Annotated in this window: 52 protein-coding genes and 1 pseudogene (1 of these 53 only partly in view); 31 read left to right on the top strand and 22 right to left on the bottom strand. The window is 63.3% G+C overall.

What is annotated here, in order from left to right:
- The 7 genes from NKI73_RS13690 to NKI73_RS13660 all read left to right on the top strand — a co-directional run.
- On the top strand, positions 1-1,089 hold the 3' portion of the coding sequence (locus NKI73_RS13690) for a CaiB/BaiF CoA transferase family protein (RefSeq protein ID WP_352630378.1). Its footprint begins 72 nt before the window's first position; 1,089 of the gene's 1,161 nt are visible here — the last part of the coding sequence; its start codon lies off the left edge, out of view; the stop codon is at positions 1,087-1,089.
- Positions 1,086-2,255, top strand: coding sequence for an extracellular solute-binding protein (locus NKI73_RS13685; RefSeq protein ID WP_352630376.1), 1,170 nt, complete (start codon positions 1,086-1,088; stop codon positions 2,253-2,255). The genes NKI73_RS13690 and NKI73_RS13685 overlap by 4 nt, the downstream gene beginning before the upstream one ends.
- A gap of 25 nt (positions 2,256-2,280) precedes the next feature.
- Complete coding sequence (locus NKI73_RS13680) at positions 2,281-3,471, top strand: ABC transporter substrate-binding protein (protein WP_352630374.1); 1,191 nt, start codon at positions 2,281-2,283, stop codon at positions 3,469-3,471.
- 85 nt (positions 3,472-3,556) lie between these two features.
- Positions 3,557-4,294, top strand: a complete 738-nt coding sequence (locus NKI73_RS13675; RefSeq protein ID WP_352630372.1) for an ATP-binding cassette domain-containing protein — start codon at positions 3,557-3,559, stop codon at positions 4,292-4,294.
- Positions 4,287-5,030, top strand: a complete 744-nt coding sequence (locus NKI73_RS13670; RefSeq protein WP_352630370.1) for an ATP-binding cassette domain-containing protein — start codon at positions 4,287-4,289, stop codon at positions 5,028-5,030. Before NKI73_RS13675 ends, NKI73_RS13670 begins: the two co-directional genes overlap by 8 nt.
- A complete protein-coding gene (locus NKI73_RS13665) occupies positions 5,027-5,977 on the top strand; it encodes an ABC transporter permease (protein WP_352630368.1) in 951 nt (316 codons plus the stop codon). The genes NKI73_RS13670 and NKI73_RS13665 overlap by 4 nt, the downstream gene beginning before the upstream one ends.
- A gap of 1 nt (position 5,978) precedes the next feature.
- Positions 5,979-6,950, top strand: coding sequence for an ABC transporter permease (locus tag NKI73_RS13660; RefSeq protein ID WP_352630366.1), 972 nt, complete (start codon positions 5,979-5,981; stop codon positions 6,948-6,950).
- A 21-nt stretch (positions 6,951-6,971) separates the two neighbouring features.
- Here NKI73_RS13660 and NKI73_RS13655 read toward each other — a convergent pair whose 3' ends face one another.
- Together NKI73_RS13655 and NKI73_RS13650 are read right to left on the bottom strand one after the other, a co-directional pair.
- A complete protein-coding gene (locus NKI73_RS13655) occupies positions 6,972-7,811 on the bottom strand; it encodes an amidohydrolase family protein (protein WP_352630365.1) in 840 nt (279 codons plus the stop codon).
- Between the two features lie 64 nt (positions 7,812-7,875).
- Entirely contained in the window at positions 7,876-8,661 is a 786-nt protein-coding gene (locus tag NKI73_RS13650) for an IclR family transcriptional regulator (protein WP_352630363.1), read from the bottom strand.
- A gap of 169 nt (positions 8,662-8,830) precedes the next feature.
- On the opposite strand from NKI73_RS13650, the gene NKI73_RS13645 reads away from it, so the two are divergent.
- The 8 genes from NKI73_RS13645 (at position 8,831) to NKI73_RS13610 (ending at position 16,133) form a co-directional block, all read left to right on the top strand.
- Entirely contained in the window at positions 8,831-10,150 is a 1,320-nt protein-coding gene (locus NKI73_RS13645; protein WP_352630361.1) for an ABC transporter substrate-binding protein, read from the top strand.
- A 136-nt stretch (positions 10,151-10,286) separates the two neighbouring features.
- Positions 10,287-11,183, top strand: coding sequence for a carbohydrate ABC transporter permease (locus NKI73_RS13640; protein WP_023808865.1), 897 nt, complete (start codon positions 10,287-10,289; stop codon positions 11,181-11,183).
- 2 nt (positions 11,184-11,185) lie between these two features.
- On the top strand, positions 11,186-12,052 hold the full coding sequence (locus NKI73_RS13635) for a carbohydrate ABC transporter permease (RefSeq protein WP_352630359.1): 867 nt from the start codon (positions 11,186-11,188) through the stop codon (positions 12,050-12,052).
- Positions 12,053-12,056: 4 nt separating this feature from the next.
- A complete protein-coding gene (locus NKI73_RS13630; RefSeq protein ID WP_352630357.1) occupies positions 12,057-13,154 on the top strand; it encodes an ABC transporter ATP-binding protein in 1,098 nt (365 codons plus the stop codon).
- Between the two features lie 5 nt (positions 13,155-13,159).
- Positions 13,160-14,272: a mandelate racemase/muconate lactonizing enzyme family protein gene (locus tag NKI73_RS13625; protein ID WP_352630356.1), complete on the top strand. Its 1,113-nt coding sequence runs from the start codon at positions 13,160-13,162 to the stop codon at positions 14,270-14,272.
- Positions 14,273-14,282: 10 nt separating this feature from the next.
- A complete protein-coding gene (locus tag NKI73_RS13620; RefSeq protein WP_352630354.1) occupies positions 14,283-14,612 on the top strand; it encodes an L-rhamnose mutarotase in 330 nt (109 codons plus the stop codon).
- Positions 14,605-15,681 (top strand): Gfo/Idh/MocA family protein, encoded by a 1,077-nt coding sequence (locus NKI73_RS13615; RefSeq protein ID WP_352630352.1) that lies wholly within the window; start codon positions 14,605-14,607, stop codon positions 15,679-15,681. Before NKI73_RS13620 ends, NKI73_RS13615 begins: the two co-directional genes overlap by 8 nt.
- Entirely contained in the window at positions 15,678-16,133 is a 456-nt protein-coding gene (locus NKI73_RS13610; RefSeq protein ID WP_352630441.1) for a MaoC/PaaZ C-terminal domain-containing protein, read from the top strand. Before NKI73_RS13615 ends, NKI73_RS13610 begins: the two co-directional genes overlap by 4 nt.
- Before the next feature lie 62 nt (positions 16,134-16,195).
- Here NKI73_RS13610 and NKI73_RS13605 read toward each other — a convergent pair whose 3' ends face one another.
- From NKI73_RS13605 to NKI73_RS13565, 9 genes are all read right to left on the bottom strand, one after another.
- The gene (locus NKI73_RS13605) at positions 16,196-16,852 is read right to left on the bottom strand and encodes a GntR family transcriptional regulator (RefSeq protein ID WP_352630350.1); all 657 of its coding nucleotides are present in this window, start codon (positions 16,850-16,852) and stop codon (positions 16,196-16,198) included.
- Positions 16,853-17,082: 230 nt separating this feature from the next.
- Positions 17,083-17,664, bottom strand: coding sequence for a hypothetical protein (locus tag NKI73_RS13600; RefSeq protein ID WP_352630348.1), 582 nt, complete (start codon positions 17,662-17,664; stop codon positions 17,083-17,085).
- Position 17,665: 1 nt separating this feature from the next.
- Positions 17,666-19,348, bottom strand: a complete 1,683-nt coding sequence (locus NKI73_RS13595; RefSeq protein ID WP_352630346.1) for an SWIM zinc finger family protein — start codon at positions 19,346-19,348, stop codon at positions 17,666-17,668.
- The gene (locus NKI73_RS13590) at positions 19,345-19,719 is read right to left on the bottom strand and encodes a DUF3024 domain-containing protein (RefSeq protein ID WP_352630344.1); all 375 of its coding nucleotides are present in this window, start codon (positions 19,717-19,719) and stop codon (positions 19,345-19,347) included. Before NKI73_RS13590 ends, NKI73_RS13595 begins: the two co-directional genes overlap by 4 nt.
- A gap of 184 nt (positions 19,720-19,903) precedes the next feature.
- Entirely contained in the window at positions 19,904-20,800 is an 897-nt protein-coding gene (locus tag NKI73_RS13585; RefSeq protein ID WP_352630342.1) for a dihydrodipicolinate synthase family protein, read from the bottom strand.
- Positions 20,801-20,915: 115 nt separating this feature from the next.
- Positions 20,916-22,991 (bottom strand): ABC transporter ATP-binding protein, encoded by a 2,076-nt coding sequence (locus NKI73_RS13580; protein WP_352630340.1) that lies wholly within the window; start codon positions 22,989-22,991, stop codon positions 20,916-20,918.
- Positions 22,988-23,896 (bottom strand): oligopeptide ABC transporter permease, encoded by a 909-nt coding sequence (opp4C, locus tag NKI73_RS13575; protein WP_352630338.1) that lies wholly within the window; start codon positions 23,894-23,896, stop codon positions 22,988-22,990. Before opp4C ends, NKI73_RS13580 begins: the two co-directional genes overlap by 4 nt.
- Positions 23,889-24,845 (bottom strand): ABC transporter permease, encoded by a 957-nt coding sequence (locus tag NKI73_RS13570; RefSeq protein ID WP_352630336.1) that lies wholly within the window; start codon positions 24,843-24,845, stop codon positions 23,889-23,891. The genes opp4C and NKI73_RS13570 overlap by 8 nt, the downstream gene beginning before the upstream one ends.
- Positions 24,846-24,940: 95 nt before the next feature.
- Positions 24,941-26,542, bottom strand: a complete 1,602-nt coding sequence (locus NKI73_RS13565) for an ABC transporter substrate-binding protein (RefSeq protein WP_352630333.1) — start codon at positions 26,540-26,542, stop codon at positions 24,941-24,943.
- Between the two features lie 191 nt (positions 26,543-26,733).
- Between NKI73_RS13565 and nanR the strand changes: the two genes are divergently transcribed.
- The 12 genes and pseudogenes from nanR (at position 26,734) to apnL (ending at position 40,908) form a co-directional block, all read left to right on the top strand.
- Positions 26,734-27,444: a transcriptional regulator NanR gene (gene nanR, locus NKI73_RS13560; protein WP_352630331.1), complete on the top strand. Its 711-nt coding sequence runs from the start codon at positions 26,734-26,736 to the stop codon at positions 27,442-27,444.
- A gap of 78 nt (positions 27,445-27,522) precedes the next feature.
- Positions 27,523-27,711: pseudogene (locus tag NKI73_RS13555) on the top strand (FCD domain-containing protein); the annotation flags it as partial.
- Positions 27,712-27,894: 183 nt separating this feature from the next.
- Positions 27,895-28,917 (top strand): ABC transporter substrate-binding protein, encoded by a 1,023-nt coding sequence (locus NKI73_RS13550; RefSeq protein WP_352630329.1) that lies wholly within the window; start codon positions 27,895-27,897, stop codon positions 28,915-28,917.
- A 69-nt stretch (positions 28,918-28,986) separates the two neighbouring features.
- Positions 28,987-31,470, top strand: coding sequence for an ATP-binding cassette domain-containing protein (locus NKI73_RS13545; RefSeq protein ID WP_352630328.1), 2,484 nt, complete (start codon positions 28,987-28,989; stop codon positions 31,468-31,470).
- Positions 31,467-32,492 (top strand): ABC transporter permease, encoded by a 1,026-nt coding sequence (locus NKI73_RS13540; protein ID WP_352630326.1) that lies wholly within the window; start codon positions 31,467-31,469, stop codon positions 32,490-32,492. Before NKI73_RS13545 ends, NKI73_RS13540 begins: the two co-directional genes overlap by 4 nt.
- Before the next feature lie 111 nt (positions 32,493-32,603).
- A complete protein-coding gene (locus NKI73_RS13535) occupies positions 32,604-33,431 on the top strand; it encodes a phosphogluconate dehydrogenase C-terminal domain-containing protein (RefSeq protein WP_352630324.1) in 828 nt (275 codons plus the stop codon).
- A 315-nt stretch (positions 33,432-33,746) separates the two neighbouring features.
- Positions 33,747-34,688, top strand: a complete 942-nt coding sequence (locus NKI73_RS13530) for a D-ribose ABC transporter substrate-binding protein (RefSeq protein WP_024502459.1) — start codon at positions 33,747-33,749, stop codon at positions 34,686-34,688.
- Positions 34,689-34,781: 93 nt separating this feature from the next.
- Entirely contained in the window at positions 34,782-35,426 is a 645-nt protein-coding gene (locus tag NKI73_RS13525) for a DUF2291 family protein (RefSeq protein WP_352630322.1), read from the top strand.
- On the top strand, positions 35,423-36,979 hold the full coding sequence (locus tag NKI73_RS13520; protein ID WP_352630320.1) for a sugar ABC transporter ATP-binding protein: 1,557 nt from the start codon (positions 35,423-35,425) through the stop codon (positions 36,977-36,979). The genes NKI73_RS13525 and NKI73_RS13520 overlap by 4 nt, the downstream gene beginning before the upstream one ends.
- Positions 36,972-38,036, top strand: a complete 1,065-nt coding sequence (locus NKI73_RS13515; protein WP_127412150.1) for an ABC transporter permease — start codon at positions 36,972-36,974, stop codon at positions 38,034-38,036. The genes NKI73_RS13520 and NKI73_RS13515 overlap by 8 nt, the downstream gene beginning before the upstream one ends.
- Positions 38,037-38,038: 2 nt before the next feature.
- On the top strand, positions 38,039-39,073 hold the full coding sequence (locus tag NKI73_RS13510; RefSeq protein ID WP_352630318.1) for a Gfo/Idh/MocA family protein: 1,035 nt from the start codon (positions 38,039-38,041) through the stop codon (positions 39,071-39,073).
- Positions 39,070-40,908, top strand: coding sequence for a D-apionate lactonase (gene apnL / locus NKI73_RS13505; RefSeq protein ID WP_352630316.1), 1,839 nt, complete (start codon positions 39,070-39,072; stop codon positions 40,906-40,908). The genes NKI73_RS13510 and apnL overlap by 4 nt, the downstream gene beginning before the upstream one ends.
- Before the next feature lie 2 nt (positions 40,909-40,910).
- Here apnL and NKI73_RS13500 read toward each other — a convergent pair whose 3' ends face one another.
- Positions 40,911-41,624 (bottom strand): transcriptional regulator NanR, encoded by a 714-nt coding sequence (locus tag NKI73_RS13500; protein ID WP_352630314.1) that lies wholly within the window; start codon positions 41,622-41,624, stop codon positions 40,911-40,913.
- Between the two features lie 184 nt (positions 41,625-41,808).
- Between NKI73_RS13500 and oiaX the strand changes: the two genes are divergently transcribed.
- The 4 genes from oiaX to dhaL all read left to right on the top strand — a co-directional run bounded on the left by oiaX (position 41,809) and on the right by dhaL (position 46,204).
- Positions 41,809-43,059, top strand: coding sequence for a 3-oxo-isoapionate-4-phosphate decarboxylase OiaX (gene oiaX, locus NKI73_RS13495; RefSeq protein ID WP_352630438.1), 1,251 nt, complete (start codon positions 41,809-41,811; stop codon positions 43,057-43,059).
- Positions 43,060-43,063: 4 nt separating this feature from the next.
- Positions 43,064-44,398 (top strand): four-carbon acid sugar kinase family protein, encoded by a 1,335-nt coding sequence (locus NKI73_RS13490; protein ID WP_352630312.1) that lies wholly within the window; start codon positions 43,064-43,066, stop codon positions 44,396-44,398.
- 129 nt (positions 44,399-44,527) lie between these two features.
- Positions 44,528-45,535, top strand: a complete 1,008-nt coding sequence (locus NKI73_RS13485; RefSeq protein WP_352630310.1) for a dihydroxyacetone kinase subunit DhaK — start codon at positions 44,528-44,530, stop codon at positions 45,533-45,535.
- Positions 45,536-45,562: 27 nt separating this feature from the next.
- On the top strand, positions 45,563-46,204 hold the full coding sequence (gene dhaL, locus NKI73_RS13480) for a dihydroxyacetone kinase subunit DhaL (RefSeq protein ID WP_352630308.1): 642 nt from the start codon (positions 45,563-45,565) through the stop codon (positions 46,202-46,204).
- Between the two features lie 21 nt (positions 46,205-46,225).
- On the opposite strand, the gene derI is transcribed toward dhaL, so the two are convergent.
- From derI to NKI73_RS13430, 10 genes are all read right to left on the bottom strand, one after another.
- A complete protein-coding gene (derI, locus tag NKI73_RS13475; protein WP_023756733.1) occupies positions 46,226-46,663 on the bottom strand; it encodes a D-erythrulose-4-phosphate isomerase in 438 nt (145 codons plus the stop codon).
- A gap of 34 nt (positions 46,664-46,697) precedes the next feature.
- Entirely contained in the window at positions 46,698-47,465 is a 768-nt protein-coding gene (locus NKI73_RS13470) for a triose-phosphate isomerase (protein ID WP_352630306.1), read from the bottom strand.
- A gap of 62 nt (positions 47,466-47,527) precedes the next feature.
- A complete protein-coding gene (locus NKI73_RS13465) occupies positions 47,528-48,466 on the bottom strand; it encodes a sugar phosphate isomerase/epimerase family protein (protein WP_352630304.1) in 939 nt (312 codons plus the stop codon).
- Positions 48,466-50,019: a glycerol-3-phosphate dehydrogenase gene (locus tag NKI73_RS13460; protein ID WP_502905613.1), complete on the bottom strand. Its 1,554-nt coding sequence runs from the start codon at positions 50,017-50,019 to the stop codon at positions 48,466-48,468. Before NKI73_RS13460 ends, NKI73_RS13465 begins: the two co-directional genes overlap by 1 nt.
- Positions 49,980-51,539: an FGGY-family carbohydrate kinase gene (locus NKI73_RS13455; protein WP_352630300.1), complete on the bottom strand. Its 1,560-nt coding sequence runs from the start codon at positions 51,537-51,539 to the stop codon at positions 49,980-49,982. Before NKI73_RS13455 ends, NKI73_RS13460 begins: the two co-directional genes overlap by 40 nt.
- Positions 51,540-51,632: 93 nt before the next feature.
- Positions 51,633-52,574, bottom strand: a complete 942-nt coding sequence (locus NKI73_RS13450; RefSeq protein ID WP_013533072.1) for a D-ribose ABC transporter substrate-binding protein — start codon at positions 52,572-52,574, stop codon at positions 51,633-51,635.
- 38 nt (positions 52,575-52,612) lie between these two features.
- Positions 52,613-53,743: an ABC transporter permease gene (locus NKI73_RS13445; RefSeq protein WP_127382043.1), complete on the bottom strand. Its 1,131-nt coding sequence runs from the start codon at positions 53,741-53,743 to the stop codon at positions 52,613-52,615.
- A 26-nt stretch (positions 53,744-53,769) separates the two neighbouring features.
- Entirely contained in the window at positions 53,770-55,311 is a 1,542-nt protein-coding gene (locus NKI73_RS13440; protein WP_352630299.1) for a sugar ABC transporter ATP-binding protein, read from the bottom strand.
- Positions 55,308-55,964 carry a DUF2291 family protein gene (locus NKI73_RS13435; protein WP_352630297.1) on the bottom strand — a complete coding sequence of 219 codons (657 nt, stop codon included), beginning with the start codon at positions 55,962-55,964 and terminating at the stop codon, positions 55,308-55,310. Before NKI73_RS13435 ends, NKI73_RS13440 begins: the two co-directional genes overlap by 4 nt.
- Positions 55,965-55,997: 33 nt before the next feature.
- Positions 55,998-57,008 carry a sugar-binding transcriptional regulator gene (locus NKI73_RS13430; protein ID WP_352630295.1) on the bottom strand — a complete coding sequence of 337 codons (1,011 nt, stop codon included), beginning with the start codon at positions 57,006-57,008 and terminating at the stop codon, positions 55,998-56,000.
- Between the last annotated feature and the right edge of the window lie 297 nt (positions 57,009-57,305).

Below are 57,305 nucleotides of genomic sequence, written 5' to 3'. Positions count from 1 at the left end.
TACTGCTCTCTCAGGCTGCTCGATCTCGGCGCGCGCGTCATCAAGATCGAGCGTCCGGATGGCGGCGATCTGTCGCGCCGGCTCTATCTCAGCGACACCGAGATCGGCGGCGATTCCACGATCTTCCATGCCATCAACCGGGCCAAGGAAAGTCTTGCCATCAACCTCAAGAACGGGGCCGACCTCGAAGCGCTGCGCGGGCTACTGGCCAAGGCCGACGTGCTGATCCAGAATTTCCGGCCGGGCGTCATCGAACGGCTCGGCTTGGACTACGAGGCGGTCCGCAAGATCAATCCACGGCTGGTCTACGCCTCGATCAGCGGCTATGGTGAGGACGGCCCTTGGGTCAAGCGGCCCGGCCAGGACCTGCTGGCGCAGGCGCGTTCCGGCGTGATGTGGCTTAACGGCGATGAGGACCAGGGGCCGGTGCCGTTCGGGCTGGCCATTGGCGACATGCTGGCCGGTGCTGCCTGTGCGCAAGGCATCCTGGCGGCACTGGTGCGGCGCGGCATCACCGGTCAGGGAAGCCATATCGAGACCAGCCTGCTGGAAGCGCTGGTCGATTTCCAGTTCGAGGTATTGACTACGCATCTCAATGATGGCCGCCGCTTGCCCAGGCGCTCCAGCTTCCGCAGCGCGCACGCCTATCTGTCGGCGCCTTATGGCGTCTACCCGGCCAAGGACGGTTATCTCGCCATCGCCATGACGCCGATCCCCAAGCTTGCCGATCTGCTGTCGCTCAACGAACTGGCGCCCTATCGCGACAAGCCGGCATCATGGTTCACCGCGCGCGACGACATCAAGGCGATCATCGCGCAGAGGATCGCCACCAAGACCATCGACGAATGGCTTGATATCCTCGAGCCCGCCGACATCTGGTGCGCCAAGGTGCTAACCTGGCCGGAGATGCTGGCAAACGAGGGCTTCCAGTCGCTCGACATGCTGCAGACGGTGACGCGCGAGGACGATGTCTCCATCCTCACCACCAGTTCGCCCCTCCGGGTCAATGGCACTAGGGCCAAGGTCGATCGGGCGGCACCGCGCATCGGCGAACACAGCGCGGCAATCCGCGAGGAGTTCGGCCTGTGAGCGTGCCTACACTCAAGGGCATGACCTGGAGCCATCCGCGCGGCTACGATCCGATGGTCGCTTGCTCATCACTGTGGCAGCAGAAGACCGGCGTTGCCGTCGAATGGGATAAGCGCTCGCTGCAGGATTTCGAATCCTTCCCCGTCGAGGAATTGGCACGGGCCTATGATCTCATCGTCATCGATCATCCGCATGTCGGCCAGATCACGGCTGAGCGCTGCCTCGAGCCATTGGATGTCCCTGGACGCGAGGCGGAACTTGCAGCCCTCGCCTCGGGCAGCGTCGGCCAGTCCTATCCGAGCTACAACTGGCAGGGGCGGCAATGGGCGTTTCCGATCGATGCGGCGGCCCAAGTCCAGGCATGGCGGCCGGATGCGCTCGATGCGCCGCCGGCCGGCTGGAGCGAGGTGCTCGATCTAGCCCGGCAAGGCCGTGTGCTGTTGCCGATGCGCCCGCCCCATGTGCTGATGGCGTTCTACACGCTTGCCGGCAATCTCGGTCATGCCTGCACAACCGATCCGTCCCACGATCTGATCGACATCGAGACCGGCAGCCAAGTTTTCGAGGCGATGCGCGAGATTGCGGCGCTGGTCGAGCCGGCCTGTTTCGAGATGGATCCGATTGCGGTCTCGGAGCGCATGACAGAGGCCGATTCCAGGATCGTCTGCGCGCCGCTGATCTATGGCTACGTCTCCTATGCGGCGGCTGGTTTTCGTCAGAACCGGCTGGCTTTTGCAGACATTCCGGTGATCGGTTCGAATGGCCCGATCGGCTCGGCACTCGGCGGCACCGGCATAGCCGTATCGGCCTTTTCCAAGGCCAGAGACGCTGCGATCGACTTCGCTTACTGGGTCGCCGGCGGCGACGTCCAGCGCGGTCCCTATGCCGCCGCCGGTGGCCAGCCTGGCCATGCCACAGCCTGGGAGGACCAGGCCGTCAATGAAGCGACCGGCAATTTCTATCGGGATACGCGCGTGACGCTGGAAGGCGCGTGGGTACGGCCGCGCCATGACGGCTACATGGCGTTCCAGCAGGCGGCATCCGAACGCATCCTTTCCGGCATGACCCATGGGCACAAGGCCGCCCAGGTCGTTGCCGATCTCAACCGCCTGTTTCGGGAAAGTCCCCTGGTGCAGGTGTCCGGCGCTGCCGGTGGAGGAGCCTGAACGAAACCGAACGGAGGAGAACAAGATGACAGCAATGATCCGCGGCCTGCTGGCCGCAACCGCGCTTACCTCGCTTGCGACGACCGCCGCCTTTGCCCAGGATGTGCAAGGCGTCGTCGGCGCACTGCCGACCGAACTCAAGGCGCAATATGACGGCGCGCCGCAGAAGGTGCTGCCTTCGGCCTGGGACAATTTCACCGCGCCACCGAAGCCGTGGAAGTGGTGCCATTCGGAATCCTACCAGGGCAACCCGTGGCGTGTAACGGTGACCAAGGAACTGAAACGCCTCGTCGACGGGCTGATCGCCGACGGCACCGTATCCAGCTTCGAAGTGTCGGATTCCAACAACGACGCCAGCCAGCAGATCAACCAGATCCGCGCCTTCATCGACAAGAAGTGCTCGATCATCACCTCGATCCCGGGCTCGGCGACGGCGCTCGATGATGCCATCGACGCCGGAGCCAAAGCCGGCATTCCATTCATCACCGCAGCCGGTTCGGTGACCAGCCCGAATGCGATCAATGTCGATTCCAACTATGCGCGCTGGGGGTATGACATGATGACGGCGATCGGCAAGGCGCAGCCGGACGGCGCCAGCATCCTGCTGGTCGAAGGCATTGCCGGCCACCCGATCGTGGTGCAGGAGCGCCAGGGCGCAGACAAGGCGCTGGCCGAAAATCCGAAGCTGAAGATCTCGCGCAACGTCAACGGCAACTGGACGGCCAACGTCACCAAGACCGTGGTGTTGCAGGCGATCGCCACCAACCCGGCGCCGATCGATGCGGTGTGGACGACCGGCAGCGAAAGTCGCGTCGTTGCCGAGGCCTTCGCAGAGGCCGGCCGGCCGGCGCCATTGATCACCGGCTCGATCACCGGCGATGCATTGGGCTACTGGAAAGCCAACCCCGACAAATACCGCTTCGAAGGCCATGCGGTTCTGCCGCACTGGACCGCCGAGACGCTGTTCCGCGTCGGCGAGCGCATGCTCGACGGCCAGAAGCCGAAGCTGAACACGCTGCTGATCCCGATCCCGCCGGTCCACAGCGCCGATCTCGGCCAATGGTACAAGGACTGCATGACGACGGATGCCGTCTCGATCTTCCCGATCCCGCCGACGGATCCGATGCCGGAAGAATGGCTCGACGCCTATTTCTCGAACCCGGCGCCGACCAAGGGCTGGGATTATTCGAAGGTGCCCGATGCCTGTGCAAAGTGACGCCTGCGCGAAGTGAACGCGCCTGCTAGTATCCCAACAGGCCGACTCCTTTCGGGGAGCCGGCCTGCCAGCATTGAAACGCGACATGCTTGAAGTCAAAAACATATCCAAACGCTATGGCGAGACGGTCGCGCTTGCGGACGCGTCGATCACGTTCCGCGCTGGGACCATCCACACCATTCTGGGCGAGAACGGTTCGGGCAAAAGCACGATGGTCAAGCTGTTGTCGGGCATCGTCCAGCCAGACAGCGGCACGATCCTTCTGCACGGCAAACCGTTTTCAGGCGCCAGCCCATCCGCTTTCCAGGCGCAGGGTTTCGCCACGGTGTTCCAGGAGGTTCTGATCGCACCGGATCGCAGCGTAGCCGACAACATCCTGCTCGGCCTCGACGGGTTCGTCCGGCGCGTCGTGCCGCGCAATGAGCGCCGCGACAAGGCAGCAGCCGCGCTGAAGCGCTTTGCCATCACCGACGTTTCCCTCGATAAACCAGCCGGCGTGTTGCCGTTAGCCGCGCAGCAACTTGTCGTCCTTGCTCGCGCAATCGTGCGCAATCCAAAGATCCTGATCCTCGACGAGGTCACAGCCGCGCTCGACTTCGCCGACCGCGAGTCCGTTTTTTCGCTGATGCGCGCGCTTGCCGGCGAGGGGTGCCTGATCTTGTTCATCACCCATCGCATGGACGAGGTGATGTCGCTTTCGGATCGCATCTCGATCCTGCGCGGCGGCAGCGTCGTGCGCACCGAAGAGCGCGGCGCCTCGACGCCGGCGGAACTTCTCAGGGCGATGGCGCCCCGCACGGCGGCGGAGCTGGCACATGGCTGACCGCGCTGCCCTCACAGTTCGCGATCTCGTCATCGCGCCCGGCGCCAGTCCGATCACGCAGGCGATTGCCCCAGGTGAGATCGTCGGCCTTGCCGGTCTTGATGGCCACGGCCAGGAGTTGTTCCTCAAGATGCTCGCAGGCCTGGAGCCGCCGCATGGCGGATCGATCGTGCTGGCCCAGCCCGGTGAACCTCGCAAGATCACCGGATACCGCAAGGCCGTCTCCAGCGGCATTGCCTATCTGCCGCGCGACCGGCGTGCGAACGGCATTTTCCCGACGCAATCGGTGCTCGACAACTTCGCCGTTTCGACACTGTCGCGCGATACGCGTCTCGGCCTTATCAGCCCGGCGGTGCGCAAGGCGCGCTACGACATCTATCGTGAGAAACTGTCGATCATGGCGCCCCGACCCGATGCGCCGATCACCACTCTGTCGGGCGGCAACCAGCAGAAAGTGCTGCTGGCTCGAGCGCTTGCGCTGGAGCCCGCGATCCTGCTTCTCAACGACCCGACGCGCGGTGTCGACGTGGCGACGCGGCATGTTCTCTACGACGTCTTTCGCGGGCTGGCCGCCGACGGCATGGGGCTCGTTATCCTGTCCAGCGAAATCGAGGAAATTCTTCTCCTGTGCCAGCGCGTGCTGGTGTTCCGCGAGAACGAGGTCGCGACCGAAATCGCCGGCGAGGCGCTGACCACCGGCAGCGTGATATCAGCCATGTTCGGACGTGCGGCATGAGCCTTGTTGCGCGCCTCCTGTCTCTTGGGCGAAACGTCGGCTTCGCGGTCGTGCTGCTGATCGTGCTGCTTGCCATCAATCTCATCCTCAGTCCGGGGCGGTTCCAGCCGGGATCCTGGGGTGCGCTGATCGGCTTGGCGGCGCCCTTGATCGGTGCCGCGATCGCGTCCACGCCTGTCATCCTCGCTGGTCGTGGCGGCATCGACATCTCGGTCGGGCCGCTGATGGGCTTCGTCAATGCTTTTGCGATCCAGGTGCTGTTCCTCGGCGCTGGCATCTCATCGCCCCTGGTGCTTGTACCGGCGGTGCTGCTCGTCGGCGCCTTGGTTGGTGCTGCGAACGGCTTCCTGGCGACGATCGTACGCATCCAGCCGATCGTCGCCACGCTCGGCACCTATCTGATCCTCACCGGGGTGACGCTGACCATCCTGCCCGCACCGATCGGCCCCGCGCCAGCCTGGCTCAAGGCACTGTCCGGTCCGCTGTCGATGCTGCCGCTGGCGTTGATGTTCATTGCCTGGTGGCTGGTGCGGCGCACCCCCTACTACGATCAGCTGATGGCGGTCGGCAGCGACGACCGTGCCGCCTACACAGCCGGCGTCGATGTCACGCGCGTGCGCTTCATCGCTTATGTCATGACCGGCATCTTCAGCGGATGCGCCGGGCTGATGCTGACCGCACTGATCGGCTCGGCGGACCCGAATATCGGGCCGACCTACACGCTGATCGCCATCGCCGCCATCGCGCTCGGTGGCGTCAGCCTAGCCGGCGGGCGCGGCGGCGTTGCCGGGGCCGCCATCGGCGCCATCGATATCTTCCTGCTGCAAAGCGTGCTGACGACATTCAACGTCTCGACCTTCGTGCTGCAGATTGCCTACGGCGCCATACTGGTACTGGCAGTGATGCTGACAGCAGCGCAGGAACGTCTTGCCATGAAGGGGCGCTGACATGGTTTTCCGACGAAACCTGTTCGCGACAACCAACGCCCGCGTCGTCGGCGCCTTCTGTGTCGCCGCCCTTCTGCACCTTGCCGGTACGGTTCTCATTCCCGGCTACTCGGCGCCGTTTGCGATACGCGCCATGCTGGTGCTCGCGTCGCTGCTTGCCGTCGCCTCGATCGGGCAGACACTGGTGGTCATCATGGGCGGCATCGACCTGTCGATCCCCTTCGTCATTGGCTTTGCCAATGTCGTGGCGGCGCAGCTCTACGGCGATGGCTGGAATTTTGTCGTGGTTTGCGGCCTCGTCGGAGTGCTGGCGATCGTCATCGGCGGGCTGAACGGACTGATCTCGCGCAGTCTCGACATCCAGCCACTCATCGTCACCCTCGGCATCGGCATGATCGTGCAGGGATTGGTGCTGCTGTGGACGGCCGGCTTCCCGTCCGGCTCCGCGCCGCAAGCGGTTTCCAGCTTCGTGTCGATTGGCGGATCGGCCGGACCGCTGCCGGTGCCGTGGCTGGTGCCGAGCCTGGTCGTTCTGGCGGCGCTCGTCGTGCTGGTGCTGGAGCGGACGCCCTATGGGCGGCGGCTCTATGCGCTCGGCAGCAATCCAGGTGCGGCACCGCTGGCGCTGATCGATCCGGTGCGCATGTGGGTGATCACCTATGCGGCAAGCGCCTTCTTCGCCGCCGTGGCGGGCGTGCTGCTGCTCGGCTTCACCGGCTCGGCCTATGGCGATGTCGGCCAGCCCTATCTGTTCCAGACCATCGCAGCGGTGGTCGTCGGGGGCGCCGCACTGGTCGGCGGCCGCGGCAGCTATCTCGGCACGATCGCCGGCGTGTTGGTGCTGACCGAAATCAATACGCTGCTGATCGGCCTCGGCTTCCAGCCCTCGGCGGTGCAGGCAGCGCTTGGCCTCATCATCGTGCTGTTGGTATCCCTCTATGGCCGCGAGCGGCACGTCTCGACGACGATCTGAGGAGACTTGTGGCAGATCCGGTTATTCGAGCCGCCATAGCTTGCGGGCATTCGCGGACAGCAGCCTGTCGCGTTCATCGACGCTGCAACCGGCAAGCAGCGCATGGGTCGCCGCCACCCAGGTCGACAGGCCGCCGCCAAGCGTGCAGACCGGCCAGTCGCTGCCCCAGACGACGCGGTCCCAGCCGAACGCACCGATTGTGTGTTCGACGTAAGGCCTAAGCGTCTCGACCGTCCAGCTGCCGGCATCGGCATAGGCGACGACACCGGAAATCTTGGCCATGACGTTCGGGCGCCGCGCGATCTCGCTCATATGTTCTCGCCACGGATGCTCGGCTCCGCCCTTGATATCGGGCACGCCGCAATGGTCGAGGACAAACGTCACATCGGGCGCCAGGTCGGCCAGCGCGATTGCTTTCGGGATCTGGTGCGGCAGCACGACGAGATCGAAGGTCAGGCCGGTGCCGCCGAGCCGCTTGATGTTGCTCCGAAACAGCGCGCCCTCCGAAAGCTCGTCGGGCATCACATGCAGTACGCGGCGGAAGCCCTTGACGAAAGGGGTTGCCCGCTGGCGCTCGAGATAGGCCGGAAAATCCGCCTCTTCGGGTCGGCAGGATGCGATCACTCCGGCCAGCATGCTGCCGGGTTGTCGCGACAGCCTTTCGACACGAGCGGTCTCGGCCTCGATCTCTGCGGGATCGACATCGACCTCCATATGCAGCACGCGTTCGACGCCGACACGCTGCGCCTCAACGGCGTATTCCTCATAGGAGAAATCGCGGTTGAGCGCCGGCACGCTTGAGAGCCAGGGATAGCGCAAGGCCGAGCGATCGATGAGATGCAGATGGGTATCGATGATCATGGCGGCTCCTCCTCATGGCTGTTTCAAATCATCTCACGGAGGAATTCTTCATTCAAATAAGAATTCATGCCGATGAGCCGACCGCTGATCCAGCGAGATGCGATAGCTTTTCACACGTTGCCAGCAACAGTTCGATCGTCCTAGTGATGTCGGGCGCGGAAGGCGCGTTGACTACGGTGATGTAGGGAATCGACAGCGCGGCGATCGCCTTGCCATCGGAACTGCGCACCGGAGCGGACAGGTTGAAGACGCCGGCGGTCTGCATCGAAGCCATCATCTCGTATCCGCGGTCGCGGATCTGGTCGAGACGGGTGAAGAACTCGGCCGATTGCGCCGTCTTGTCGGTGCTGCGGACGTGTTCCGATATCATCATCTGCCGCTCTTCCGGTGAACGGAAGGCGAGCAACACATGCCCCGAACCGGTGTCGAAAAGGCTGATGTGGGAACCGACCCGGATCGAAATCCCCCAGTAGTTCGGCGCCTCCTGCTGACCGATGACAACGGCGGAACCACGATCGAAAACAACGAGTTGGTTGGCCTGCTGCGATGTCTCGGCAAGTTCGCGCATCAGCGGCGTGGCGTAGGAAACCAACCGCCGCACCGGAGCGTGCAACTGCGCTAGGCCGAACAGCTTGAGCGTCAGCGAATAGCGGTCGCCGTCGAGGCGCGTGACGTAGCCGCGCCGCACCAGCCGGTCGAGCATGCGATAGAATTCATTGGGACTACGGTCGAGTTTCTTGGCGATTTCGGCCTGCGTCAGGCCACCGTCGACGCCCGCCAGCAGTTCGAGGATGTCGAGCCCCTTGTCGAGCGCCGGCGCGCGATAGCGCTCGTCTTCGCTGTCGTCCATGGCTCATCCCTCCAGTGAATTTCACCCTTCATATACGCAGGAACGTGCTCGACGGAAACAAATTTCGCCTTGACGTATCCGTGAATGTTTTGTTTGTATATGAATGTAGCACTTCTTGTCATCAGACGAGTTGCGGTCGCCGCGGAGGCGGCACCAAGGGAGGATACCAATGAACAGACTGCTTTCCGGCGTGTGCGCCGGTGCATTGTTGCTTGCGTCAGGTGCAGGCGCGGCGCTTGCCGGCGACCTGCCCGGCAAGTTCGAAGGCGTGACCGTCGACGTGAAGCTGATCGGTGGCCAGCAATATGAAAAGCTCTACGAGCGCATTCCCGAATGGGAGAAGGCGACCGGCGCCAAGGTCAACATCCTGACCAAGAAGAACGGCTTCGACATCGACAAGGAGCTCAAGTCCGACATCGCCTCGGGCAGCACCAACTGGTGCGTCGGCTGGAACCATTCGTCGTTCGCGCCGCAATATACGAGCCTGTACACAGACCTTAGCAAATTGCTGCCCAAGGCAGAGATCGACGCCTTCGTGCCGTCGACGATCACATCCGCAACCATCGACGGCAAGCTGGAGATGCTGCCGCGCGCGCAGTTCGACGTTTCGGCGCTCTACTACCAGAAGAGCCTGTACGGGAACGCCGACAACAAGACCAAGTTCAAGGCGAAATACGGCTATGACCTGGTGCCGCCGGACACCTGGAAGGAAGTCACCGACCAGGCCGAATTCTTCGCCAACCCGCCCAATTTCTACGGCACGCAATTCGCCGGCAAGGAAGAGGCGATCAACGGCCGCTTCTACGAGATGGTCGTCGCCGAGGGCGGCGAGTACCTCGACAAGGACGGCAAGCCGGTCTTCAATTCCGAGGCCGGCATCCGGGCGCTCGACTGGTTCGTCAACCTCTACAAGGCCAAGGCCGTGCCTGCCGGAACCACCAACTACCTGTGGGACGATCTCGGCCAGGGCTTTGCTTCGGGCACCGTCGCCATCAATCTCGACTGGCCGGGCTGGGCCGGCTTCTTCAACGATCCGAAATCGTCGAAAGTCGCCGGCAATGTCGGCGTCAAGGTTGCGCCGAAGGGTTCTTCAGGCAAGCGCACCGGCTGGTCTGGTTTTCATGGCTTCTCCGTGACCGAGAACTGCCCGAACAAGGAGGCCGCGGCTTCCCTAGTGTGGTGGCTGACCAACGAGGACAGCCAGAAGCTCGAAGCCGCCGCAGGTCCGCTGCCGACCCGCACGGCCGTGTGGGACTGGGACCTGAAGCAGGCCGAAAACGATCCTTACAAGAAGGAGGTTCTCACCGCCTTCCAGGAAGAGGCCAAGCACGCTTTTGCCGTGCCGCAGACGCCTGAATGGATCGAGATTTCGAACGCCGTCTATCCCGAACTGCAGGCGGCGATCCTCGGCGACAAGACGTCCAAGCAGGCACTGGATGACGCCGCCGCCAAGGCGACGCAAATCCTCCAGGACGCCGGCAAGCTCTAGTAGCGGTTCCCAGGGCTGCCTCCCCCATTAGAAAATGGGGGAGGCGATCGCGTTTCGCTGGACGCCAGCGGTTTACGCTGATCCTTCGCCCCGGGCCCGCGCACTGCCGTCCAATGCAAACACCTCAAGGATTCTGATGAAGGGCTTCAAGCCATCCGCGCCATTCCTGCTGCTGCTTCCGGCCATGATCGTGCTGGCGGCAGTGGTCGTGGTGCCGCTGCTTCTGTCGCTTTATTCGAGCTTCACGCCGTTCCGCCTGACGCGGCCCGAGACATTCTACGTCTTCATCGGCATCCGGAATTATCTTTCGATCCTGTCCAACACCGATTTCTGGTGGGCCTTCGGCCGCACTGTGCTGCTGCTGACCATCGCGCTCAATCTCGAAATGCTGCTTGGCCTTGGCCTCGCCATGCTGGTCGAGAAGGCAACGCGCGGCCAGCGCATCCTGCGCACGCTGATGATGTTCCCGATGATGTTCTCGCCGATCCTCGTCGGCTTCCAGTTCAAGTTCATGTTCAACGACAATATCGGTCTGGTGAACAATGCCCTGCAGTCGCTCGGCATCACGCAGGACGCCATACCGTGGCTGATCGAAGGCCATCTCGCCTTCATCGCCATTTCGATCGCCGAGATCTGGTCGTCGACGGCGATCTTCGCCATCCTGATCCTCGCCGGACTGCTCGCCATGCCCAAGGAGCCGATCGAGGCGGCGCGGGTCGACGGTTGCACGCCATGGCAGACGTTCCGCTATGTGACGTGGCCGTTCGTCATGCCGTTCGCCTACATCGCCATGACCATCCGCTCGCTCGACGTCGCGCGCGCCTATGACATCGTCAAAATCATGACCGATGGCGGACCGGCGGGCCGCACCGAGCTGTTGTGGACACTGGTGGCACGCACCGCATACAGCGACGGGCGCATGGGCATGGCCAACGCCATGGCCTATTTCTCGATCCTGCTGTCGATCGCCTTCACCGTCTATTTCTTCAACAAGCTCGCCGCGGCGCGCACGCAAATCGGTGCTGAGTGGTGAAGATGGACGAGAACTCTTCCGCCCGCCTCAAGCGCCGGCTGCTGGGCGTCGTCTATCGCATCGGCCTGTTCCTGGCGATGCTGACCATCTGCTTGCCGGGCCTATGGATCGTCCTCTCGTCGCTGCGGCCGGCGGTCGAGATCATGGCCAAGCCGCCGGTGTGGATTCCGCAGGAAATTTCGTTCGACGCCTATATCGCGATGTTCAGCGGCATCGGCAAGGGCGGCATCCCTGTCATCGAATATTTCCGCAACTCGCTGATCATCTCGGTGACCTCGACGGTCATTGCAGTGGCCATCGGCATGGCCGGCGGCTATGCCTTCGCGCGCTACCGCTTCCGCGGCAAGTCGAGCGTCTTTCTCGGCCTGATGCTGACGCGCACGGTGCCTGGCATCGCGCTGTCGCTGCCGCTGTTCTTCCTTTATGTGCGGCTCGGCATCATCGACACGCATTTTGGGCTGATCCTTGCCTATGTCGCGCTCAATGTGCCGTTCACGATCTGGCTGATCGACGGATTCTTCCGCCAGGTGCCCAAGGACCTCGCGGAGGCGGCACAGATCGACGGCTGCACGCGCTGGCAGGCATTCTGGCAGGTCGAGTTTCCGCTCGCCGGGCCGGGTATTGCGTCGGCCGCGATCTTCGCCTTCCTGACCTGCTGGAACGAGTTCGCGCTGGCCTCGCAACTGACCCGCTCGGTGAGCGCCAAGACGCTGCCGGTCGGCCTGCTCGACTACACGGCCGAGTTCACCATCGACTGGCGCGGCATGTGCGCGCTGGCCGTGGTTATGATCATTCCGGCGCTCACCCTCACCTACATCGTCCAGAAACACCTAGTCGGCGGCCTGACCTCCGGTGCGGTGAAAGGCTGATCCAATGGCAACCGTTACCCTCACCAAGCTGACCAAGCGCTACGGCAATATCGGCATCGTGCACGGCATCGATCTCGAGATCGCCGACCGCGAATTCATCGCGCTGGTCGGCCCCTCCGGCTGCGGCAAGTCGACGACACTGCGCATGATCGCCGGGCTGGAAGAGATCAGCGCCGGCTCGATCGAGATCGGCGGGCGCGTCGTCAACGATCTGCCGCCGCGGTCGCGCAACATCTCGATGGTATTCCAGTCCTATGCGCTCTACCCGCACATGACGGTGCGCGAGAATCTCGGCTTCTCCCTGAAGATCGCAGGTGCTGCCAAGGAAGATATGGATCGTCGCGTCGCCGAGGCCTCGGCCATTCTTGGCCTCGACACGCTGCTCGACCGACGCCCCTCGCAACTCTCCGGCGGCCAGCGCCAGCGCGTCGCCATGGGCCGGGCCATCGTGCGCGACCCCGATGTGTTCCTGTTCGACGAGCCCCTCTCCAATCTCGATGCCAAATTGCGCACGCAGATGCGCACCGAGATCAAGAAGCTGCATGCCAAGGTGCAGTCGACGGTGATCTACGTCACACATGACCAGGTCGAGGCGATGACGCTTGCCGATCGCATCGTCATCATGCGCGACGGTCATATCGAACAGGTCGGCACCCCCGATGAGGTCTTCCGGCGGCCGGCGACGCGTTTCGTTGCCGGCTTCATCGGCTCGCCGCCGATGAATTTGCATGAGGCGACGATCGATGACGGCAAGCTGGTTTTCGCCAGCGGCGAAAAGCTGCCGCTGCCCGGCCAGTTCAAGGCCAATGTCGCGACCGGGGACAAGGTCGTGTTCGGGCTGCGGCCAGACGACATCTATCCGACCGGCCACGGGATCAGCTCCGGTGGCGCTGCCGACGTCCACCAGATCGAACTGCCGATCACGGTCACCGAACCGCTCGGCAACGAGACACTGGTGTTCGTCGAATTCAATCGCGAAGACTGGGTTTCGCGGATGCTGAACCCGAGACCACTGCGGCCGGGCGAGCGGGTCGCCATGAGCCTCGACATGTCACAGGCGCATCTGTTTGCCACTGAGACCGGAAAGACATTGCGGAGCTGATCGGCATGGCCAGAATCGAGAAAGTCGAATTGCGAATGGTGGACCTTGTGCCCAAGGTCAAGCGCACGGACGCGATCCAGAGCTTCGTCAGCCAGGAAACGCCGATCGTCACGATCACCGATTCCGACGGCGCGGTCGGTACCGGTTACAGCTACACGATCGGCACCGGCGGCTCGTCGGTGATGCGGCTTCTCTCCGATCATCTGGCGCCGCGGCTGATCGGCCGCGACCCCGACATGATCGAGGCGATCTGGCACGACCTCGAATTCGCCACGCATGCCACGACGATCGGCGCGATCACCGCAATCGCGATCGCCGCGATCGATACCGCGCTGTGGGATCTGCGGGCCAAGAAGCAGAACCTGCCGCTATGGAAACTTGCCGGCGGCGCCAAGGATCGTTGTCCGCTCTACACCACCGAAGGCGGCTGGCTGCACATCGAGACGCAGGCTCTGGTCGATGACGCGCTGGCCGCCAAGGCCAAGGGTTTTCGCGGTTCGAAGGTGAAGATCGGCAGGCCGCATGGATCAGAGGATCTTGCCCGCCTGTCGGCGGTGCGCAAGGCGGTCGGCGATGGCTACGAGATCATGACCGATGCCAATCAAGGGTTTTCGGTCGACGAGGCGATCCGGCGCGCCGCGAGACTGCGCGAACTCGACCTCGCCTGGATCGAGGAGCCGCTGCCAGCCGACGACATTGACGGGCATGTGCGATTGTCGAACTCGACGCCGACGCCGATCGCCATTGGCGAGTCACTGTATTCCATCCGCCATTTCCGCGAATACATGCAGAAAGGCGCCTGTTCGATCGTGCAGGTCGATGTCGGCCGCATCGGCGGCATCACGCCCTGGCTCAAGATCGCCCATGCGGCGGAGGCCTTCGACATCCCGGTCTGCCCGCATTTCCTGATGGAACTGCATGTCAGCCTGACATGCGCTGTTCAGAACGGCAGGTATGTCGAGTACATTCCGCAGCTCGACCAGTTGACCGGCAAGCATATGCGCATCGAAGATGGCCAGGCGCTGGCACCCGACGAGCCAGGCATCGGGATCGATTGGGACTGGGACGCGGTCAAGGCCATGAGCATCGCCGAATTCACCACGGCGATCACGAAGTAGAGGAACGAACATGCAGCGGATGGGGATGGTTCTGGGGCTAAAGCCTGAAAAGGTCGAGGAGTATGTCCGCCTGCACGCCGCCGTCTGGCCCGACGTGCTGACCATGATCTCGGCCTGCAACATCAAGAACTATTCGATCTACCTGAAGCGGCCGGAGAACCTGCTGTTCAGCACGTTCGATTACCATGGCACCGACTACGAAGCCGACATGGCCAAGATGGCGGCCGACCCGAAGACACAGGAATGGTGGGCGGTCTGCATGCCTTGCCAGGAACCGCTGGCGACACGCAAGGAGGGCGAATGGTGGGCAGCGATGGACGAGGTCTTCCATCATGACTGAAGGCGGTTTCGACCCTGCCTTGCTCGTCCAGTCCTGGCCCAAACCTTCGACGCCCCGGCCGGTCGTCACCTTCGGCGCCGGATCGATCGTCGGCGATGCGCATTTCCCGGCCTATCGGAAGGCCGGCTTTCCTGTCGCCGGCCTCTACGACCCCGACCACGCCAGAGCTGAAAAACTGGCCAGCCAATGGGGTGTGACAGCCTTTCGCTCGGCGGAGGAAGCGGCCGCTGTCGAGGGTGCGATCTTCGACCTCGCCACGCCGCCCTCACGTCACGCCGATGTGCTGAAATTCTTGCCCGATGGCGCGGTGGCGCTGATCCAGAAGCCGATGGGCAGCAACCTCACTGAAGCAACCGCAATCCTTGAGATCTGCCGCGCCAAAAAGCTCCATGCGGCAGTGAACTTCCAGCTACGCTTCGCGCCCATGATGCTGGCGCTCAAGGACGCCATCGCTAAGGGCTGGCTCGGCGAGGTCGTCGACTTCGACGCCTGGCTGGCGCTGGCGACACCGTGGGAACTTTGGGAGTTCCTGCTCAAGGCGCCGCGGGTCGAAATCGCCATGCATTCGATCCACTATCTCGATCTGATCAGGCAGTTGCTTGGCGACCCCAAAGGCATCCATGCCAAGACGCTTGGCCATCCCAACCATAAGGTGGCGCAGACGCGCACCAGCGCTATTCTCGACTATGGCGACACCGTGCGCTGCGCCCTGTCGATCAACCACGACCACAAATTCGGACGCCGGCACCAGGCCTGCGAGTTCCGCATCTGCGGCACCGAGGGCGCTGCCTATCTCAAGCTCGGTCTCAACCTCGATTATCCCACAGGTGAGCCCGATGTGCTGGAGATCTACCCCAAGGGCGGAACGGACTGGATCGCCGTGCCCTTGGCCGGCGAGTGGTTTCCCGATGCCTTCGTCGGCCGCATGACCAATGTCCAACGTTTCGCGGCCGGAGAAGATGCTACGCTGATCAGTCCGGTCGAGGATGCGTGGAGCACGATGGCGCTGGTCGAGGCCGCCTATCGGTCGAGTGCGGCACCGGCGACGCCGATCGCGGAAAGGCCCTGATGGAACAGATCCAGTATTTCGAGGACTATGAGATCGGCTCGTCGCGTCTCACCAGCGGCCGTACCGTCACCGAGACCGACTTCATAGTCCACGCCGGCCATACCGGCGATTTCTTTCCGCATCACATGGATGCCGAGTTCATGAAGACGACGCCGTTCGGCCAGCGCATTGCGCATGGCACGCTGGTGTTTTCCGTCGGCATCGGCCTGACGGCAACCATCGTCAACCCGGTCGCTTTTTCCTATGGCTATGACCGTCTGCGCTTCATCAAGCCGGTGTTCATCGGCGACACGATCCGCACGCGCACCACCATCGCGGCCAAGGAAGACGATCCCAAGCGGCCGGGTTCTGGACGAGTGATCGAACGCTGCGAAGTGATCAACCAGCGCGGCGAAGTCGTGCTGGCCGCCGACCACATCTACATTGTCGAACGCAGGCCCGCGCAGGGCTGAGACTCACCACCGTCTATGAGACGGTGGCCCAACCGGCATGAGGACCCGAGCCACGCCTCAAACTAGGATTTTCGCGACAGGCCATCTTCCCTGATCGCGCTGACCAGCGTCTCGCTTCCTTCGCGAAGATGCTGCCTCAGGATGACTATGGCCTTGTCGCCCTTGCGCCGCCGGCAGGCAGCCAGCAGATCGCGGTGCTCCGTCTGCGAGCGGTTGCGATAGTCCAGGTTCGACAAAAGGATGCGGACGTAACGATCGGCCGCATTGTGGTGCGCCTCGATCAGGCCGAGCAATCGATTGTTGCCGCAGGCATCGTAGAGAGCCAGATGAAAGGCCCTGTTCAGCGCGCCCCATCGGCCGACATTGCGCTCCGCGTCGATCTGGTCGAGCACCTGTTCCGCCTCATCGAGCTTCACGCCGGATAGGCTGGGTACTGAGAGCCGAAGCGCCTCGCTTTCGAGCAGCTCGCGCAGCGCGTAGATTTCACTGATCTCGGCGCTGTCCATCCGCGCGACCTGCGCGCCCTTTGTCGGATGGATGGAAACAATGCCCTCGGCCTCCAGCTGGCGAAGGGCATCACGAATGGGCATGCGACTGAAGCCGAACTGCTCGGCCAGTTCGTCCTGGCGCAGCGGAGTGCCCGCCTTTATGGTTCCATTGGCAATGGCCTCGCGCAAGACATTCGCGATTTGCTCGGCCACGGTCCGCGGCCCCTGCATCAAGCTTTCCGCAAATCCTCGCAATCGATGCTCCCGTTTCACGCAGCAGCGAGCCTAACGGAAAACCCGCTTTGTGGATATAAGTATGCCCGTATACTCATCGCTTTCGCCCGAATGGCCGGGAAAGCGCTCGGTGTCGCAAGAGCTGCCGGTCTCCACAACAGGCACAGTCCGATGCCTGTGATGTGAAGCGGTTGTCCGAAGTACGGCCAAGCCGGGTCGCCCAGCCTTCAGCCAGTCTGCGGCAGGTCAAGCGCGGAGCGCACCCGGCCGACACCACGCTTGTAGAGCATCGCACCTTGGGCAGGAGCGAGCAGATCGTCATGCGGCGTGAAGTCCACGATGCGCTTGTTGAAGGCGACCTCCCCGCACCCGGGAGCCAGGCAGTCGAGTTTTCCTTTCGGACATGAACTGAACTTGCAGAGTCGGCCCAGGTAATTGTCGCTGCCGGGTTCGATCAGAAAAACATCCAACTGGTGATCGGCAACGCTGATCCCTGTTCCCTTCTCAAAGGCCTCGCGCAGGGCAAGCGCGGCGGCGCGGCGCAGTTCGCCGAGGCGTTCCTGCGAGTCGAGCCAGAGTGCCAGATCGAGATCGCTGCATTCATGCCAGACCTCGATCCGTTCGCGCCGGAATTCGCTGAAGCGCGGCACCTCTTTCCAAAGCGGCTTCGCGACGGAGCCGATAACGGCCACCGCCCCCACCTCGCGGAAGCGCGTCCAGGCATCGGTGACGACATCAGCCGCCGCGCGGAACTGCCGCTGGCGTTCCAGCATGTAGCGATTTTGCTCGTCAATCGCCGCGCGCCGCATGTCAGGCCAACAATTTCATGAAATTGCGCTTGCGGCCGAAGCGGTCCTTCACATCCGCCAGATACGCGGCATGTTCGGATGCCATGCGCAGGCCGGCCATACGGCCGATCAAGACTGCCGCTTCCGCATAGGCATCGTTGCCACCAAACTGGGCCAGCTGGTTGACGCGTTCCGCGTAAATCTTCAGGGCCTCACGCGGATGCGTGACTTCGCTGGCCTGCGCAAGCTTCTCCTTTAGCCCCCCGGAAGCGCCGTGTTCGCGCGTATGTGCCCACGCCAACTCAAACTGCTTCTCCTCAATCAGGATGCTGATAAGCAGATCGGCCGGATAATACCAGGTTGACGGCTTCTCGCGCGCCAGTCTGGATTGGAGACGCTCGATCGCGCGATCGCGCGCCTCCTTGCCACCCGACTTGCACAGCCGTTGATACAGTCCGAGGCTCGGCGCCTTCTCGAATGCGCGCCACAGATGCGCTTCAGCGTCCGCATCGCGACCGGCTGCGGTCAGCAGGTCGACTGCAAAGAAAACGAGCTGCTCGTCAGGTCGGTCATCCTCGAACATCCACAGGCCATCCTCGGCCCAGCGCAAAGCCTCTTCCGCACGACCTTGCGAGAGGCAGAATTTGGCGATTTGCAGATAGGCTTGCTGTGAGGACAGATGCTTGGCGCGAAGCGCAATGCGCGCCTCCACGTCGCCATCGCGTTCGGCAAAGAAGTCGAGGATTTCCTGGAGCCTGAAATGGTCCCCAGACAGTATGTGACCCGCCCGGTTCCTGCTGGCGGTCGCGGGCAACTCATCCCAAGCCTCGGTGGCAAGGCGACGGTATTCAGCCAATCCTTCCTCGCCGAGGATGTCGCCATAGACCCCGGCCGCGCCAGCAAAGGTGTCGTATTCACCGTTCATCTCGCGTGCGAAAAGGTCACGCGCCAGGGACAAGGGTTCGCGAGGCGCCTCCAAGGCAGCGTTGCAGTGAATTTCGCATGCCCGTTCGAGAAGTGGGGCGCAATGGCCATCGGAATCGTCCACGCCCTCGATGGCAGCCTCGATCCGATCGACGGCTCGCATAGCGAGCCGCATGACGATGCCCGCATGCTTGCTCGAGACCGAGGCGATCACGTCGAGCGCCTCGTCCACGCCTTGGGCCCAGTCAGGCACCTCGCGGTAGTCTATGAAGCCATTCGTGGCGGTTGCGCCGTCAATCATCTTGCCGAGACGCGCCTCGAGAGTCCTCTCGTCACCATGTGTAGCGAGCGCGGCCATTTCGAGCTTACGCAACAGGATCGGGTCGCGCTCGGCAAAATCCATGATCATCTCGACGAGTGTCGCGATGTCCTTGCTCTCCAGATGTTGGCGAATGCCCGCGAAGACGTCGAGGCTTTCCGCTTCAGCGTCGCTGACTACCGCATTTGCCGCCAGCGCTGTTGCCACCAAATGCTTGCAATAGCCCCAATCCTCGAAGGCGCGGCAGGAACACGTGCCGTCGACCGACTCTGCACGCCCCATCAGCTCAACGCGATAGTCCTCCGTGCCGGCAACCTGCGCCAGCACGCGCTTCGACCCGACGGTCAGCAGTCGCACCAGCCCGTCACGCCAGTAGGCCTCGCCGCGCGAGTACACCTTGCTGCCGACAAGGTCGCGCAGGGCATCGACATCGAAACGGGGTCGACTGTTCTTGCGGTTCATAGTGGCGGCTGGAGCCTCGAGTCAGCCGAGATGAGACGCAGGGCCTCGTCCAACGTAACGGTCGCGTGCAGCCGCCACCATGTTCCGGTGTGCCTGTGCCACATGAGGTCGAACCGGGTCTCGGCGAGATGCTCCTCCGCATGGTCGAGCCGGGCGAAGGGAGCGTTGAATTCTTCACCTTCATCCGAACGGTAGCGCGCGGAGAAACCGTATTTGCTTCCTCGCCACTTGCCGAAAATGTCTAGCGGATAGTCGAGCCGATTCGGCCGGCCGTGGATGAACCGTGGCTTCAGAACATCGGCGATGAAACGCTCGCAGTCGGCGGCGATGGCCAGCTTCTCGCCGGCCGAAAGTTTCTTGACCCACACCATCGCGTTCCCGCTATCGCCGCCAAGAGCGCTGTGGTGCTACCCTCAGCCATGCGGCTATCGCCGTTTATGATAATCGACCGATCCGGTGAGGCAATCCTTTTGAGGCAAGATGCCTCCGAATTTGCGGGAACTGCCTGATGGTCTCTTCGCATTCGGCGGCTGCGGATCTTTCAGCCAACTCCTCTCACACCAGCCATTCTCTCACCCCCGGGCGAGAAAGAACCGCGCGCATCCGCTCTTCGGCGTCGGCAACAGCCAGCGCCATCGGCGCGCGGGTCGGGCCGCAATCGACGCCGATGACGCGGAAGGCCGCTTTCATGCCCGGCAGGACGCCGGTTTCCAGCAGCACCTCGACGAAATCCTGCGACACCATCTGCAGCACTTTCGCCCGTGCCAGATCGCCGGCGCGGATCGCCTGGTCGATCGCCACGTACAGTCTGCCGAGCAGATTGTAGGTGGTGCCGATGCCGCCATCGGTGCCGAGCATGCCGGCGGCGGCATAGATCTCGTCGAAGCCGTAGTAGAACAGTTTTTGCGGCTGCCGCTTGCGCAGCAATGAATATTTGAACAGGTCGGTGGAGGTGAATTTGATGCCGACGACATTGCCGAGATCGAGCAGCCGGACCAGGAGGTTGAGCGGCAATGGCCGGCCGGTGCGCAGGGGGATTTCGTAGACGATCAGCGGCAGATCCGTCGCCGCCGCCAGCCCCTGGTAGTAGCCAAAGACCTCTTCATCGGAGAATGGATAGGAATGCGGTGGCAGCGCCGACAGCGCGTGATAGCCGAGCTTTTGCGCCTGCCGTGCCAGGCGGATGGAATCGCGCAGGTTCGGCATGCCGACATGGGCAATCAGCCTGGTACCGCTGCTTGCAGCACTGGCGAACACCACCTCTTGCTGAGCCAGCAATTCGTCCACCGTAAGCAGGCCGGATTCGCCGCTGCTGCCGCCGACATAGAGCCCGGCCAGACCCTGGCGCAGGACATAGTCGTTGATGTTGCGCTGGCGCTGCGGATCGAACTCGCCGGCATCGCTCAGTCCGGTCATCAAGGCGGCATACATGCCCGCCAGTTTCTTGGTCATTTGGGGATCCTCAGTAGATTCAGAGATTTCATTGGGTTCCATCCCGGACAGATCGGGATGGAGGTTTTTTGTTTGACCATGGTCTTTTCCGAAAACCGGATTCCACTTTTCGGGATCATGGTCCATCGCCGGCACGGTGGCAGGCGACAAGATGCTGGCCAGAGATGGGCAAGCCGAAATCGCGCACCTCCGGCGTCACCCGCGTGCAGATGTCGCTCGCCAGGGGACAGCGCGGATAAAAATGGCAACCGGGCGGCGGCTTCGATGGATCGGGCACCGCACCGCCCAGCACGATGCGCTTGCGTGTTCCGCCGGCCTTGGGGTCGGGCACCGGGATCGCCGACAGCAGCGCGCGTGTATAGGGATGCAGCGGGCTGCCGAACACCATCGCCGTGGTGCCGATCTCGACGATCCGGCCCAGATACATCACCGCAACGCGGTCGCTGAGATAGCGGATCATCGACAAATCATGGCCGATGAACAGATAAGTCAGCCCGAGGCGCGCCTTGAGGTCGTCCAACAGATTGACGATCTGCGCCTGGATGGAGACGTCGAGCGCCGAGATCGGCTCGTCGGCAATAATGAATTTTGGATTGGCCGCCAGAGCGCGGGCAATGCCGACACGCTGGCGCTGGCCACCGGAGAGCTCGAACGGGTAGCGGTCGCGCAGCGCTTCCCGCAGGCCGACCAGCGCCAGCAATTCACTGACGCGGGTGTCGCGCGTCGCGCGGGTGCCGATCTTCTGGGCGCGCAGCCCCTCGCCGATGATGCGCCCGACGGTCATGCGCGGATTGAGCGAGCCGAACGGGTTCTGGAAAACTATCTGCATGTCGCGGCGGCGCTGCTTGAGCTGCTCGCCTGTCGCGCCTGCATAGTCCCTGCCTTCGAAGACGACACTGCCGGCGCTCGGACGCTCCAGGCCAAGCACGGCACGGCCGGTCGTCGACTTGCCGCAGCCGCTTTCACCGACCAGCGCCAGTGTCTCGCCGCGCAGCACCTCGAAGCTGACGCCATCGACCGCATGCACCGCGCCGACCTGCCGCCTGAGCACGCCGCGGCGGATGGGGAAATGCAGCTTGAGGTCGGAGACGACAAGCAGTGGTTCCTGCTTGGACGCCGCCGCTGCCGGAGCCGCGCCAGATGCGGCCGTCAGCGCACGTGGTAATCGCTCTACCTGTCGCCAGCGCCAGCATGCGGTGGTGTGGCCGGCGCCGACCATTTCCAGTGGCGGTTTCTGCTCGCGGCAGCGCGCCTCGGCATAATCGCAGCGCGGTGCGAAGGCGCAGAAGGTCGGCGGCAGGGTGACGTTGGGCGGCGCGCCCTTGATCGGCACCAACCTTGTGTTTGCCGCCGTCAGCGATGGAATCGAGTTCAATAGGCCGATCGTGTAGGGATGCGTCGTCGCCGAAAACAGTTCATCGACCGGCGCGCATTCGACGATCGAGCCCGCATACATCACCGCGACGCGGTCGACGAAACCCGCGACCAGGCTGAGATCATGGCTGATCCAGATGATCGCCATGCCGAGCTGTTTTTGCAGGCGGGCGACCAGCTCGACGATCTGCGCCTGGATGGTGACGTCGAGGGCCGTCGTCGGCTCGTCGGCGATCAGGATCGACGGCTTGCAGACCAGCGCCATGGCGATGCCGATGCGCTGCAATTGCCCGCCGGAGAACTGGTGTGGAAAGGCACGCATGCGCTGCGGCGCGTTGGCGATGCCGACCAGCGCTAGCATGTCGAGCGCCTGGCGCTCGGCCTGCGGCTGACTCAGGCCCTGGTGCTCTCGCAGCGCCTCGGTCAGCTGCAGGCCGATGGTCAGCACCGGGTTCAGCGACGACATCGGATCCTGGAAGATCATGGCGATGTCGCGGCCGCGGATCTGGCGCAATTCACTGTCTGATATGGCCAGGAGATCGCGGCCTCGAAACAACGCACGGCCGGAGGTGACCCGGCCGGGAGGCTTGCGGATCAGGCCCATCAACGTCTGCACGGTGACCGACTTGCCGGAGCCGCTTTCGCCGACGATGGCCAGCGACTCGCCTTCGGCAAGATCGAAGGAGACGTCGTTGACGGCATAGACGGAGCTGCCTTTGGGGCCGAATTCGACGCTTAGCCCTTGCACGGAAAGCACAGCTTGCTGCCCGATCCCCTTTGCTGCCCTGCCAACGGCAAGTGTGTCGGTGCCTGTCATTTGGCGCCCCCGCCCATGATGTGCTGCGGGTCGAGCGCGTCACGCAGGCCGTCGCCGACGAAGTTGATGCTGAGCACGGCCATCGCGATCATCGCGCCGGGCGGGATCCACATCCAGGGCTGGCTTTCCAGGATCGACAGCGTACGGGCATCACGCAGCATGTTGCCCCAACTGGCCGCCGGCGCCTGCGCGCCGAGGCCGAGGAAGGACAGCGAGGCCTCGAGCAGGATGACGGTGGCGACGTCGAGCGTGATCGCCACCAGGATCGGACTCAGCACGTTGGGCAATATGTGTTCGAGGATGATGACCGACGGCGGGGTGCCGAGCGAGCGCGCGGCGAGGATGAATTCCTGGTTGCGCAGCGCCAGGATCTCGCCGCGCGTCAGCCGGGCGATGGACGGCCAGCTGAGCAGGCCGATAACCACCATGGTGTTGAAGATGCTGGGGCCAACCACGGCGACGAAAGCGATGATGATGACCAGGCGGGGAAAGGTCAGCACCATGTCGATCAGGCTCATCAGCAAGAGATCGACCTTGCCGCCGAAATAGCCGGCAACGCAGCCGATGAAGATGCCTATTGCCGCCGAGATCGCGACGGCGACGAAGCCGACCGTCAGCGAGATGCGGCCGCCATAGAGTATGCGGGCAAAGATGTCGCGGCCGGTGCCGTCGGTACCGAGCCAATGCATGCCGCCGGGCGGCTGGTTGCGGCCGCGCAGGTCGATGTCGTTGGGGCCGTAATGCGCGATCAGCGGCGCCAGCACGCAAGCGAGCACGATGGTGGCGAGCATGATCAGTCCAAGCGTCGCCAGACGGTGGTTGAGGAAGCGGCGCGCCGCCTCTCCCCACAGGCCGCGCGAGGCGCCGGCGGCAATCGTCATGTCGGCGGCGGTGACGTCAGTCATAGCTCACCCTGGGGTCGAGCACGCTGTAGGCAAGGTCGGTCGCAAGGTTAGCCAGCATGACGATGATGGCGGTGATCAGCACATAGCCCATGATCACAGGGCTATCCCTGTTGACCACCGCGTCGATGAACATCAGGCCGATGCCCGGCCACTGGAAGATCGTCTCGATCACCACCGAGCCGCCGAACAGCGTCGGCAAAGTGAGGCCGAAGACGGTGACCAGCGGGATCAAAGCGTTGCGCAGGCCGTGGCGCAGCGTGATCGTGCTTGGCCGCAGGCCCTTGGCCTTGGCGGTGCGCATATAGTCCTGGTTTAGCACTTCGAGCATGCCGGCGCGGGCGTAGCGCATGAAGATCGCGGCGCGAAACAAAGCGAGCGCTACGGCAGGCAGGATCAGGTGCCTGAGATTGTCGACGAACGAGAAGCTGTCACCGGCAGTGGAAATGCCGGACGACGGCAACCAGCGCAATTCCAGTGCAAAGACGTAGACGAGCAGCAGCCCCATGAAGAAATCTGGGATCGACACGCCGACAAAGCCGCCCAGCGTCAGCGAATAATCGGTCAACTTGTATTGCCTGAGCGCCGAGATCACACCCAGCGTCGTGCCGATGATGAAGGCGACGAGCAGTGCCACCCCCATCAGTTCCAGCGTCATCGGCAGGCGCTCGGCGATGATCTCGCCGACGCTGCGGCCATTGACGAAGGAGCGGCCGAGATTGCCGTGCAGGATCTGGCCGATCCAGTTGAGGTATTGGATGTAGAGCGGCTGGTCGAGGCCGAGCTCGCCGCGCCGCATCGCGATCAGCGCCTCGCTCGACGGCGCCTCCGCCGTGATCATCGCCAGCACGGCATCGCCCGGCATGGCATGCGCGATCACGAAGACGATGACGGTGACGCCGAACAGCACCGGGATGCTGAGCAGCAGCTTGTGCAAGAGATAGCTGAGCACCGGCTTCTCCTATCGCTGAAGGCGGCTGTTGAGGCGGTGGGTCACGAGGTTTCCAGAGCCTCATGACAAACCGATGAGGATGTCTACGCAGCGGCCTATTTGGCCACTTCCCACTTCTCGACTTCGTTGTAGACCGGGTGGTTGAAGATCACGAGCGGCTGCTCCTTGAAGTGCTGCGCCAGGCCAACGATGCGGTTGTTGAAAGCCAGCGGCCGCACCTCGTTCCACAGCCAGGCCTTAGGCAGCTCCTGGTTGAGGATGCGTGACGCCTCCTGATAGCTCTCGGCACGCACCGTGCGGTCGGCCGATTCCAGCCCCTTGTTGAACAGTTCATCGACCTTGGGATTGCAATAGCCCATGCTGAGTGGCTTTGCGCCGCAGACGACGACCGGCGAGCCGAGCGAGGGATCGAGCCCCATGCCATTGGCGAAAAAGCCCATCTGGAAGCTGCCGTCGGCATAGGTCTGGTTGATTGCCGCCGGATCGAGCAGGCGCGGCTGGATGTTGACGCCGACGGCGGCCAGATAGCTCTGGATGGCGGTGACGGTGTCGACATTCATCTGGTCGGAATAGTAGTAGATGAAATCGACCGGCTGGCTGCCGTCCCAGCCCGCTTCGGTGAGCAATTGCTTGGACTTGTCGGGATTGTAGTCGTAGGGCTCGAGATTCTTAGCGCGCGCCCAGTCTTGCGGAAAGAGTGTGTTCGACAGTTCGCCAGCGCCCTGCTTGACCGTATCGATGATGGCCTTGCGGTCGATGGCGTAGAGCATCGCCTGGCGCACCCGCACGTCGGCGAAGCGCTTGTTCTCCAGGTTGAACTGCAGATAGGTCGGCAGGCCGGCGGAGAATTTCGGCAGCACCGTCAGATAGTCGAGCTTCTGCAGCCGGGCGAGTTCGGAGATCGGCACGCCGCCGCCCTCATAAGACATGGCGTCGACCTCCTGCGTCTCGAGTGCGGCGATGATCGGCGGCACGTCCTTGTAGATCTGGTAGATGATGCGCTCGAGTTTCGGCGCGCCCAGGAAATAGTCGGGGTTGCGGTCGACCTCGACATACTGGTCGCTCTCGTATTTCTTCCAGATGAACGGTCCAGTGCCGACGCGGTTGATCCAGAAGGCGTTGCCCTTGACGTCCTGCGGCGCGACCTTGCCCAGTATGTGTTCCGGGAAGATGCTGATGGCGATAAGCTGCAACTCCACCCAAAGCGGCTTGGCGCTGTCGAGTTCGACCTGGACGGTCGTGTCGTCAAGCGCCTTGACCCCGGCAAGCGAGGAGGCCGAGCCATCTTGGAACGCCTTGTACCCGGCCACGGCCGAGAGCTTCTGCGCCCATGGCGAGTTGACTTTCGGGTTGGCGTAGAGGTTGAGGCTGAACACCACGTCCTTGGCTGTGAAGGGCGTTCCGTCATGCCATTTGACGGCGTGGCGCAGGCTGAAGACATAGGTCTTGCCGCCATCCGGCGTCTTCCAGCTTTCGGCCAGCATCGGCTGCACGCCATCGCCCGTCCATTTGATGTGGACCAGTCCCTGCAGCACGGTCTCATCGAGGCGGTGGCCGCAGGTGGTGTGCAGCGTTCCCATCTCGATGCAGCCGGTGCGCATGGCGGAACGGAACGTGCCGGCGCCCTCGGCTTTGGCAATCACTGCGGCAAACATCAGTGCCAGCGCCGGTACAAGACTCATCAGAAATCGTCTCATGGAATTCTCCTCCCATTGCTTTCCGCCGGTCGAAATCGGGGCGATGCCCCCTGCTCCAGGCCTGCTCCCGCGTCAGACCCTCACCTGTCGCGCCGACCGCCGCGCCATTGGCCGGCGGCGGTCTCCTCCAACCCTTCGGTTCCGCAAGTCCTCGCTTGCGGCGACTGGTCTAATAGCTTAAAAGGTAGACCATGCACAATATGCCGGTTCGAAAAAAATTGTCCGATGAAGTCCGCCTCCGCCTGGAGGAGATGATCCGCGACGAGGTCTATCCGGTCGGCGCCTCGCTGCCGTCCGAGCGCGACCTGATGTCGATGTTCGATGTCGGGCGCCCCTCGGTACGCGAGGCGCTGTTTGCGCTGGAGAAAATGGGGTTGGTGCGCATCAGCAGCGGCGAGCGGCCGAAGGTGACGCGGCCGACGTCAAAGAACATGCTGGAGCAACTGACGGGCACGGCGCATCTGTTGATGGACCAGCCCGACGGCATCGGTCATTTCGAGCAGTTGCGGCTGTTTCTCGAAGTCTCGATCGCGCGCCATGCCGCCGAGGTGGCAACGCGCGAACAGGTCGAGACCCTTGCGGCGGCACTTGCCGAGAACGAACGCGCCATCCCGCGGGCCCGCGCCTTCGCTGTCACCGATGTCGCGTTTCACCGGGTGCTGACCGCGATTCCCGGCAACCCGATCTTCCTCGCCGCGCACGAAGCGCTGGTGGAATGGCTAATCAACCAGCGCATCCACATGGCCAACACCGAAGTGGAAAACCGCAGGAGCTTTGCCGGCCATAAAGCCGTGTTCGAGGCCATCGAGCGGCACGACCCGGAAGCGGCCGGGCGGGCAATGCGCGAGCACCTGGAAAACGCCCGCCGCAAGTTCAATTCGGGCCTGGCGAAACCGGACTAGGCTCGCCCGTCTTCACGCTCGACCATCAGCCCGTTGCGCTGATCAACCAGCTTCTAGAGTTCGCTCCAATCTTTCGCGTCAGCCGCCGAAGCGCGGCTCCGCGACGCCCTTGATGCCAAGACCGGTGATGGCGAACAGGCTGCCGCCAACGAGCACCACCAGCAGATGTTCGCGGCATTGCGCAACCGGGATGCCGAGGCGGTCAGGGCCGCAGTCCGCGCCGATATCGACGCGGCATTCGACGTGCTGGTCGATCTTCTGAAGTAGCTTTCGGCCCCGGTCTCCGACGACCGATCACATCTCTTCAGGACAAATGCGCGGCGGCGTCATTGCTGACGCTTGCCTATTTGGTATGCTGGTATAATATGTACCTGACATAGCGTGTCTCTGGGAGGTTGCGCTGTGCTTGTGTGGCAAGCCAAGCCGATCGTGTTTTTGGGAGGAAATACCATGAGATTTGTAACTGTGGCGGCGCTCGCCAGCGCCGCAATGGTGGGTGTTGCCGTGGTGCCGGCAATGGCATCTGCGGATGCGCCGGTCATCGCGCTCGCCAACGCCTATTACGGGAACACCTGGCGGCACCAGATGGTGGAAGCGTTCGAAGCCTCTGCCAAGGAAGCCAAGGCCGCCGGTCAGATCGCCGACTATATCGTCATGAACGGCGATGGTTCGGTGGCGCAGCAAAACAGCCAGATCGCCGAACTGATCCTGAAGAAGGTCGACGTGCTCGCCGTCGACGCCGCCTCGGAAACAGCGGTCAATGGCATCATCGAGAAAGCCTGCAAAGCCGGCATCATCGTCATCTCTTTCGATTCGGTGGCCTCGGCGCCCTGCAACTACCAGCTCAATTTCGACTTCAAGGGCTACAAGGCAACCCAGGCCGAGGCTGTCTTCAAGATGCTCGGCCGCAAGGGCAACGTCCTGCAGGTGCGCGGCGTGAAGGGTTCGGCGCCCGACAACGACATGTTCAACGCGCAGCAGTCGGTGCTGGCGAAGTATCCCGACATCAAGGTGGTCGCGACCGTCTATGGCCAGGCGACCGCCTCGGTGGCGCAGGCGGCGATCGCCAATGTGCTGCCCAGCCTGCCGCATGTCGACGCCGTGCTCGGCCAGGGCGGCAGCGACGATGTCGGCATCGCGCAGGCCTTCGTCCAGTATGGTGGCGACTACGCCGGCAAGATGCCGATCATCGAGGGTGGCGGCGGCACCGACTTCGTCAAATGGTGGGCCGAGGAGAACGCCAAGAACGGCTACCAGACGGTGTCCATGAACACCACGCCGGGCATCGGCGGTGCTGCCTTCTGGCTCGGCCTGTCGCTGCTGAAGGGCGCCCAAGCGCCCAAGCTGATGATCATGCCGGTGGCGACGGTCGATGCCGGCAACCTCAAGGAATACGCCAAGCTGCCGGGCGGCCAGATCATCAGCCCCAGCTATTCGCTGGACTGGGTCAAGCAGAACCTGCTGAGCAAGTAACGCGGCCTATCGACCGGGCGCTGCCGAACGGCCGCGCCCGATCCTCACGGCCGAAGAAATGGAGGACGAATGTCCCAGTCTGCTGTTGCCGATCAGGACAGCGCCGCCGCCAAGGCGCTTGCCGCTCCGATACAGCAAAGTGTCGTTTCGCTCACCGGGATCACCAAGAGCTTTGGACCGACGCTCGCCAACGCAGGCATCGACCTCTGCGTCGCTGCCGGCGACGTGATCGGGCTGGTCGGCGGCAACGGCGCCGGCAAATCGACACTGATGCGTATCCTGTGCGGCGCGATGTGGCCGACACTGGGCTCGATTTCCTTCGCCGACGAACAGGTGAATTTCGCCGGCTACGGCACCGCCGAAGCGCAGCGGCGCGGCATCCGCATGGTGCATCAGGAGCTTTCGCTCTGCGCCAACCTGTCAGTCGCCGAAAACTTCTTTCTGGAGACACCTCAGGATGCGGCGACTCGACCGGGGTGGAGAACGGTTTACAGGGCTCGGGCTCGAGCGGCGCTCGACGCCGTCTTTCCAGGCAACGGCATCGATGCCGACGCCGAGGTCGGCCACCTCTCCATCGCCGAACGGCAGATGGTGGAGATCGCGCGTGCCGCGGCCACGCCCGGCGTCAGGCTGATCGTGCTTGACGAACCGACCTCGTCGCTCGATCTCGACCGCTCGAAACAGCTGCGCGCCTTCATTCGCGAGCGGGCAAAGGCCGGCCTTGCCTTCATCTTCATCAGCCACAAGCTGCAGGAGATCATCGACATCGCCACCGAGATCGTGGTGCTGCGCAACGGCCGCACGGCATGGCAGGGCCAGGTCGCGGACGCCTCGATCGGCAGGCTGGTGCAGTTGATGGGCGGCGATGCCAATCCGATCCATCAGCACGTCGTCTCCATCGCCTCCGCCCAGGACGTGCTGGTGCGGCTCTCCGGCCCGCTGACATCAGAACTCGGCCGCGACATCGATATCGTGCGTGGCGAGATCGTCGGGCTGGCCGGCCTCGAAGGCAGCGGCCAGAAGGACCTGTTGCATAGGATCTTCAGCCCCGGCCGCAAGCAAAGCTCGGCGGTCACAAGACATGCGCAGGCCAGCTTCATCGCCGGAGACCGGCAGAAGGAAGGCGTGTTCCCGCTGTGGAGCGTGCTCTCGAACATCAGTATCGGCGCACTGGCCCGCCGCCCGGCGCTGGGTCTGGTTTCCGATCGCGCCAATCGCGACATAGCCGCTGGTGCCGCCGGCAAGCTGCGGTTGGACGACAGCCGCTTCCAGTCCAACATCACCGAGCTCAGCGGCGGCAATCAGCAAAAGGCGCTTGTCGCCCGGGCGCTGGTCGCCGATACCCCGATCATCCTGCTTGACGACCCGACGCGCGGCGTCGACATCGCCACCAAGCAGGATTTCTACCGGCTGTGCAACGAGATCGCGCGCAGCGGGCGCGTACTGGTCTGGCATACGACCGAGGATGCCGAACTGCTGGCCTGCGATCGCGTGCTGGTCTTTGCCGGCGGACGCGTCGTCAGGGAACTTACCGGCGACGCGATCACGGAATCGGCTGTTGTCGGCGCGTCCTTCACCCAGCCGGCGGACGGGCTCGCCGCTCTCCGACACAAAGATGCGCCGGCGACGAAGCTTGGCCGCAGGCTGGTGGATGCGGCGCCCTTCATCGGCCTTGCCGCCGTACTGGCCGTGATGATCTCGGCCAATCCCGCCGTCGCCTCGATCTTCGGCCTCGATCTGCTGCTGATGCCGGCGCTGTCGCTGGCGCTGGTTACGGCGGCACAGATGTTTATCGTGGGCGGCAGCGAGATCGACCTCGGCGTCGGCGCCTTTGCCGGCCTCGTCAGCGTGCTCAGCGCCACGCTGCTCTACGACCAGCCATGGCTCGGCGCGCTGGCGCTGGCGGCGGCGCTCGCCGCCTATGCCGGGCTTGGCGGGGTGATCCAGGCACGCAAGATCCCGGCCATCGTCGTTACGCTCGGCGCCTCCTTCATCTGGGTTGGACTGGGCTATGCGCTGCAGCCGACGCCCGGCGGCGCCAGTCCGGAATGGCTGTCGGCGCTCTTCGGCTGGTCGCTCGGCTTCGTGCCCACCTCCATCATTCTCATCGCGGCCGTCGCGCTGACCGTCTTCGTCATCGACCGGCTGCCGCTTGGCGTGGTGCTGCGCGGCTTTGGCAACAACCCGACGGCGATGATCCGTTCGGGATGGTCGCCGACGCGCTATGCGCTGGTGCGCTATCTTATCGCCGGGTTGTTTGCGGGTGCGGCCGGCCTGTCGCTGACGGCGATCAACACGGCGAGCGACATCAACTCCGGCAATTCGTTCACGCTGCTCAGCGTCGCCGCCGTGGTGATGGGCGGCTGCTCGCTGCTGGGTGGCATCATCTCGCCGGTCGGCGCCGTTGCCGGGGCGGTGACGCTGTCTTTGATCGGCGCACTGCTCGGCACGCTGAACGTCAGCAGCGATTTCAACGCCGCGACGCAAGGCCTGATCCTGATCGCCCTTTTGACGCTTCGCAGCCTGACCGCCGACCGCAGGAGCGAACAATGAGCGCTCTGACCGCCTTCAGCCTCTGGTCGCAGAGAAACCGCTGGATCTGGGCGGCGATCGGCGTGCTGCTTCTGTGGCTTGTGCTGTCGATCGTCACCAACCGCTTCAGCCTGTCCAGCCTGTCGGGCATTATCTTGTCGGCGTCCTTCCTGACGATCGTCGGCATCGGCCAGATGTTCGTGGTGACGACTGGGCGCGGCAACATCGACCTCTCGGTCGCCTCGGTGATCACGCTCAGCGCCTTCGTCGCGCTGCTCACCATCAAGGGCCAGGATGCCAATCTCGCCATCGGCGTTGCCGCCGCGATCCTGCTCGGCCTTGCCGTCGGCGCACTCAATTCGCTGCTTGTCGTGGGGCTCGGCATCCCGGCCATCATCGCCACGCTGGCTACCGGCTATGTGCTGGCCACCGCGACGCTGCTGTCGAACCGGGCGATCTCGGGTTTCAGTGTCAGCCCGGCACTGAAATACTTGGCATCGGGCCGCATTTCCGGCGTGCCGATCATGGCGATCATCGCAATATTAGGCGTAGCGGCAACCTCCTTCGTGCTTCGCTATACGGTGTTCGGCCAGCTGTTGTCGGCGGTCGGCCAGAACCGCACCGCCGCGCGGCTCGCCGCCATCAGGACCGGCCCGGTGATCGCATCGGCCTTCATCATCTCGTCGGTGCTGGCGTCCCTCAACGGGCTGCTGCTCGGCGCCTATATTGGCGGCGCCTTCCTCGAAATGGGCCAGCCCTACCTCTTGCAGTCGATCGCCGCGGTGGTGCTCGGCGGAACGCTGATCTTCGGCGGCTCGGCAACCGCCGTCGGCACCCTGTTCGCCAGCATTCTTCTTATTCTGATCGTGACCACCATGCAGATCATCGGCCTGCCTCCGGGCGCCCAGGACATCGTGCAGGGCATCGTCGTCATCTTCGTGCTTGCGCTTGCCGGACGACAGGCGATGACGCGGCGAGCGCCGGCCGAGCCGACAGGCAGCGACGGCGACGCGGCAGTGCCGGCGGGAAAGCGGCAGTCATGACCTGCACCGCATTCGCCATTATCGGATTGCCAAAATCTGGTAGTGTGATTATACCAGTTGATAAGTTAACGACGGGCGACACCGTCGGCTGAGATCAGGAGTAATGACCAGATGACAACGATTGCGCTGTTCGGTGCCGGCGGAAAAATGGGCTACCGCCTGTCGACCAATTTCCGCGGATCGCCCTACACGATACGCCATGTCGAGGTCAGCGAGGCCGGCCGCGAGCGACTGAAGACCGGACTGGGTTTCGATGCGGTCAGCGCCGACGAGGCGCTCAAGGGCGCCGATGTCGTGATCCTGGCCGTTCCGGACACGCATATCGGCAAGGTGGCTACCAGCATCGAGAGCAAGCTGGCACCGGGCACGATGGTGGTGGTGCTCGACGCGGCGGCACCCTTCGCCGGCCATCTGCCGAACCGGCCGGACCTCACCTATTTCGTCACCCACCCCTGCCATCCGCCGATCTTCAATGACGAGACCGACATGGCGGCCAAGAAGGACTATTTCGGCGGCGTCAAAGCCAAGCAGCATATGGTCAGTGCCCTGATGCAGGGACCGGAAGAGGACTATGCCAAGGGCGAGGCAATCGCAAAAATCATCTGGGCGCCGGTCATGCGCTCGCACCGCGTCACCGTCGAACAGATGGCGTTGCTGGAGCCTGGCCTCTCGGAGACGGTGTGCGCCTCGCTGCTGGTTATCATGAAGGAAGCCGTCGACGAGGTCGTGGCACGCGGCGTCGACAAGCAGGCCGCGCTCGACTTCCTGCTCGGCCATATGAACGTACTGGGCGCTGTCATTTTCGGCGAGACCAAGGGCGTGTTCTCGGACGCCTGCAACAAGGCGATCGAATTCGGCAAGCCGGTTCTGATGCGTGACGACTGGAAGCGCGTGTTCGAGCCGGAAGAGATCGCCGCCAGCATTCAGCGCATCACCTGAGACGCAGGTCCATCTTCTCGTCGGTTAGGGAGAAGGTACGCGCGCGCAAGCTACCTTTCAGGCACATATCACCTGAATTAGTGATTGACTCATCATACCAGTTGGCTTAGCTGTTCATGGCTTGGATCGACAAGGTTTCGCAGGGAGTACGAAGCCTGGGCGAGTGGAGGATGGCTGGGGAGCAACGATCCGCTGAGGGGAGCCGGCAAACGGCTCTTTAGCCCGAAAGCGATCCGCCGCCCGCGCTGCCTGACGAATTCGGATGCCGATAGAGGCCTTGGTTGACCAAGGTAATTTTTCAAACGGGAGGACTTCATGAAACTCACACGCAGAATGACGCTTGCGGCTTTCGCCGGCATGCTGGCGCTTGGCACCGCAGTTCCTGCCTACGCGGCGGATCTCATCGCCATCATCACGCCTTCGCACGACAATCCGTTCTTCAAGGCGGAAGCCGTCGGTGCCGAAGCCAAGGCCAAGGAACTCGGCTATGAGGCGCTGGTGCTCGTCCATGACGACGATGCCAACAAGCAGTCCGAGCTGATCGACACTGCGATCGGCCGCGGCGCCAAGGCGATCATCCTCGACAATGCCGGCGCCGACGCCACCGTCGCCGCCGTGCAGAAGGCCAAGGACGCAGGCATTCCGTCCTTCCTGATCGACCGCGAGATCAACGCCACCGGCGTCGCCGTGGCGCAGATCGTTTCCAACAACTACCAGGGCGCCCAACTCGGCGCGCAGGAATTCGTCAAGCTGATGGGCGAGAAGGGCAACTTCGTCGAGCTGGTCGGCAAGGAATCCGACACCAATGCCGGCATCCGCTCCAAGGGTTATCACGACGTCATCGACGACTATCCGGACTTGAAGATGGTTGCCCAGCAGTCGGCCAACTGGAGCCAGACGGAAGCCTATTCCAAGATGGAATCGATCCTGCAGGCCAACCCCGACATCAAGGGTGTCATCTCCGGCAACGATACGATGGCGATGGGCGCCTATGCGGCACTTGCCGCGGCGAACCGCAAGGATGTCATCGTCGTCGGCTTCGACGGATCGAACGACGTGCGTGACTCCATCACCTCCGGCGGCATCAAGGCAACCGTGCTGCAGCCCGCCTTCGCGCAGGCGCAGATGGCGGTCGAGCAAGCCAACGACTTCATCAAGAACAAGAAGTCGCCGGCCAAGGAAAAGCAGCTGATGGACTGCGTTCTGGTCAATGGCGACAATGCCGCCAAGCTGGAAACCTTCGCGCTGACCAACTGAGGCAGCGTGATTTGAATAGCGAGGGGCGAATCTTGGTTCGCCCCTCGCCGCCATTTTCCGTGGGCCGACCACGATGCTGAACAACAGGCCGCCATGCTGAACAACAAGCCGAACTGGCCGATCCTTGCCTTGATGGTCGGCATCAGCCTGACCGCCTGCAAGATCTTGCCGACAAAATCGGCAGACGGCGGCAATGCTCCCGCCTTCAATCCGGACAAGACGGTCGAAGAGATATGGGCGGCAAAGGTCGTGCCTTATCTCCAGCAGAAAGCCGGACCGTTTGCGGAGGTTCACACTCTGGCGACAACCGATGCCGCAGCGGCCGGCGCCAAATACGGCAATCCGAACAAGCAGGCGAACGCGCCGTGGACTTTCGCGGTTCGCCTGGAAGGCAAGATCGTCGCGGCGAATACGCAGTCGCGCGCGGCGACGGTCGACATCGATGTCGACGGCGACGGCAAGGCCGATGCGCGAGTGCAGATCGGACCAGCGGTGCGCGGTACCGCACTGCGCGACAGCCTGGACTTCATCCAGTTCAACGACTTCACCAACCAGATCGACTTCGCCCAGTTCGGCAAGGCGTTCAACAGCTACGCCGACAAGACGGTGCTGTCCAAGCTGCCGCGCGAAGCGCTGGAAGGCCGCACCGCCAAGGTGCTGGGCGCCTATACGCTGGGCAACGGCCAGGACCTGCCGCTGGTGACGCCGGCGGAGGCAGAAATCGGGTCGAAGCCATGAGCGCGGCCGCGGAGCGCGAAATCATCCTGAAACTGGAGGACGTCTCCAAGGTTTATTCCGGAACCGTTGCGGTCAAGCGCGCCAATTTCGAGGTGCGCAAGGGTGCGGTCAACGTGCTGGTCGGCGAAAACGGCGCCGGCAAGTCGACGCTGATGAAGATCATCGCCGGTGTCGAACGGCCGACTGCCGGCCGCATATTGCTGCAGGGCGAAGAGGTGTCCTTCTCGTCGTCCGGCGATGCGGTGAACCGTGGCATCGGCATGGTGTTCCAGGAGCTGAACCTGTTCGGCAATATGAGCGTCGCCGAGAACATTTTCGCCACCCGTGAAATCACCAACCGGTTCTGCAAGATCGACCGCAAGGAACAGGAGCGCCGCGCGGCGGAATTTCTAAAACGCCTGCAGGCCGGCATACGGCCCGACATGCTGGTCGAGGATCTGCGCATCGGCCAGCAGCAGCTGGTCGAGATCGCCAAGGCGGTCTCGCTCGACGCGCGCATCCTGATCATGGACGAGCCGACCTCGGCGCTGAGTGCTGCGGAGGTCGAGATCCTGTTCAAGGTGATCGCCGACCTCAAGGCGCGCGGCGTGGCCATCGTCTACATCTCGCACCGGCTGGAAGAGCTGATCCGCATCGGCGACTACATCACCGTGCTGCGCGATGGGCACATCACCGGCCAGGAGGAGATGAAGAACGTCGACACGCGATGGATCGTGCGGCAGATGATCGGCTCCGACGCCAAGGACTTCGCCAAGGCCGACGGTCATGTTCCCGGCGAAGAAATCTTCCGCGCCGAGGACATTTGCCTGCCGCTCGCCACCGGCGGGCTTGCCGTCGACCATGTCTCGTTGTCGCTGCGTGCAGGCGAGATCCTCGGCATATACGGCCTGATGGGCGCCGGGCGCAGCGAATTGTTCGACTGCATCATGGGCCGCCATAGTCATTCGACGGGCGAGATCTTCATTGGCGGCAAACAGGTCAGGGAGCGCGACACGACGCGACGCATCCGGCGCGGGCTGGCGCTGATCCCCGAGGACCGCCAGCGCGAAGGGCTGGTGTCGATCCTCTCGGTCGCCAGCAATCTGACGCTGGCCAGCCTGTCGCGATTTGCCCGCCTGTTCCATATCCGTGGCGCCGACGAAAAGCAGGCGGTGACACAGATGGTGCGGGAACTGGCGATCAAGGTCGCCGACCCGGTGCAGGAGGTTTCGTCACTGTCGGGCGGCAACCAGCAGAAGGTGGTGATCGGCAAGGCGCTGCTCACCGGACCCAAGGTGCTGTTGATGGACGAGCCCAGCCGGGGCATCGATGTCGGCGCCAAGGCGGATGTGTTCCGCACCATGCGCAAACTGTCCCGCGACGGCTTGGGGATTCTTTTTGCGACCTCCGATCTCGACGAGGTCATGGCGTTGTCCGACCGCATCGCGGTGATGAGCAACGGAAAACTGACCGGCATATTCGATCGCGCAGAGGCAACGGAGGCGGTACTCGTCGCTGCCTCGGCGCTTGGCCACGGACCGGTTCGACAGATGGAGAGCACCGCGCATGACTGACATCCCAGCCAAGGCGGCCGCTCCCTCCGCTTCCAGCGGCTCGGTGCTGTTGACATTGATGAAGCTCAGGACCTTCATCGCGCTGATCGCCGTCCTGATCTTCTTCTCGATCGCGGCGCCGAATTTCCTGTCGACCGCCAATCTGATCCTGATGTCGAAGCACGTGGCGCTGAACGCGTTCCTGGCGATGGGCATGACCTTCGTCATCATCACCGGCGGCATCGACCTTTCGGTCGGCTCGATCGTCGGCCTGTGCGGCATGGTGGCCGGCTATCTCGTGCTCAACGGCATCGACCTGCAGATCGGCTACACCATCTATTTCAACGTCTTCGAGATCGCGCTGATCACGCTTGCGGTCGGTATATTGATCGGGGCGGTCAACGGCTTGCTGATCACCAGGCTGAACGTCGCGCCGTTCATCGCCACGCTCGGTGTGCTCTACGTCGCACGCGGCCTGGCGCTCTTGTCGTCGGATGGCCGCACCTTCCCCAACCTCGTCGGCAAGCCGGAACTCGGCACCACCGGCTTCGGTTTCCTCGGTGCCGGCCGGCTGCTCGGCCTGCCGGTGGCGATCTGGATCCTGATCGTCGTTGCACTGGGAGCCGCCTATCTCGCCAAATACACGCCGCTCGGCCGCCACATCTTCGCCGTCGGCGGCAATGAACGGGCGTCGCGGATTTCGGGCGTCCGTGTCAACATGGTGAAGATGTTCGTCTACATGTTCTCGGGTTTCTGCGCGGCGATCGTCGGCCTGATCATCTCGTCCGAGCTGATGGCCTCGCATCCGGCGACAGGCGAAAGTTTCGAGCTCAACGCCATCGCAGCGGCGGTGCTCGGCGGCACCTCGATGTCGGGTGGTCGCGGCACGATCGGCGGCACCATCGTCGGCGCCTTCGTCATCGGCATCCTTTCGGACGGATTGGTGATGATGGGTGTGAGTTCGTTCTGGCAAATGGTGATCAAGGGCCTCGTCATCATCGTCGCCGTCGTCGTCGACCAGGCACAGCGCCGGCTGCAGAGCCGGGTAACGCTGATGCAGATGGCGAAGGCGGGCTGATCATGGCGGAGTTGCGGGGAGCGCTGATCGGCTGCGGCTTCTTTGCCGTCAACCAGATGCATGCCTGGCGCGACATAGTTGGCGCCTCGATCGTCGCCATCTGCGACCGCGATCCGGAACGGCTCAAGATCGTCGGCGACCAGTTCGGCATTGCGAAGCGCTATGCCGACGCCGCGGAACTTTTTGCCGGCGAAAGCCTCGACTTCGTCGATATCGCCACCACCGCGCCCAGCCATCGGCCGCTGGTCGAGATGGCGGCCGCCCATCGCGTTCCGGTGATCTGCCAAAAGCCGTTCGCGCCGACGCTCGCCGACGCCAAGGCGATGGTCAGGGCCTGCGCGGAAGCCGGCGTGCCGCTGATGGTGCATGAGAATTTTCGCTGGCAGTCGCCGCTCCAGGCGGTGCGGGCCGTGCTCGACAGTGGCGAGATCGGCAGACCTTTCTTCGGGCGCATTTCCTTCCGTTCCGCCTACGACGTGTTTTCCGGCCAGCCCTATCTGGCGACGGGAAAACGCTTCATCATCGAGGACCTCGGCATCCATATCCTCGACATCGCCCGTTTCCTGCTCGGCGACGTCACGACCATCACGACACGAACCATCCGCATCAACCCCGAGATCGCGGGCGAGGATGTGGCGACCATGCTGATGGACCACAATAGCGGTGCGACCTCGGTGGTCGATTGCAGCTACGCGACGAAGCTCGCCACCGAGCCGTTTCCCGAGACGCTGATCGAGATCGACGGCAGCGACGGCACGATCCGGCAGGCGCAGGGATACCGGCTCACCGTCACCGGCAAGAGCGGCACGGCAGTCACCGACGTTTCGCCGCCGCTGCTGCCGTGGGCATCGCGGCCCTGGCACAACATCCAGGAAAGCGTCGTCGCCATTCAGCAGCACTGGGTCGACTGCCTGGCCAAGGGAACCGAGCCGGCGACCTCGGGCGCCGACAATCTCAAAACGTTTGCGCTGGTCGAGGCCGCCTATGCCGGTGCCGCGAGCCGGCAACCGGTGCAGCTCGACACCTTGCTGAAATGACCGCCGACGCCTTCTTCCTCTACGGCACGCGAGCGGTCGAGGCCGAGCCGGTCAGGCTCAACGCCGGCGCGCTCAGCGCGGACTTCGTCAACGGCAATCTGCGCACCATTCGCCATGGCGGCACCGAAGTGCTGCGCGCCATCGCCTATATCGTGCGCGATCGCGACTGGGGCACTTACGAGCCGACGTTGACGGACCTTGTCATCGACCAGGGCGCGGACACTTTCTCGGTCAGCTATTCGGCAAGCTGCACCGGGCCGGACGAAAGCCGGCTCGGCTTCCGTGCCACGATCAAAGGCTCCGCTCAAGGCGAGTTGATCTTCGACGTGAGCGCCCTCCCCGAAAGCGATTTCGAAACCAACCGCTGCGGCTTCTGCATCCTGCACCCGATCGCCGGCCTCGCCGGCAGCCCGATCACGGTCGAGCATACCGGCGGCAGCATCGTCGCGACGAAACTTCCCGAGCTGATCGACCCCTGGCAGCCTTTCAAAGATTTGCGAGCGATCACTCATGAGGTGCGGCCCGGCGTCACTGCCGAGTGCCGGATGGAGGGCGATACTTTCGAGATGGAAGACCAGCGCAACTGGTCGGACGCCTCCTACAAGACCTATGTACGGCCGCTTGCGCGGCCATGGCCCTATGTGCTGCCTGTCGGCCAACCCCTGCGCCAGACGATCAGCCTGCGCATCACTGGTGAAAGCAAAACGCCGGCTGCCGCCATGGCCCGCGAACCGGTCCGCGTTGAACTCGGCGAAGCCGGGCCGAGACTGCCCGATGTCGGCGTGGTCATCTATCCCGAGGATGTCGAGACGACGTTGGCGAACCTCTCCGCGCTGTCGACACTCGGCCCGCAACAGTTGCTGTTTCACTACGATCCGACGCGCGGCCACGGGCTCGATGCCTTGCGGTCCTTTGCAAGGCTAGCCGCCGCCCATCCGGCGCACACAACCCTCGAATGCGTCGTTGCCTTCACAGGCGATCTCGACGCCGAGCTGTCAGGCGTCGCCGCCCTGGTGCGCCAGGCCGAGCTAAACCTCTCGGCCATTGCCGTGTCGCCTTCGGTCGACCGGCAGTCGACGCCGCCGGGCAGCGCATGGCCTGAATGCCCACCGCTCGAGGAGGTCTATGCGGCGGCGCGACGCGCCTTTCCCGATATTCGCCTCGGCGGCGGCATGTTCAGTTATTTCACCGAGCTCAACCGCAAGCGCGTGCCGGCGGACCAGCTCGATTTCGTCACCCATTGCACCTGCCCGATCGTGCATGCCGCCGACGATCTCAGCATCATGCAATCGCTGGAGGCGCTGCCTTTCATCACCCAATCGGTGCGGTCGATCTTCGGGGCGAAGCCATACCGGATCGGACCGTCGACGATTGCCATGCGCCAGAACCCCTATGGCGGCGCGACCAAGCCCAATCCCGGGGGACAGCGCATCGCCATGGCCGACAGCGACCCGCGCCATGCCGGCCTGTTCGCAGCAGCATGGACGATCGGCTATGCCGCACGCGTCGCGCCGGCTGGACTGGAGATGCTGACTCTTTCCAGCTTCACCGGCCCGTTCGGCGTCTTGGCGTCATCCGGAGAACCCGTCGCGGAAGGATCACCCCGCCCGATCTTCAGGGCTATCAAGGGGCTTTGCGAAATGGCCGGCCTTGCGCAGGTGGCGGCAAGGACGAGCGATGAGACCAAGGTGCTGGCGCTGGCCGGTCGTTCTGCCTCGGGCGAGATTGTCGCATGGCTGGCGAATCTGACGGCAGACGACGTGCAGGTCGATCTTTCGGCGCTCGGGCGAGGCCATCTCGTGATGACGCCTTATACGGTTACCCGGCTCGGCTGAAGTTACTTTTCGGAATTCATCACATAGAGCGCGCGCGAGCGCTCCAGATGCTTGATCATCGCCTTCTCGGCGCCGTCGGCATCCTTCTTCTCGATGCGGCCAATGATCTCTTCGTGCTCGGTCAGCGTGAAGTTTTCCTTGCCGGTCCAGATCAGCATTTCGGTGTGATATTCCTTCAACCAGCCCAGCATCGCCTCGCTGACGGCGACATAGATCGGGTTGCCGGAAATCGCGGCGATCTGGGTATGGAACTTCATGTCAGCGGAAATGAAGGCTTCGGAATCACCGCGAAAGCCGCGCTGTTCGGCAACGGTGGCCCGCAGCCGCTGCACATCCTCGGCGGTGGCCTTTTCGGCGGCTTCCCTGACCATGCCGCGCTCGAAGAAGATGCGCGCGGTCTTCAAATGCTCAAGCGTGTCCTTCGATGACGACAGGATGATCTTGGCGGCGCCATCGACCTGCTTGATGATCGACTTGGCGGTGAGCTGCAGCACCTTGGCGCGCTCGCCATGCGAGATCGCGACAAGGCCCATATTGCTCAACGCCTGCATCGCCTCGCGGATCGCCGGCCTGCCGACCTCGAAGCGCTCCATCAGTTCGCGCTCCGACGGCATGTCGTCGCCCGGCATCAGCTCGCCGCTGGTGATCAGGCGCTTCAGCCGCAAGAAGACCTCGTCGGAAAGCTTGCGCCGGACAATCGGTTCCGAACGGTTCATCGTCGCGAATCACTCCCTTGACCCGGCCCTATCTAACACTGCCGGCATAGTTCCCGGAAATTGCCGTCTGTCGATCCGCCTAAAACTCCCAGCCCGATATGTCTTGCAATACTTATGTACTCATTATACCAGATTTCGAGCACCGGTGAACCTTTTTCGAACGCTCGGCCTGAGACAGCAGACCATGATCACCCTCACCTATCGCATCGAAACGCCTGGCAGCATCGAAGCGCTGGCCGCCAAGATCGCCAGCGACCAATCGACCGGGACCTTCGTCGCGCTGCCCGGCGAGACCGAGGAGCTGAAGGCCCGCGTGGCGGCGCGCGTGCTGGCGATACGGCCCCTGCCCGATGTCGAGCGGCCGTCGCTTCCCGATGACGGCAACGGGCCGTTCAAGCGTGCGGATATCGATATCGCCTTTCCGTTCGATGCCATCGGCACCGACCTTTCGGCGCTCATGACGATCGCCATCGGCGGCACCTATTCGATCAAGGGTCTCACCGGGATCCGCGTCGTCGACATGAAACTACCGGAGGATTTTCGCGGCGCGCATCCCGGTCCACAGTTCGGTGTCGCCGGCAGCCGCCGGCTGACCGGTGTGACGGACCGCCCGATCATCGGCACGATCGTCAAGCCGGCGCTCGGGCTGCGGCCGCCCGAGACGGCGGCAATGGTGGCGGAACTGATCGCCGCCGGCGTCGATTTCATCAAGGACGATGAAAAGCTGATGAGCCCGGCCTATTCGCCCCTGTCGGAACGGGTGAAGGCAATCATGCCGCTCATCCTCGACCATGAGCAAAAGACCGGCAAGAAGGTTATGTATGCCTTCGGCATCTCGCATGCCGACCCGGACGAGATGATGCGCAACCATGATCTGGTGGCGAAGGCCGGCGGCAATTGCGCTGTGGTCAACATCAATTCGATCGGGCTCGGTGGCATGTCGTTCCTGAGAAAACGCTCCAGCCTGGTGTTGCACGCCCATCGCAATGGCTGGGACATCCTCACCCGTCACCCGGGCCTCGGCATGGACTTCAAGGTCTGGCAGCAGTTCTGGCGGCTGCTCGGCGTCGACCAGTTCCAGATCAACGGCATCGCCTCGAAATACTGGGAACCGGATGACTCTTTCGTCGAGTCGTTCAAGGCGGTGACGACACCGATCTTTTCACCCGAGGACCGCGCCTTGCCGGTGGCGGGCTCCGGCCAGTGGGGCGGCCAGGCGCCCGAGACATATGCACGGACCGGGCGGACAGTCGATCTTCTCTATCTCTGCGGCGGTGGCATCATCAGCCATCCGGACGGGCCTGGCGCCGGCGTGCGTGCCGTGCAGCAAGCCTGGCAAGCGGCGGTTGACGGCATTGCGCTTGCCGACTTCGCCTTGAACCACCCTGAACTGGCGCGGTCGATCGAAAAATTCGGCGACGGCAAGGCGGCCTGAAGCCATGCAAGACCTGCTTCTCAGCTATTATGGCGACGACCTGACCGGCTCGACCGATGTCATGGAGGCGCTTGAGCTCGGCGGCGTGCCGACCGTGCTGTTCATGCGCCAGCCGGACGAGGCCTTGCTTGCGCGATTTGCGCAGTGCCGGGCGATCGGCCTGGCCGGCACCAGCCGCAGCGAGACGCCGCAGTGGATGGACACGCATCTGCGCGAAGCCTTCGGCTGGCTGAAGACGTTGAAAGCCGCAATCTGCCACTACAAGGTCTGCTCGACCTTCGATTCCAGCCCGACGATCGGCAGCATCGGCCGGGCCATCGAGCTCGGCCGCTCGGTGTTCGCACAGGACAGCGTGCCGCTGCTGGTCGGCGCGCCGCAGCTCAAGCGCTACACCGCCTTCGGCCATCTGTTCGCCGCCTATCGCGATCAATATTTCCGCATCGACCGCCACCCTGTGATGAGCCGCCACCCGACCACGCCGATGGATGAGTCCGATCTGCTGATCCATCTGTCGCGACAGACGGCGCTGAACTCCGGGCTGGTCGACCTTGCGACGCTGCAGTCCGCGTCACGGTCGGCGGCATTCGACCGCCTGGCCGGAGACGGCACCGCAATCGTGCTTGTCGATGTCGACAATCTGGAGACGCAGGCTCTGGCCGGCAAGGAGCTGTGGCGCGTTCGCAAGCCCGGCGGTTCTTTTGTCGTCGGTTCGTCCGGTGTCGAGTATGCGTTGCTGGCCGAATGGGCGTCGAATGACATCGTCAGCGCCGGACAAGGCTTCACGCCGCCGGGCGCTGCCGACCGGATCGCCGTGGTGTCGGGCAGTTGCTCGCCGACCACCGAACGGCAGATCCGACATGCCCTGACCGACGGCTTCGACGGCATCGAGGTCGATCCGGTCGAACTGGTTTCCGAGGCTTCACAGCAGGCGATCGCGCGTGCGACGGAAAATGGGCTTGCCGGTCTGCAAGCGGGGCGCAGCGTCATCCTCTACACCGCGCTTGGCCCCACTGCCGACAGGGGCGCCGAAATCGACCGGCAGGAAGGCGCCCGCCATAGACTTGGCCGCGGCCTTGGAGAAATCCTTCGTAGCCTGACGGCCGAACAGAGCCTGCGGCGCGTGGTCATTGCCGGCGGCGATACGTCGAGCCACGCACTGGGCGAGATGGGTGTCGATGCGCTGACAATCCGCATGCCGCTGCCCGCTTCGCCGGGCTCCCCGCTTTGCGTTGCCCATTCGCGCATCAAGGCGATCGACGAACTGGAGGTTGCGCTCAAGGGCGGTCAGGTCGGATCAGACCGCTATTTCTCAGCCATCCGTGACGGCCTCGGCGACTGAAAGGACCAGCAGCTAGATTCGGGTGCCGCTGCGCGAAACACCTCAACGCGTGAAATACGTCTTGCTGGGTGGAAATCCCGGTAACACCCGGTATTATCTGCGAAAATACCGAAATCGGGAGGATGCCGGGTGCAGACCAAGAAGATCATCAACGACGGCAACCGCGCCGTCGACGAGATGCTGGAAGGCATTCTCGCCGCGCATCCCCGCCATCTCAAAAGCGTGGACGGCAGTCCACGCTCCATCATCGCCCGCGACGGACCGCGCCAAGGCAAGGTCGGTCTCGTCATTGGCGGCGGCTCTGGCCATGAGCCGAGCTTCCTCGGCTACGTCGGCAAGGGATTGGCCGACGCGGCGGCCATCGGCAACGTCTTTGCCTCGCCGCCGCCGGACCCGATCCTCGAATGCGCCAAGGCAGTCAGCGGCGGCGCCGGCGTGCTGTTCATGTACGGCAACTATGCCGGCGACGTGATGAATTTCGACATGGCCGCCGAGATGGCGGCCATGGACGACATCGAGGTGCGTACGGTGCTGAGCACCGACGACGTCGCTTCGGCACCACGCGACCAGCGGCACAAGAGGCGCGGCGTCGCCGGGAATTTCTTCATCTTCAAGGCGGCCGGCGCTGCCTGCGACCGGATGCTGTCCTTCGACGAATGCGAGCGCATCGCCGGCAAGGCCAACGACCACACTTTCACCATGGGCGTGGCGCTGTCGCCCTGCTCTTTGCCGCAGACCCGCCGGCCGAATTTCGAGATCGAGCCGGACGAGATGGAGATCGGCATGGGCATTCATGGCGAACCCGGCATCGCGCGCGAAAAATTGAAAACAGCCGACGAGATCACCGACGAGATGCTGGACAGGATCCTCGGCGAGATGGCGCCGGTGCGCGGCGACAAGGTCGCGGTGCTCGTCAATTCGCTCGGCTCGACGCCGCTGATGGAACTCTACATCATGAACCGGCGCGTGAAGCAGAGGCTCGACGAGATCGGTGTGTCCATTCACGCAAGCTGGGTTGGCAATTACTGCACCTCGCTCGAAATGGCGGGCGCCTCGATCACTCTGCATCGGCTTGACGGCGAGTTGCAGACGATGCTGGACCACCCTTGCGACTGCGCCATGTTTCGCGCCGGCTGAACCTGCTCCTCGTCAAGGGACAATAGTATGACGACAATCGACACCGCCCGCCTTGCCGGTATGTTCGCAACGATCGCAACCGCCATGTCAGCCGACAGAGACCGGCTGTGCGCGCTTGACGGGGTTATCGGCGACGCCGACCACGGCATCGCGATGGAGCTTGGATTCTCCGCGGCCCGCGATGCGGTCGCCGCGCTGGACACCGGGGCGACCGATCCGACCACCTTGCTGAACACGGCAGCAAAGTCATTCCTGAACGCGGTCGGCGCCTCCTCGGGCCCGCTCTATGCCACCGCGTTCATGCGCGGCGCGGCAGCCGTCAAGGGCAAGACGACACTTGGCGATGCGGACGTGGTCGCGCTGTTCCAGGCCATGGCCAAAGGCATCCAGGATCGTGGCAAGGCCGAGCCGGGCGAAAAGACGATGATCGATGCATGGGAGCCGGCAGCGCAAGCGGCGGGCGAAGCGCTGGCTTCCGGCAAGGATCTGGCGGGCAGTCTCGAGGCTGCCGCGCAGGCGGCAAAGGCAGGCGCGGAAGCGACCAAGGCAATGGTCGCCACCAAGGGCCGGGCCTCCCGCCTTGGCGAGCGCTCGCTTGGCCATATGGACCCAGGCGCCGCGTCCGCCGTGACCGTGATCGAGGCGATGCGGGTCGCCTTGACCAGTTAACTCAGCAGCAGGTCCCTCGCGTCAGCGCTTGGCGTCGAGCTTGTCGACGGCCTGCACGTTTGCGGCGGAGGGGCCGTTCGGATCGAACTCCGAGGCCAGCCATGCGTCGGCGATCGATTTCGCCAGTTCCGGGCCGATGACGCGGGCGCCCATGGTGATGATCTGGGCGTTGTTGGACTTGGCGGCGCGCTCCGCGGAATAGGTGTCGTGGGTCAACGCGGCGCGAATGCCCGGCACCTTGTTGGCGGAGATGCTGACGCCGATGCCGGTGCCGCAAAACAGGATGGCCCGGTCGTACTTGCCGTCGAGAACTTCGTGGCCGACCGCGGCGGCGATATCGGCGTAGAATCCGGCCTGGCTGAGATCGACGACCTGCAGTTCCGGCTTGCCGGCGAGATGCTTGGCGATGACATCGAGCAGCGGCTTGCCGGCGCTGTCGGCTCCAAGTGCGATCTTCATGGTGATGAACTCCTTTGCTTTCGTGTCGTAACAGTCAGCGCGCGATGGCGGCCGACGCCTTTTTCAGAATGTCGATGTAGCCTTCCGCTTGCCACGCCGAGCGGCCGATGAACAGGCCATCGATATGCGGCTGGCCGATCAGTTCGGCTGCGTTGCCGGGATTGACGCTGCCGCCGTAAAGCACAGGTGGAGCAATCGGCAACCGGTCGGCGGCAATCTTCTTGATCAGCGCCTGCTGCCTGTCGGCATAGTCGGCGCTGGCGGGAATGCCCTTCTCGCCGATCGCCCAGACCGGCTCGTAGGCAAAGAGGATTTCTGCCTTCAATTGATCGCCGCTCAGCTCTTGCAGCGCGCCGAGAACCTGTGCCGTCAACACCGCCTCGGCGCGGCCGGATTCGCGTTCAGCCAGCGTCTCACCGACGCAGATCAACGGCACGAAGCCGTGCCTGACCGCAGCCGCCGTTTTCAATCCCACGGCCGCATCCGTTTCGCCGAAATGCTCGCGGCGCTCGCTATGGCCGAACTCGATCAGGTCCAACCCGCAATCCTTCAGCATCACTGGCGAGATCTCCCCCGTCCAGGCGCCGGCGTCGGCCCAATGCATGTTCTGGGCGCCGACCTTCACGCGGGTGTTGGCGAGCGCCGCCTTGACCTGGCGCGCTGCGGTGAACGGCGGAATGACGAAAGGCTGTATCGCCTTGTCGAAACCAGGCACGAAGGCGGCCAGCGCATCGGCGAACTGCAGCGCCTCGGCAAGCGTCTTGTTCATCTTCCAGCTCGTGCCGACCCAATATGGGGTCATTCTTTTCTCCTTCAACGCGTGTTTTCCTGGCCACCAGTGCCGGCGTCGAGCCGGCATTTCACTCAAGCTTGAGGCTTGAGACTGTCGCGGCCACTGTCGATGTAAGGCGCCCAGAAATCCACCGACTCGCGGATCATCTCGATAACCTGATGGTCGACTGGTTCTCTCTCCCTGAAGGAAAGTTCAAGGCAAATTTCGTTGTCGGTTCCGCCGCCCTGCCGAACGGCATCCAGCAGTTTTTGCGGCACTATGCGGCCATCCTTGTTGTAGGCGGCCGTGAACGGCCAGTGCCCGCCCTTGTTCATGGACGACTGCTTGATATGGATGATCGGCGATTGCAATGGAAACGCTTTCGCCCAGGCATAGGGATCGGTGTCGGCAGGGTTGGGCGAGGTCACATCGCCATGGTCGATATCTACCATCATCTTCATCGGTATAGGCAGCTTCGCCGCATCGATGGCGCTCTGCAGCGTGACGCAGCTTTCGATCGTGTGGCCGAACTCGCGGCCGACCGACATCGGCTCCCAGAACAGATAGGTCAGGCCCGCCGCCTTGGCGTGTTCGGCCACCTCGCGCCAGCATTCGAGCGCGATGTCGAGCAGCACTGCCCGCCGTTGCGGATCGTCGAAGTCCTTGTAGGTGAAGATGGCGAACTGCGTGCCCATGCCCGACGCGCCGAATTCGGCGGAAATGTCGGCAAACGTCTTGAACCAGTCGACATAGTAGCGCCGGACATCCGCATCCGGGTGGCCGAAATGGTTAAGCCTGCCATAGGGTCCGGTCATGCCCGAGGTGATCCGCACGCCGGTCCTCGCCAATGCGCTGTTGAACAGGCGAAGGAATTTGGCAATCGTCGCCGCCGGCCAGCCCGGATTGACGAATTCGTGCGTCAGCTGCACGTCGCGGATGCCGATGCCATAGGCGATCGCGTCGATCAGATCGTCTGGATCGGCGAAGCGATTGACCAGGGGATTGGTGTTGAGGGAAAGCGTGAAGGCCATCAGTCCGTCGTCGCCATGATGTTGGAGAACCAGTCTTCGAAAATCTTGCGCTCGGCTGCATTGATATGCAGGCCATGTTTGGTGCGGCGCTCCAGTATATCGGCTGGTGTACCTGCCCATTCGGTTTCGACCAGGAACTTTGCTTCCCGTTCATAGAAATCGGGACCGAAGCGGTGGCCGAGATCCGCTTCGTTATGCACGCCGGCCAGCAATTGCCTGGCGCGGGTGCCATAGGTTCGAGCGTAGTGCTTCACCAGCGACGGGCTGAGCCATGAAAACTCGGAATGCAGATCACTCCGGAACTGCTCGAAGTCAGCATTGGGAATGTCGCCCCCGGGCAAGGGAATTTTGGCCGTCCAGGCTTTCTTCATGGTCGGAAAGAACGGCTGGATCTTTTCCAGCGCATGTTCGGAGAGCTTGCGGAAGGTGGTGATCTTGCCGCCGAACACCGAAAGCAGTGGCGCGTTGCCATTGGAGGCGTCGAGTTCGAAAATATAGTCGCGCGTCACCGCGCTTGGATTGTCGGCATTGTCGTCATAGAGCGGACGCACCCCGGAGAAGCTGTAGACCACGTCCTGTGGCGTCAGCTGCCGCTTGAAGTAGCGATTGACCACCTTGATCAGGTAATCGACTTCGCTTGCCTCGGCCGCCACTTCCTCGGGCCTGCCTTCGTAGGGAATGTCGGTCGTGCCGATCAGCGCCAGATCGTTCTCGTAGGGGTTGACGAAGATCACCCGCTTGTCGCTGTTCTGGATCAGATAGGCCTGCCGCCCCTCCCAGAATTTGGGCACGACAATGTGGCTGCCCTTCACAAGACGAACATTGCGTGTGGAATTCTGGCCGGCGACGCGGCTGACAATGTCGTTGACCCATGGCCCTGCCGCATTGATCAGTGCGCGCGCCCAGACTTTCGTGACCGCACCCGTGCGGCCGTCCTGTATGTCGATCGACCACAGGCCATTTTCGCGTCGTGCCGCAATGCATGCAGTGCGCGTGAGCACCCTTGCGCCGAGCTGCCCGGCGTCCAGTGCGTTGAGCAACACCAGGCGCGCGTCGTCGACCCAACAGTCGGAATATTCGAAGCCGCGCTTGAATTCGTCCTTGATCGGCGCGCCTTCCGGCGATGTTCTCAGATCAAGCGTCCTGGTTCCCGGCAGCCGCTTGCGGCCGCCAAGATGGTCGTAGAGAAACAGTCCGAGCCGGACCAGCCAGGCTGGCCTGTCTTGCGGGCTGTGCGGAAGAACGAAGCGCATCGGCCAGATGATGTGCGGCGCCGCCTCGAGCAGCACCTCGCGTTCGATCAGCGCTTCGCGAACCAGCCGAAACTCGTAATATTCGAGATAGCGCAGACCGCCATGCACCAGCTTGCCGGAGCGCGAACTGGTGCCTTGCGCGAGATCGTCCTTTTCGCACAGGATGACGGACAGGCCGCGACCGGCCGCATCACGCGCTATGCCGGCTCCGTTGACGCCGCCGCCGATCACGAAGAGATCGACGACATCTGTTGTATTGCTCAAGATCTTGCTCCTGTGCGGTGCGCCATGCCCTTCCATACCGGCCGAAGCGCCCGGTGCGCCGCAACGAAGGAAGGAAAGAGCGCATCGTAGGTTTGCGAAAGCACCTCGTCATAGGCATCGCAGTCGCCGAGAAGCGGCGTCACCCACTCGGCAGCGCAGTCTTCCATGGAGCCGTAAACGCCGAGCCCGACCGCGGCCATCATCGCGGCACCTGCGGCGCCGGCTTCCTGGCGGCTGCTGGTGCGCACTTGCGCCCGGGTCGCCGCAGCGATGATGCGCCGCAATGACGGGCTGCGCGCGGCGCCGCCCGACAGCCGGATCTCGCTCGGCACGGTGCCCATCGCCTGGTAGCAATCACGGGCCGCGAAGGCCAATCCCTCGAGGACGGCGCGCGCCAGATCGCCAAAGCCGTGCTTTACCGAAAGGCCGATGAAGCCCGCGCGTGCGTCGGGGTCGACGAATGGTCCGCGTTCGCCAGCCAGCGATATGTAAGGCTGGTAAATCAGCGATCCCGGCTCGGATGCTTCCACCCAGACATCGAGTGCCTTCAGCAACTCGTCATGAGAAGGTTTGCCACCACCCGTGGCGAGCACGTCGCGCGCAAGGCCAAGCAGCCAGTCGATGTTGAGCGTCGCCGCCATGTTGGACTGCAATTGTGCAAAGCCGCCTGGGATAGGCATGGCGATGGTGTAGCCGGAGCCATCATCGTTCAGCACGACATCGTCGGGAGTGGCTGCGAAACGCGTGTGTATGCCGGTCGAGCCGATGACCGTGCAGCCGACATTGCCTGAGGGATCGTAGAGGCCGGCTCCGAGAGCCGTCATGACCATATCCACATAACCCAGCACCACCGGCATGCCTTCGAGCAGGCCGGTCTCTCCCGCTGCCGATCGCGACAGCGCATGATGGTCGGTGGTGCCTTCGAGCATGGGAGGCAACAGGCGGCGATGCGTCGTCAGATCCAGGATGTCGAGGGCTTCGTTGGAATAGGTGCGCGAGCGAAAATCGCCGAAGGTGAAGGTTCCTTCGGAGGGGTCCGTTGCGCGTTCGCCCGTCATCTTGAAGTAGAGCCAATCCTTACAATGCAGTGCGGTCGCCGCTCGCGCCAGCATCTCCGGATTGTTCTTTTTCATGAAGGCAAGCTGGGCACCCTGCTGGCAGGAATTGAGCCCCGTGCCGGTTAGCTCGAACCGCCTGCGATCCCGGGGATCGGCGCGCATCTCATCCACCAGATGTCCGGCGCGCGCGTCGAGCCACAACCATGCGCGCGAGACCGGCAAGCCGGCGCCATCGATCAGCCAGGTTCCGTCGCCCTGCCCGGTGACCGCTACCGCCGCGGTTCGTTGCGCGAGGTCGGGGATTTTGGTCGCCAGATCGCGAACGGTCCGCGCCATGTCGCGCCAGGTCTGATCGAGGTCCTGCTCGGCGCCGCCGCCCTCCAGGGTGACGAAGCTGTTGGGTACCGACGTCATGGCGAGCTGCCGCCCGGACAGATCGAAAGCGACCGATTTGATCACCGACGTTCCCGCGTCGATGCCGATCAGCAGGTCTTTCATGACGCAAATTCCGGTTGGTTATGAAGGCAGTTCACGAGGGCAATCTCGTAGAAGAGGCAGGGAGTGTCCGCAAGGACACCCCCTGTGCAGGTTTTATTCAGACAGCACGAAGGGTGCGGTGTACTTGTCGACATTGTCTTTGGTGATGAGAAGGCAATCGAACAGCTGCTTCTCGGTCGCCGCACCGGTGGCGCCCGTCTTGATGAACGAGTCCGCCTGCTGCACGGCCTTAGCCGAGAAAATGGCGACCGGCTGAAGCACGGTATACTGCAGTTCACCGGACTTGATCGCCGCAACCGCATCCGGGGAGCCGTCGAAGCCGCCGACCTTGATGCCAGCCAGCTTGCCGGCTTCCTTCAGCGCCGCAACCGCACCAAGAGCCATTTCATCATTGCCGCTGATCACGGCGATGATGTCGGGATTGGCCTGCAGCATGCTCTGCATCTTGTCGTGGCCCTGGGTGCGATCCCAGTTGGCGACCTGCGAAGCAGCCTTTTCGAGATCCGGATACTGGCTCAGCACAGTTGCGTAGCCGTTCGAGCGCGTCGCGGCGTTGTTGTCCGACGGGGCGCCGAGCAGTTCGACATATTTGCCCTTTTCACCGACCGCCTGCACCCATTGCTGGGCACCAAGAGCAGCACCCTGCGCGTTGTTGGAGACGAGCTGTCCCTTGGCGAGGCCCTCCTGGTTGATCTCTGCGTTGACGAGGAAGACCGGGATGTTGGCGGCTATCGCCTTCTTCACCGCGCCGACAGAGCCGTCAGCGTTGGCCGGGTCGAGAATGATGGCCACCGACTTGTTGGTGATGGCGGTGTCGATCAGGTTGCTTTCCGTGTTGGTATCGCCCTTGTGGGCACCGACATTGGCCGTATAGCCGAGCTTCTCGGCTTCGGCCTTGGCGACGTTGCCCTCGGTCAGCCAGTAGGGGTTGGCCGGATCGTTGACGATGATCGAGATCAGGCCCGCGGCCGACGCGGCCGCCGTAAACCCGACGACCATCGCGGCGGCGAGCAAGCTCTTAAGCATGGTTTTCATGTACATTCCTCCAATGACTACGCGGTGTTGCTGCCAGTTCATCTGGCAGTCTTCCCTTGGGCAGGATTGGCCGGTTCGGCCTTCCCCCGTTTCTGAGAAGTCGGTTGGCCACCTGTCGCGCTTGGGAGCTTGCTGCGGCGGCGATACTGAACGGCATTGAGGAGCACGGCGAGCACGATGACCGCGCCCGTGAACACTGTCTGCCAGTAGGATGAGATGCCGATGATCACCAGACCATCGGACAGGAAGCCGATGACGAAGGCCCCGAGCAGGGTTCCACGGATGTTGCCGCGCCCGCCGGTCAGTGCCGCGCCGCCGATGACGACGGCGGCGATGGCCGTCAGCTCGTAGGTGGTGCCCGCGGTCGGTCCCGCCGACGTCAGCTGCGAAGACAGGATCAGGCCGGCAATGGCGGCGCAGATGCCTGACAGCACGTAGACGGAAATCTGCACGGTCTTGACCGGAACACCGGACAGTTCGGCCGCGCGCTCGTTGCCGCCTGACGCGTAAAGCCAGCGCCCGAATGCGGTTCGATTCAGCACGATGCTGCCAATCAGCGCGATGACGACGAGAACCACGACGCCGGTCGGCACGCCGAACAGGCGGTTGAAGCCAAGCGCATCGAAGCCGGTGTTTCCCAGCTCCGGCTTGCCGCCGAGATTGTTGTAGGTCAGGCCACTGGTCATCAGCAGCGCCAGGCCGCGCGCCATGTACATGACGCCGAGCGTCGCCACGAAGGCCGGTACCTTGAAGCGCGCAATGAGTACGCCATTGATCAGCCCGACGACGGCGCCCAGCATGCAGGCCAGCACCGCGACCACCCAGACCGGTGGGTAGAGAACGACGCCCAGCCAGGTCAGCGTCACCCCTTGCATCAGGAACCCGGCAACGACGCCGGCGAGGCCGAGCGTCGACCCCACCGACAAGTCGATGCCGCCATTGAGGATGACGAGCAGCATGCCGATCGCGAGAATTCCGAAGATGGCGACATGCGAAGCCATGGTCAGGAAGTTCGCCACCGAGAGGTAGTAGGGCGACAAGATCGAAAAGACGACGATGATGACAATGAGGGCAAAGAAAGCCCGGCCCTCGAGCAGCAGCTTGGCGAGATCGAAGCCTTCGCTCGCGCTTGGACTGGACTGTTTTCTGGCCTGGCTGACATCGGTCATGGTCTGGGCTCCGAAATTCCTGGTGATCAGGCGACCACGGCTTCGCCGGAGGCGGCCATGATCTGCTCTTTGGTGGCGTTGGCGCCGAATTCAGCTGAAATCCTGCCGCGGCGCATGACGACGATGCGGTGGGCGATGCTGAGGCATTCGTTGACCTCCGAAGTGGAGAAGATCACCGCAAGGCCCTGCGCGGCACGCTCGCTCAGCAAGCGGAAGACCTCGGCCTTGGCGCCGACATCGATGCCGCGGCTCGGCTCGTCGAGGAGGATAACTTTTGGGTTGGTCGTCAGCATCTTGCCGATGACCACCTTCTGCTGATTGCCGCCCGACAGCGATCCGATCATGGCGTTGCCGCCCGCGGTCTTGATGGTCACCTTGCGGATCGAATCCTCGATCAGCCCACGCTCCTTGGTGCGGGACAGAAACAGCCCCTTGGCGAACGCTTCGATGCTGGCAAGCGAGAGATTGCGGCCGACGGTCATGGTCTGCACCAACCCGTCGCGCTGGCGGTCCTCGGGGACCAACACAAGACCCTTGGCGATGCGCTGGGCGATGCTCAGCCCCGAGACGTCCTCGCCCTCCAGAAGCGCGCGGCCGCCCGCCATCGGTACCCGTCCGGCGACGGCTTCCAGCAATTCCGTGCGCCCGGCGCCCATCAGCCCATAGATGCAGACGATCTCGCCCGCTCTGACGTCCAGCGACAGATGATCGACGACGGAATAACCGGAGCCAGAAGTGTCGACGACGCTGACATCCTCGATCGACAGAGCGACCTCGCCGAACGCATGACCGGTCGGCGGCGAGCCGAGATCGAAGTTCTCGCCGACCATGTTGCGCACGATCCACTCGAGGTCGATATCCCTGGCGTCGGCCGTCGCCGTGATCGCGCCGTCGCGCAGGACGACGGCGTAGTCGGTGATCTGCAGGGCTTCTTCGAGGTGATGTGAAATGTAGACGATGGAGACGCCGCGGCTGGTCAAATCGCGGATCACCTTGAACAGCACCTCCACCTCTGTGGCGCTGAGCGCCGAGGTCGGTTCGTCCATGATCAGGATGCGGGAATCGACCGACAGTGCCCGCGCGATCTCGACGATCTGCTGCTGCCCGAGGCGCAGATCCTCGACCAGGGTCATTGGGTCGATGTCCTCTTCGAGATCGGCCATCAGCGCGCGCGCCTGGCGCGATTCCTCGGCGAAGTCGAGGCCGGTCCTGGTGCGCAGTTCTCGGCCCATGAAGATGTTGTCGCGAACGCTCAGATTCGGCGCCAGGCTGAGTTCCTGGTGGATGATCGAGATGCCGCGATCGCGCGCGTCGGAGGACGAGGAAAAACTGACGAGATTGCCGTCGAGCACGATGTCGCCGGACGTCGGTGTGACGACGCCAGACAGGATCTTCATCAGCGTCGACTTGCCGGCGCCATTCTCTCCGAACAGCGTGGTGACCTTGCCGCGATGGATGTCGAAATTGACGCCCTTGAGGGCGTGGACGCCGCCATACGACATGACGATGTTGCGCGCCGAAAGCACGGCGTCGCCATTCGCGGGTCCGTTGCCGGCAGCCGGTCTCATTTGACGTCCAGCCTCACCGGAGTGACCAGCCAGCTCTTCGGATTGACCAGCTTGAAGGCGCCGACCACCGATATGGTCTTGCCGGTCAAGGCGCTGGTGTCGATCTTGGCCAGGACTTCCTTCTTCATCTCGTTGTTCAGCGCCGAGCCGGCGTCCTGGTATTCGATCTGGTTGGTGAACTGGCCGAATGTGATCTTGCCGGTGGCGTCGCGCAGCTCCGTGCCGTTGATAGCCGGTCCCGTCTGGACGCGGATCATTAGCGTGTCGGGCAACCCATCGACAGCAACCTTGTAAATGCCCGATTTTCCTTCACCGACAACGCCGCTGAACTTGACCGAGATGACCGGCCCGACACCCGCGGGCACGCCGTATTCCTTTTCGGCCGTCGCCCTGTCCTTGGCGATCGCCGTCGCCACTGTCATGGCGTCGGCGGCACGGCCCTCGACATCGGCCTGCACCTTGGGAAATTCCGACTTGCCGTAGTCGGCGGCAGAGAAGACGGCGCTGCGGACGTCTCCGGCGGATCCGATCCTGACCACCTTGGTGTCGAGCGCCATGGCGCCGAGCAGAACGACAATTGCCGCGCCGGCAAGTGCCCGGCGCAGGCCGGGCGAGGCCGACCGGGTCGATGTGGTGGCAGCCTTCGCGCTCATGACGCAACCGCCAGCAATGCAGATCCGCGCTTGTCACGCATTTGACGATCCTCCGTTCACATGGCGCTTTGCACCATTGGATTGGTTCTTTTCGACAAGAGCGCGCGCAGTGCTTTCATCGGTGATCAGGCCGCTCAGATAACGGCTTTCGAGCACCGCCCTGATCGCGCGCACTTTCACCTTGCCGCCAGCGACGGCGACGATCCTGCGACCTTTCAACTGGTCCCGCGGGAGCGCCAGAATTCTTTCCGACAGCGCCGTTTCCACCGGGCGCCCGTTGTCGTCGAAGAAGTGGGCGAGCAGCTCGCCGACGCCGCCATCGCGTTTGACCTCATCGATTTCGGAATGTTCGATCATGCCGGTAGCGACCAGCGAGGCTTCCCGCTCGGCGGTTCCTATGCCGACGAACATCAGGTCGGACCGGCTTGCCAGTTCGAAGACATCGCTGATACCGCGCTGGCCAAGCAGCACCTCACGGTCCTCGGCGGTGTTGGCGACGAAAGGCACCGGCATCACATAGGCCTGCGCGCCGGTCCGCTCGGCCAGCCGATGCATGACGTCGTGCGGGTTGGCGGCGAATTTGCGCGTCACGCCGCCAAGCAGCGACACGAAACGGATATGGGCGGCGGCGGTGCGCGTCAGATATTCGACGCTTGCAGCAAGGGTGCGCCCATGGCCGACGCCGATCAGCATGTCCTCGCCGCGATCGATCTCGCGCTTCAGAAACTGCGCGCCGGCGATGCCAAGCGCCTTCAACGGCAATTCGTCCTGATCGAGATCGGGAACGACCTCGCAGTAATCGAGTCCGTAGGTACTGATCAGCTGCTGCTCAAGATCGATGCATTCGCCGACGTCGCCGTCGATGATCACCCTGACAAGGCCATCCTGGGTGGCCCGGGTGATAAGCCGGTGCGCCTTGAGGCTGGTCAGGCCAAGCCGCTTGGCCACCTGAGCCTGCGTGAGACCCCCGGCATAGTGAAGCCAGGCCGCGCGCGTGGCGAGGCTGGATTCATGGTCGCGGTTAGCGGTTCCGCCGGATTTCAAGCCATCTCCTCCCTGAGATGATATTATTATCTTTGTGTGCAAAAATTTTCACATCCTTGCATTGCTGTCAATCCTTCCCCGGACTTGGCGAGTGCGTCTGCCGGGATTTCACAGGCCTCGCCCCTCCTGAAACGCCGGTCCGCCGGCGCATCGGCAGGCAATTCCAGTCTATTTAGGAAGTAGGCATGTTAGGCAATCATACTGCGGTGTTATTTTAACGTCAATCTATGTTACATCATGCCGAGACCAGCAGACATGCGCCGACCGTTGCCGCCGCATTTCGCGTCAATTAACTGT

The organism is Mesorhizobium sp. M0496, assembly GCF_040321205.1.
GTDB lineage: Bacteria > Pseudomonadota > Alphaproteobacteria > Rhizobiales > Rhizobiaceae > Mesorhizobium.
Note: the sequence above shows the minus strand (reverse complement) of the source record. Positions and strands in the feature narration are given on the sequence as shown.

Excerpts from the sequence above, each read along its gene's own strand:
- NKI73_RS13680 (WP_352630374.1), top strand. The coding sequence starts at position 2,281 with ATGACAGCAATGATCCGCGGCCTGCTGGCCGCAACCGCGCTTACCTCG.
- NKI73_RS13675 (WP_352630372.1), top strand. The coding sequence starts at position 3,557 with ATGCTTGAAGTCAAAAACATATCCAAACGCTATGGCGAGACGGTCGCG.
- NKI73_RS13670 (WP_352630370.1), top strand. The coding sequence starts at position 4,287 with ATGGCTGACCGCGCTGCCCTCACAGTTCGCGATCTCGTCATCGCGCCC.
- NKI73_RS13665 (WP_352630368.1), top strand. The coding sequence starts at position 5,027 with ATGAGCCTTGTTGCGCGCCTCCTGTCTCTTGGGCGAAACGTCGGCTTC.
- NKI73_RS13660 (WP_352630366.1), top strand. The coding sequence starts at position 5,979 with ATGGTTTTCCGACGAAACCTGTTCGCGACAACCAACGCCCGCGTCGTC.
- NKI73_RS13655 (WP_352630365.1), bottom strand. The coding sequence starts at position 7,811 with ATGATCATCGATACCCATCTGCATCTCATCGATCGCTCGGCCTTGCGC.
- NKI73_RS13650 (WP_352630363.1), bottom strand. The coding sequence starts at position 8,661 with ATGGACGACAGCGAAGACGAGCGCTATCGCGCGCCGGCGCTCGACAAG.
- NKI73_RS13645 (WP_352630361.1), top strand. The coding sequence starts at position 8,831 with ATGAACAGACTGCTTTCCGGCGTGTGCGCCGGTGCATTGTTGCTTGCG.
- NKI73_RS13640 (WP_023808865.1), top strand. The coding sequence starts at position 10,287 with ATGAAGGGCTTCAAGCCATCCGCGCCATTCCTGCTGCTGCTTCCGGCC.
- NKI73_RS13635 (WP_352630359.1), top strand. The coding sequence starts at position 11,186 with ATGGACGAGAACTCTTCCGCCCGCCTCAAGCGCCGGCTGCTGGGCGTC.
- NKI73_RS13630 (WP_352630357.1), top strand. The coding sequence starts at position 12,057 with ATGGCAACCGTTACCCTCACCAAGCTGACCAAGCGCTACGGCAATATC.
- NKI73_RS13625 (WP_352630356.1), top strand. The coding sequence starts at position 13,160 with ATGGCCAGAATCGAGAAAGTCGAATTGCGAATGGTGGACCTTGTGCCC.
- NKI73_RS13620 (WP_352630354.1), top strand. The coding sequence starts at position 14,283 with ATGCAGCGGATGGGGATGGTTCTGGGGCTAAAGCCTGAAAAGGTCGAG.
- NKI73_RS13615 (WP_352630352.1), top strand. The coding sequence starts at position 14,605 with ATGACTGAAGGCGGTTTCGACCCTGCCTTGCTCGTCCAGTCCTGGCCC.
- NKI73_RS13605 (WP_352630350.1), bottom strand. The coding sequence starts at position 16,852 with ATGCAGGGGCCGCGGACCGTGGCCGAGCAAATCGCGAATGTCTTGCGC.
- NKI73_RS13600 (WP_352630348.1), bottom strand. The coding sequence starts at position 17,664 with ATGCGGCGCGCGGCGATTGACGAGCAAAATCGCTACATGCTGGAACGC.
- NKI73_RS13595 (WP_352630346.1), bottom strand. The coding sequence starts at position 19,348 with ATGAACCGCAAGAACAGTCGACCCCGTTTCGATGTCGATGCCCTGCGC.
- NKI73_RS13590 (WP_352630344.1), bottom strand. The coding sequence starts at position 19,719 with ATGGTGTGGGTCAAGAAACTTTCGGCCGGCGAGAAGCTGGCCATCGCC.
- NKI73_RS13585 (WP_352630342.1), bottom strand. The coding sequence starts at position 20,800 with ATGACCAAGAAACTGGCGGGCATGTATGCCGCCTTGATGACCGGACTG.
- NKI73_RS13580 (WP_352630340.1), bottom strand. The coding sequence starts at position 22,991 with ATGACAGGCACCGACACACTTGCCGTTGGCAGGGCAGCAAAGGGGATC.
- opp4C (WP_352630338.1), bottom strand. The coding sequence starts at position 23,896 with ATGACTGACGTCACCGCCGCCGACATGACGATTGCCGCCGGCGCCTCG.
- NKI73_RS13565 (WP_352630333.1), bottom strand. The coding sequence starts at position 26,542 with ATGAGACGATTTCTGATGAGTCTTGTACCGGCGCTGGCACTGATGTTT.
- nanR (WP_352630331.1), top strand. The coding sequence starts at position 26,734 with ATGCACAATATGCCGGTTCGAAAAAAATTGTCCGATGAAGTCCGCCTC.
- NKI73_RS13550 (WP_352630329.1), top strand. The coding sequence starts at position 27,895 with ATGAGATTTGTAACTGTGGCGGCGCTCGCCAGCGCCGCAATGGTGGGT.
- NKI73_RS13545 (WP_352630328.1), top strand. The coding sequence starts at position 28,987 with ATGTCCCAGTCTGCTGTTGCCGATCAGGACAGCGCCGCCGCCAAGGCG.
- NKI73_RS13540 (WP_352630326.1), top strand. The coding sequence starts at position 31,467 with ATGAGCGCTCTGACCGCCTTCAGCCTCTGGTCGCAGAGAAACCGCTGG.
- NKI73_RS13535 (WP_352630324.1), top strand. The coding sequence starts at position 32,604 with ATGACAACGATTGCGCTGTTCGGTGCCGGCGGAAAAATGGGCTACCGC.
- NKI73_RS13530 (WP_024502459.1), top strand. The coding sequence starts at position 33,747 with ATGAAACTCACACGCAGAATGACGCTTGCGGCTTTCGCCGGCATGCTG.
- NKI73_RS13525 (WP_352630322.1), top strand. The coding sequence starts at position 34,782 with ATGCTGAACAACAAGCCGAACTGGCCGATCCTTGCCTTGATGGTCGGC.
- NKI73_RS13520 (WP_352630320.1), top strand. The coding sequence starts at position 35,423 with ATGAGCGCGGCCGCGGAGCGCGAAATCATCCTGAAACTGGAGGACGTC.
- NKI73_RS13515 (WP_127412150.1), top strand. The coding sequence starts at position 36,972 with ATGACTGACATCCCAGCCAAGGCGGCCGCTCCCTCCGCTTCCAGCGGC.
- NKI73_RS13510 (WP_352630318.1), top strand. The coding sequence starts at position 38,039 with ATGGCGGAGTTGCGGGGAGCGCTGATCGGCTGCGGCTTCTTTGCCGTC.
- apnL (WP_352630316.1), top strand. The coding sequence starts at position 39,070 with ATGACCGCCGACGCCTTCTTCCTCTACGGCACGCGAGCGGTCGAGGCC.
- NKI73_RS13500 (WP_352630314.1), bottom strand. The coding sequence starts at position 41,624 with ATGAACCGTTCGGAACCGATTGTCCGGCGCAAGCTTTCCGACGAGGTC.
- oiaX (WP_352630438.1), top strand. The coding sequence starts at position 41,809 with ATGATCACCCTCACCTATCGCATCGAAACGCCTGGCAGCATCGAAGCG.
- NKI73_RS13490 (WP_352630312.1), top strand. The coding sequence starts at position 43,064 with ATGCAAGACCTGCTTCTCAGCTATTATGGCGACGACCTGACCGGCTCG.
- dhaL (WP_352630308.1), top strand. The coding sequence starts at position 45,563 with ATGACGACAATCGACACCGCCCGCCTTGCCGGTATGTTCGCAACGATC.
- derI (WP_023756733.1), bottom strand. The coding sequence starts at position 46,663 with ATGAAGATCGCACTTGGAGCCGACAGCGCCGGCAAGCCGCTGCTCGAT.
- NKI73_RS13470 (WP_352630306.1), bottom strand. The coding sequence starts at position 47,465 with ATGACCCCATATTGGGTCGGCACGAGCTGGAAGATGAACAAGACGCTT.
- NKI73_RS13465 (WP_352630304.1), bottom strand. The coding sequence starts at position 48,466 with ATGGCCTTCACGCTTTCCCTCAACACCAATCCCCTGGTCAATCGCTTC.
- NKI73_RS13460 (WP_502905613.1), bottom strand. The coding sequence starts at position 50,019 with ATGGAAGGGCATGGCGCACCGCACAGGAGCAAGATCTTGAGCAATACA.
- NKI73_RS13455 (WP_352630300.1), bottom strand. The coding sequence starts at position 51,539 with ATGAAAGACCTGCTGATCGGCATCGACGCGGGAACGTCGGTGATCAAA.
- NKI73_RS13450 (WP_013533072.1), bottom strand. The coding sequence starts at position 52,574 with ATGAAAACCATGCTTAAGAGCTTGCTCGCCGCCGCGATGGTCGTCGGG.
- NKI73_RS13445 (WP_127382043.1), bottom strand. The coding sequence starts at position 53,743 with ATGACCGATGTCAGCCAGGCCAGAAAACAGTCCAGTCCAAGCGCGAGC.
- NKI73_RS13440 (WP_352630299.1), bottom strand. The coding sequence starts at position 55,311 with ATGAGACCGGCTGCCGGCAACGGACCCGCGAATGGCGACGCCGTGCTT.
- NKI73_RS13435 (WP_352630297.1), bottom strand. The coding sequence starts at position 55,964 with ATGAGCGCGAAGGCTGCCACCACATCGACCCGGTCGGCCTCGCCCGGC.